This window comes from Campylobacter sp. CFSAN093238 (genome assembly GCF_012898015.1).
Lineage (GTDB): Bacteria > Campylobacterota > Campylobacteria > Campylobacterales > Campylobacteraceae > Campylobacter_D > Campylobacter_D jejuni.
In genome coordinates this window covers 862,743-920,413 of sequence record NZ_CP040611.1, presented here as the reverse complement: position 1 = coordinate 920,413, position 57,671 = coordinate 862,743, and the positions used below count along the sequence as shown (strand labels likewise).

The following is a 57,671-nucleotide window of genomic DNA, read 5'->3' as shown; positions in this document are numbered from 1 at the left end:
AAGTGATGCTTTGCATTACAAAACAGATTGCTTAACCAATGCTTGTACTTTAGGGGCTTTGGTTTTGATTTATTTTACAAATTTACATATTATTGATGCTATTTTTGGGATAGTGATCAGTCTTTATACGGCATTTTCTGCTTTTAAAATCATTAAAAAAGCTTTAGCTTTTTTAATGGATGAGGCTTTACCTAAGGAACAAGTGGATAAAATTTGTACTTTGATTTCTAATAATCCTGAAATAATTTCCTATCATGAATTAAAGACGCGTAAAACTCCAAGTTGTAATTATTTAAGCGTGCATTTGGTTTTTTGCCCTATAATTTCGCTTTTAAATGCGCATAAAATTTCAGATGAAATAGAAGAAGGTGTGCGTAAGATGTTTGAAAATGAAAAATGGGATATACAAATTCATTTAGATCCTTATGATGATGCAGAACAAGAAAGGCAAAGACAATGAAAATCGCTTTAATACAACAAAAATTTCATTTAAATAAAGAACAAACTATAAAAAAAACTTGCGAATTTATAGAAGAAGCCTCTAAACAAGGAGCTGAGCTTGTTTGCTTAGGAGAACTTCATCAAAGTGAGTATTTTTGTCAAAGTGAAAATGTGGATTTTTTTGACTATGCTAATGATTATGAAAAAGATGTGAAATTTTGGGCAAATATAGCTAGAAAAAATCAAATAGTGCTTATTGCTTCATTGTTTGAAAAACGAAGTGCCGGACTTTATCATAATACTGCAGTGGTTTTTGAAAAAGATGGTTCTATAGCAGGCAAATATCGCAAAATGCACATACCCGATGATCCTTGTTTTTATGAAAAATTTTATTTTACTCCTGGAGATTTGGGTTTTGAACCTATAAATACAAGTTTAGGTAAGCTTGGAGTGCTTATTTGTTGGGATCAGTGGTATCCTGAAGCAGCAAGAATTATGGCTTTAAAAGGAGCTGAGATTCTTATTTATCCCACGGCAATTGGTTGGTTTGATAAGGATAAAGATGAAGAAAAACAAAGACAGCTCAATGCTTGGCTTGGCGTACAAAAAGGACATGCTATAGCTAATGGTTTATATGTAGTAGCTATCAATAGAGTAGGTTTTGAAAAAGATGTAAGCGGGATAGAAGAGGGCATTAGATTTTGGGGAAATTCTTTTGTTTTTGGCCCTCAAGGTGAAGAACTTTGTCTTTTAGATTCTCAAAACGAATGTGTAAAAATCATAGAAATAGATAAAAAAAGAAGTGAAAATGTGCGTCGTTGGTGGCCTTTTTTGCGAGATAGACGCATAGAATATTTTGCAGATTTAACTAAAAGATTTATTGATTAAATCAATAAATCTTATTTGTTTTGTATATTTTCAAGATAGCTTTTTATTTGCTCTTTTTCTTGTTCATTTAAATTTATAAAACTTATTTCTTTAAGTCTTGATAAAAGCAAATTATCTTCTAAAATTTCATTTTTTCCTATTTCTAAAGAAGTGATGACGCTAGAACTTATGAGAAGTCTTTGGGTTGCATCTTTTCTTAAGCCCCATATATTATGTATGGCAATATTATTATCTGTAATTTGTCCTGCATAAAGCATAATATGTCCAGGTAAATAAAGTAAGCTTAAATAAGCTTTTCCAAAGCGGTTTAAAAAATCTTTTTTTTGAGAATTGCTAAGAGTGCTTATATCAAAATGATTAAAAGAATTTTTTTGTGCAGCTGAATTTCTTGGTAGATAAAGTCCAAAAGCTGAAAAGATATCACGAGTTAGTAAAGAACAATCTCTTTCAAAATTATAACCGCCCCAGCCATAAGGCAAATTTAAAACTTGTGAAAGTTGATTTTTTAAATTTTTATCATTGAATTGTAAAGGAAATTTAGATACATCTTTTTTAGAAATTTTATATTTTTTAGAACCTATTTTTCCATAAAAATAGTTTTTATCTTCTTTGTAGTAAGGATAGATAGCACCAATTCTACTTTCAAAGAAAAATTTACCATCCTCGCTATAGATAGCAAATTTTTCTTTTAGTGGTGTGATAAAGTTGAGATTTTCATAGATTTTCGCTCTATCGTTTGAGAAAAATTCCAAATTTTTACTTTCAACAAATCCAAATCCAGCTTCACCTAAAACAAAAGCATAACGCTTATCTTTACTAAAATGTGAAATTAAGACAGGGGATCCAGTATTTAAAATGCCATCGCTTGCATAGTCAAAAGGAATTCCTTCATTTTCAAAAAAAGGATTTTTTAAGATAGCTCTTTGGGTTGGAAGATTTTTAATGATTGTATTTTGGATAATCAAAGCTTTTTGATTAAGTTTGCCAAATTCTTGGATATTTGCGTTATTTATAGCATTTTTAAACCATGAAAGCGGAATAATTTGTTTATTGAAAAAATAATAAGTATTTTTTGAATTTAAATATAAAGGAAAGGACCAAAAAATATTTTGTCCTTTGTAGTTTTTAAATGAATCATGCCAAGGGTTAAAGAAATATTTTTTATATCGTTTTGCATCAAAATTAATATTGTAAGTAAATTGTGGTAAAATGCTTACATTTTGTTCGTATTCAAGTTTTGCATAATGTTTATTTTCATTTTTTTGTTCTAAATTTTCATGATGAAGCGAAGTTAAATTTTTTGTTGAACAAGCTGTTAAAAATAGCACTATAAAAGTAAAATATAAACAAGATTTCATAATCAACCTTTTAGAAAAAATAGTTATAATTAAAGCTAAGGAAATATAATGCTTGATAAACTAGAAAAAATTTTAGCTTATGATAATGTTTTTTTAAGTGGTGGCGCTGGAGTTGGTAAAAGCTTTTTGACAAATGAGCTTATCAAATCTTATAGAAAACAAAAAAAATTAGCCATAGCTCTTGGTTCTAGTGCTCTATCGGCATTTAATATAGGCGGTGTTACTTTACACAGCTTTTTTTGTTTAGGGTATTGTGATGATATGATGAAATTAAGTGCATTGGATCGCAATCAAAAACAAAAAGAAAAATTAACAAAACTTAAAGAGCTTTTAAAAACGATTGAGCTTATTATTATCGATGAAATTTCCATGGTTAGCGCAAATGTTTTTGAAATGATAGGCTTTAGACTTAAAAATTCTCAATTTAATGGAAAAATTTTAGTTGTTGGAGATTTTTTTCAACTGCCTCCAGTAATTAAAGAAAAAAAAGAAACTTTATTTAACCATTCTTATTATGCTTTTTCTTCATTTTTTTGGCAAGATTTAAATTTTAAGAATATTAAACTTTCTCAACCTAAAAGAACGCAAAATATGGAATTTTATAACCATTTATCTTTGATTAGACAAGGTTTTTTAGATGAAAAAATTTTAAGCTTTTTTGAATCTTTGCGAATTGATTATAAAGAATTAGAAAATTTAGAAGATGATTATACTTTACTTTGTGGTATCAATAAAAAAGTAAACAATATCAATCAAGAAAAATTAAGCAAACTTGAGACCCCGCTTGTATGCTTTAAGGCTCAGGTTAAAAAAGAAGATAAGAGAATAAAAGATGAAGAGCTTGATTCTTGGATTAGAAGCTTAAATATATTGGAAGAATTAAATATTAAAATAGGCGCTCGTATTATTTTTTGCGTAAATAATTGGGATAAGAATTATTATAATGGAGAGCAAGGCATTATAGAAGATATTCTTTATGAAGAGGAGAAAATTTATATTAGCATTATTAAAAATAATGGGATGAAAATTTTACTTGAACCTTATACTTTTTTTATGGAAGAACTTGAGCAATCAGGTAAAGATTTTGTTGTTAATATTCTCGCAAGTGTTACACAGTTTCCTATTAAATTAGCTTATGCTATTACTATACACAAATCACAAGGTATGAGTATTGAAAAATTAGTGTGTGATATTGATCATATTTTTGAAAATGGACAGCTTTATGTCGCTCTTTCTCGCGCTACAAACCCAAATACTTTAAAAATTTATTCTACAAAAAAGATAAATTTTGGATTTTATTTTGCTAATATTTTAAAAATAGATTCTAATGTGATTGAATTTTATAAAAAACATAATTTTTTAGATCTCGAAATACAAGAACAAATCATTTAAAGGCATTAAATGAAAAAAATATTTTTAAGTGTTTTTTTGGTTTTGAGTTTAAATGCTCAAAATCTTGAAATAGATAAAATAAGAACAGATTTGTATTCTAAAAGTGGAGCAAATGTTCTTAAAAAAGTTGAAATTTCTTTGGAATTTGATGGGAATAATTTAAAAGAAAATGAAAATAAGTTAATTGATGCTGTAAATACAGTAATTTCAGGGTTTTTTTATGAAGATATTTTTACAGAAATTGGAAAAAATAATTTTAAAAAAACTTTAGAAAAATTTTTAGATAAGAAATATAAGATTAAACTAGATGATATATATATCATATCTTTAAGTGGAGTGGAAAAATTTGATTTAGAGGAGTTTAAACGCTTTTTAGAAAGTACTGAGGCTAAAGAGAAGGGTATGGGTAGCGAGGTAAAAAAAGCACTTGAAAACTTAGAAGTTCCTAAAACTCAAGTTCCTAGTGTTGAAAAGATCCCAACTCCTAGTGTTCCAAATTTAGAAGTCAAGCAAGTTGAACAGCTTTTCAAAGATCCAGATGAAGAAAATAAAAATGACAATGGAGAAATCAATATAGATAATTTAAATACACCTAAAATGACTCCAGATATAGAAGAAAAAATTAAAAGAGATTTAATCGCCAATCCTCCACAAATATTCAAAGAAAATAACGCAAGCAAGCCTTATCATTTGCCACAAACAGGCTATGATATAAAGCTTGATGAGAGTTCAACGCAAAATTAGCGAACTATATCATAATTTTGCGGAATTTTTGCCTTGAAAATATCGGAGTTGATTTTTGGATTTTTAATTTGATTGTTTAGATTGATTATAACATCATTTTCAAATTCATCTTTATAGGATATGCTTTGAATTTGCTCTTGATTGAGTTTAATTGTATAATTTATATTATCATATTTTGCTACAAGTTTATCTTTGTCTATAAGACTTGCTTTTTTGAAAATTTCATTAAGATTTGGAATGTTATCAAGATGAGAGAAAATGACTTGTTCTAGATCGTGCTCTACTATGGTTACTTGATTTTTGTTGATATAAATCTCTTTTTTACTAGGAGTATCATAACTCCAATATGCTTGATCTTTACTCAGTATAAAATGCCCAGAATAAGAAAGTGTAGAGTTTTTGGATTTCACTATTTGGGTAAAATTGCTTGAAAAGGTATTAAAATTAAGATCAAGGGCAAAAAGTTGTCCTATAAAAATAAAAAATATCAAGAATGTTTTTTTCATTTATTTTCCTTAAAAAAATATATTTTTTATGTCATTCTAGCTAATTTTAATTAAATAATCGTTATAATGATAGTTTGAAAAATTTATAAAGGTTTAAAAATGTTTTTAAATACTTTAAAAGCCGTGTTTGGCACAAAAAATGATCGTGAAATTAAGAAATATTTCAAGCGTGTAGCACAAATCAATGCTTTAGAAGGCAACTATCAAAATTTAAGCGATGATGAATTAAAAGCCGAATTTGCAAAATTTAAAGAGCAAATTTTAAGCGGAGAAAAAAACGAAAATGATGTTTTAAATGATGTTTTTGCTATAGTCAGAGAGACAGGTAAGAGAACTTTAAATATGCGTCATTTTGATGTGCAGTTAATCGGTGGTATGGTTTTGCACGATGGAAAAATCGCAGAAATGAAAACAGGAGAAGGTAAAACTCTTGTAGCAACCTTACCTGTTGTTTTAAATGCCATGAGTGGCAAAGGCGTACATGTCGTTACAGTAAATGATTATCTAGCCAAAAGAGATGCTGAGCAAATGAGTGCGATTTATAATTTTTTAGGTTTTAGTGTTGGCGTGGTGCTTTCTTCTCAAAATAGTGATATAGAACACAAGCAAGCTTATGATTGTGATATTACTTATGGAACCAATAATGAGTTTGGTTTTGATTATTTGCGTGATAATATGAAATTTTCAAAAGCTGAAAAAGTTCAAAGAGAGCATAATTTTGTTATCGTAGATGAAGTAGATAGTATTTTAATTGATGAGGCAAGAACTCCGCTTATTATCAGTGGTCCTACAAATCGTACTTTAGATGGTTATATTAAAGCCAATGAAGTAGCTAAACAAATGCAAAAAGGTGAAGCAGTTTTACCCCCTGCAAAACCTGAGGGTGATTTTGTAGTAGATGAGAAAAATCGTAATATTTTAATTACAGAAGCAGGTATTGCTAAGGCTGAAAAACTTTTTGGCGTAGAAAATTTATACAGTCTTGATAATGCTATCTTAGCTCATCAGCTTGATCAAGCTTTAAAAGCACATAATCTTTTTGAAAAAGATGTGCATTATGTTTTAAGAAATAATGAAGTTATCATCGTTGACGAATTTACAGGGCGTTTAAGCGAAGGACGTCGTTTTAGCGAAGGATTGCATCAAGCTTTAGAAGCTAAAGAAAATGTAAAAATTCAAGAAGAAAGCCAAACTCTAGCAGATATTACTTTTCAAAATTATTTTAGAATGTACAATAAACTTGCAGGTATGACAGGAACTGCACAAACAGAAGCGACTGAATTTTCTCAAATTTATAGTTTAGATGTTATTTCTATACCGACAAATATTCCTATTAAAAGACAAGATAAAGATGATCTTATCTATAAAACTCAAAATGAAAAATTCAAAGCTGTAATTGAAGAGATTAAAAAAGCCAATGCTAAAGGTCAGCCTGTACTTGTAGGAACCGCAAGTATAGAGCGCAGTGAAGTTTTTCACAATATGCTTGTAAAAGAGAAAATCCCTCATCATGTTTTAAATGCTAAAAATCACGAGCAAGAAGCTTTGATTATCCAAGATGCAGGTAAAAAAGGTGCTGTAACTATCGCTACAAATATGGCAGGTCGTGGTGTAGATATAAAAATCGATGATGAGATTAGGGCTTTGGGTGGGCTTTATATCATCGGTACAGAAAGACATGAAAGCCGCCGTATTGATAATCAACTTCGTGGTCGTGCAGGAAGGCAGGGTGATCCTGGAATAAGTCGTTTTTATCTAAGTTTAGAAGATAATCTTTTAAGAATTTTTGGTGGGGATCGTATTAAAAGTATTATGGATCGCTTGGGCATAGAAGAGGGCGAAAGCATAGAATCAAGAATCGTTACAAGAGCAGTTGAAAATGCGCAAAAAAAAGTTGAAAGCTTGCATTTTGAAAGCAGAAAGCATTTGTTAGAATACGATGATGTAGCAAATGAACAAAGAAAAACTATTTATCGTTATCGTAATGAGCTTTTAGATGAAAACTATGATATTAGAGCTAAAATTTCTCAAAATATCGCTGAATATAGCGCAAATGTAATGAATGATTATATGCTTGACGAAAGCGGTTCTAATGTAAATTTTGAAAATTTGAAAGCAAAAATTTTGTATGAATGTTCAACTCAGATTAGTGAAAAAGATTTTGAGAATTTAAGCGTCATTGAAATGCAAGACAAGCTAAGTCAAATTCTTGAAAATTCTTATAATGAAAAGATGTTAAGACTTGAGATTAAAGAATTGCGTAATATAGAGCGTATTTTATATTTGCAAGTTTTGGATAATGCTTGGAGAGAGCATTTGTATCAAATGGATATTTTAAAAACAGGAATAGGACTTCGTGGATACAATCAAAAAGATCCTCTTGTGGAATATAAGAAAGAAAGTTATAATCTTTTCTTGGAGTTGGTCAATCGTATTAAATTTGATAGTATTAAACTACTTTTTAGCGTGCAATTTAATCAAGAAGAGGCGCAAAATTTAGAAAATAAAGCCAATGAAGAAAATGAAAAGCTACTTCAAAGCTCAGTAGAAATGGGCGCAAGCGAAGATAATCTTGGCGAAGCTGAATTTAAAAAAGTTCCACGCAATGCTCCTTGTCCTTGCGGAAGTGGAAAAAAATTTAAAGAATGCCATGGAAAAAGTGGTCCTAAGCAAGGAATTTTAGCTTGAATAAAAGCGTTTTAAAATATTTACTTTTTAAGTATTTAAGATTTGATAAAGAGCAACCCTTTATCAATCTTTCTATGCTTTTGGCCTTTTTAGGAGTTTGTGTAGGACTTTGCGTTTTGCTTGTAGCTATGGCAATTATGAATGGTTTTGATAAAGAATTTGAAAAACGCTTTTTTGTGATGAATTATCCTATTACTATTTTGCCTAAATTCTACGCTCCTGTAAATGATGAATTTATAGATGAGTTAAGAAAAACATTTCCAAATTTGTTATTTAGCCCTTATTTAAGCACTCAAGTTGTTGTAAAGGGAGATAATCGTTTTGAAGGTGGTGTGCTTTTTGGCGTTAATTTTAATGATGAAAAAAAAATAAACGAAGTGGTTGCTAAAGCTTTAAAGGATGAGAATTTAAGTGGTTTTGATATACTTGTAGGATCAGCACTTACTGATGAATTTGGTTTGCATAAAAATGACAAACTTTCACTTATTTTTTCAAATCTTAATCCTAGTGGATTTTCTTTAGTACCGCAAACTAAACGTTTTGATGTTAAAGCGCGTTTTACTTCAGGGCTTGCATTTTATGATAAAGCTTATATGTACACAGATGTTGATGCATTGAAAAAAGTACTTGGAATACCTAAAAATCCAAATTATGATGGAATTCATGTATATAGCGATAATGCTTTTAAGGATGTTGAAAAAATTAAATCTTATTTAAAAGATGATTATGCTGTGGTGGGTTGGTGGGAGCAAAATAAAAATTTTTTTTCAGCCTTAGAACTTGAAAAAAGAGTGCTTTTTATAGTGTTGATGCTTATTATTTTGGTTGCAAGTTTAAATATAGTAAGTTCTTTATTGATGATAGTAATGAATCGTCGCAGTGAAATAGCACTTTTACTTGCTCTAGGTGCAAGCAAAAATGAGGTAAAAAAGAGTTTTTTTGCCTTAGGTATGCTTATTGGTGGTGGTGGTATGATAGTGGGTGTGGTACTTGCATTTTTTGCTTTATGGCTTTTGGGAAATTTTGATATTGTAACTTTACCTGTTGATGTTTATGGAACCAGTAAATTACCACTTGATTTATCTTTAATGGATTTTTCTTTAACCATTGTGGGTGCTTTAATAATCATAGCTTTATCATCTTTTTATCCTGCAAAAAAAGCAACTCAAATTAATATTTTAGATACTTTAAGAAATGAATAAATTGTAATTTTGGAGATTTTTATTGTCTTTGTTTACTCAAAAAAATAAGAATTTTAAACCTTTAAAACCTCTATCAAAGTCAAAAATAATCACTAATTTAATTCTTTTGATTTTATTTTTAATATTGTTTTGTTATTGTAGTTTTAGTATAAGTGCTTATCATTTTGATTTTAGCGCAATTGCAACCTATAAAGAAAAATTTCTTCAAGGTTTTTTAAATACTTTAATAATCAGTTTTTTTTCTTTATTGTTGAGTATAATTTTGGGTGGAGTTTTTTGTGCTTTTTCTTTAAGTTCGATTGTTTTTTTAAGATTTTTATCTACATTTTACATAGAGCTTGTCAGAGGAACCCCTTTACTAGTGCAGGTATTATTGATATATTATATCATTGCAAATAATTTAGGACTTGATAATCGATATGTGGCTGGAGTTATTATTTTATCATGTTTTTCTGCTGCTTACTTAGCTGAAATATTTAGAGCTGGAATTTTAAGTATTTCTATATCTCAGCTTGAGAGCGCTAGGGCTTTAGGGTTAAAAGAGATGCAGGTTTTTGCGTATGTAATTTTTCCCCAAGCTTTAAAAAATATTTTAGCACCGCTGAATGGACAATTTGCAAATTTAATTAAAGATAGTTCCTTATTAAGCGTTATTGCTGTAAATGAATTAACCCAAAGTGCGCAAGAGATAAATTCTTATACTTTTGCTACTCTTGAAGCTTATGTAATTTTGGCTATTACATATCTTGTTTTGACTTTACCTATAAGTATATTTTCTCGTTATTTGGAGAGAAAATGCCAAAAATGATTTAAAAAAGCTTGACAAATAGAGCTAATTTTGGCATAATCACATTTTTATTTCAGAAAATGTCTCGTTAGCTCAGCCGGTAGAGCATCTCCCTTTTAAGGAGGGGGCCGTTGGTTCGAATCCAACACGGGACACCATTATAAAGGTCGCTTAGCTCAGTTGGTAGAGCGCCACCCTTACAAGGTGGATGTCATAAGTTCGAGTCTTATAGTGACCACCATTTTATAAAATCATAAATAGGTTTTATAATCTCTACTTCTTTACTTTGGATGCAGCGGTAGTTCAGCTGGTTAGAATGCCGCCCTGTCACGGCGGAGGTCGCGGGTTCGAGCCCCGTCCGCTGCGCCATATTGTCTCGTTAGCTCAGCCGGTAGAGCATCTCCCTTTTAAGGAGGGGGCCGTTGGTTCGAATCCAACACGGGACACCATTTTTATTGTTAGGGTTATGACCCTTTCGTCTAGTGGCCCAGGACAACACTCTCTCTGTGTGGAAACAGAGGTTCAAATCCTCTAGGGGTCGCCAATCATAGGTCGCTTAGCTCAGTTGGTAGAGCGCCACCCTTACAAGGTGGATGTCATAAGTTCGAGTCTTATAGTGACCACCATTTTATAAAATCATAAATAGGTTTTATAATCTCTACTTCTTTACTTTGGATGCAGCGGTAGTTCAGCTGGTTAGAATGCCGCCCTGTCACGGCGGAGGTCGCGGGTTCGAGCCCCGTCCGCTGCGCCATCTTGCTTGGTAACGATTTTATAAGTATAATTTACAAAATAATAAAAAATAGAGCTAAGGAAAAAAATGCTTATTATTGGACATAAATTATTAAAAAATTTAGATTTTTCTTTTATTGAAAGTGTTGAAGAAGTTAAAGATAATAAAGTTTATTGTATTGTTTATGATGAAAAATTGATTTCTTATTTAAGTCAAAATGATTTTGAATTTGCTATTTTAGTTCAAAATAAAGATGAGATATTTTTAGCCAATGCTTTAGGAGCTAAGTTTTTGCTTTGTAATGATAAAAAACTTGCAAAATTTGCTAGTAAGGTTGCAGAATTTTATGTTTTTGATAGTAGGGTTTTAATGATTGTTGATAAATTAGAGAATTTTAGAAAATTTTATAAATTAAAAATCGATGGAATTATTTTAAAAGATAATATAGATAATTTTCCTAAAAACTGATAAATTCTTTTGTAAAATAAGCGCTAATTGACGAGGTTTAAATAATGCAAAAAAAATCTTTTTTGAAAATTTACGGATTAATTCCTTTTTTACTTATAGCATTCATCAATGCTTTTGTGGATTTGGGACATAAAATTATTATTCAAAATACTATTTATAAGGCCTATGAAGGAAGTGAGCAGTTATTTTTAAATGCTATAGTTAATGCTTTGATTTTACTTCCTTTTATTCTTATGCTTTCTCCTTCGGGTTTTTTAGCGGATAAATATCCAAAAAATATTGTAATGAAAATTTCAGCAATTTTCAATGTTATACTCACTTTAATAATTTGCATTTGTTACTATAGCGGTGCTTTTTGGATGGCTTTTGTTTTTACTTTTATAATGGGAGCACAAGCAGCGATTTATTCACCAAGTAAATACGGTTTTATTAAAGAACTCGTGGGAAAAGACTTTCTTGCTATGGGTAATGGTGTAATTAATGCGGTAAGCATTGTGGCAATCTTAGCGGGAATGGCTTTATTTTCTTTAAGCTTTGAAAGTCTTTATAGTTCTATGTATAATCAAACAGATGAAATTTTAAAAGAAGTAGCGCCTTTAGGAATTGTGCTAATTTTATTTTCTTGTATCGAAGTATTTTATGCGTGGCGTTTACCTAAGCTCAAACAAACAAATAAAGATTTAGTTTTTAATAAAAAAGACTATATTCGTGGAAAACTTCTAATAAATAATCTTAAGCTTGTTTTTAAAAATAAAACTATTTGGCTTTGCATAATTGGAATTTCATTTTTTTGGGCTATATCTCAACTTTATCTTGTCAGCTTTCCTGTCTTTGCTAAAAATGAACTTTTCATAGAAAATACTTTTTATGTGCAAATTTCACTCGCTTTTTCTGGTATAGGAGTGATTTTAGGCTCTTTAGTAGCTGGTAAATTTTCAAAAAATTATATAGAACTTGGATTTATTCCACTTGGTGCATTGGGTATGTTTTTAATGGCTTTTTTAATGCCTTATTTTATAAGTTTATTAAGTTATAGTTTTTTATTTTTCTTTTTTGGATTTTGCGGAGCCCTTTTTATCATTCCTTTAAATACTTTAATCCAATTTCATGCTAAAGAAAATGAATTAGGACAAATTCTTGCAGGAAATAATTTTTTTCAAAATATTGCCATGTTGGGATTTTTGCTCTTGGCAACTTTATTTGTAAAATTTGAAATCAATGTGATTTATTTGTTTTATTTTATTGCTTTGGTAACCTTTATAGGAAGTTTTTACATACTTTTAAAACTCCCCTTTTCTTTAGTGCGTATACTTTTAAGCATAGCTTTTTTACAACGATACCGTTTACTTGTGGAAGGTTTTGAAAATATACCAGAAAAAGGTGGAGCTTTACTTTTGGGTAATCATATTTCTTTTATTGATTGGGCTGTTGTACAAATGGCAATTCCAAGAAAAATTTATTTTGTTATGGAAAGAAGTATTTATTCTAAATGGTATATTAAAATTTTTCTTGATAAATTTGGTATTATTCCTGTATCAAGTACAGGAAGTAAGACGAGTTTAGAACTGATAGCAAAGCATATTAAAGAAGGTAATTTAGTTTGCTTATTTCCTGAAGGTACACTTTCGCGACATGGGCAATTAAATGAATTTAAAGCAGGATTTGAATTAGCTTGTGAATGTTTAAGTGAAGATGATGGAAAAATTATTCCTTTTTATATAAGAGGGCTTTGGGGTAGCGCTTTTTCAAGAAGTGATGAAGAATTTTCAGCAAGAAACCGCACTTTAAATAAAAGAAAAATTGCTATAGCTTTTGGTAAAGCTATGCCTTTGCATTCTAAAAAAGATGAAGTTAAAGCTAAAGTTTTTGAACTTTCTTTTATGGCTTGGAAATCACAATGCGAAGCTATGCATACTATAGCAAGAGCTTGGATAGATACAGCTAAAAAAAATCTAAATCAAATAGCTATTATCGATACACTAGCTGGAGATATTTCTTATAGAAAAATGTTGACTCTTAGTTTATTTCTTAATTTTTTTATTAAAAGAAAATCCAAAGAATTAAACATTAACCCTCAGCGTGGAAGTTACGCTCCTAAAGAGGAAGCTATAGGAATTTTACTACCTGCTTCTTTTGCAAGTTCTTTAACCAATCTATCTGTTTTAATCGCAGAAAAAATTGCAGTAAATCTTAATTTCACTGCTGGAGAAAAAGCTCTAAAAGCAGCTATAAAAAATGCGCAAATTTCACAAATTTATACTTCTAAAACTTTTTTAGAAAAATTAGCAAATAAAGGTATAAACCTAAATTTCGATACAAATATACATTTAATTTATTTTGAAGATATTGTAGAAGATTTTAAAATGCAAAAAACTAAAATTTTTAGCATGATGCTAGCAGTTAGTATTATACCTAGTTTTATACTCAAAAGCATCTTCACTCCTTCAAAAAACAATCTTGCCATCGCAGTTATTTTATTTAGTAGTGGAAGTGAAGGTTCTCCAAAAGGTGTTATGCTCAATAACCGTAATATTTTAAGCAATATAGCACAAATTTCTGATGTGCTTTGCACAAGAAATAATGATGTCATTCTCTCATCTTTACCACCTTTTCATGCTTTTGGACTTACCGTAACTACATTTTTGCCTTTGCTTGAAGGTATTAAAAGCATCACTTTTTCAGATCCAACCGATGCCTTAGGGGTTGCCAAAGCTGTTGCTAAAAATAATGTCACTATTATGTGTGGAACTTCAACCTTTTTAGGAATTTATGCAAGAAATAAAAAGCTTGATGCTTTAATGTTTGAAAGTTTAAGAATAGTTGTATCGGGCGCTGAAAAACTAAAAAATGAAGTAAGAACTACTTTTGAAATGAAGTTTAAAAAAAGCATTTTTGAAGGTTACGGGGCTACGGAAACCACGCCTGTGGCGAGTGTAAATTTGCCAAATCATTTTGATGTGGATTATTGGCTTATACATCGTGCCAATAAAGAAGGAAGCGTAGGAATGCCTCTACCTGGAACTGCGGTACGTATTGTTAATCCAAATAATTATGAAAATTTAAAAGCAAATGAAGATGGACTCATACTTATAGGCGGTCATCAAGTTATGGTAGGCTATCTTAATGACAAAGAAAAAACCGATGAAGTGGTTAAAGAAATTGATGGCATAAGATGGTACAACACGGGAGATAAGGGACATTTGGATGAAGATGGTTTTTTATATATTGTCGATCGTTATTCTCGCTTTGCAAAAATTGGCGGAGAGATGATTTCTTTGGGTGCAATAGAAGAAGAAATTGCCAAATTTATAGACACTGAAGTGGTTAAATTTTGTGCCACATCTTTAGAAGATGAGAAAAAAGGGGAACAAATTGTTTTACTCATAGAATGCAATAATGAAATTTTTGAAGGAGTATGTGAGGCTATAAAAAATTCTAATATACCTACACTTTTTAAACCTAGATATTATTTTCAAATAGAAAAAATTCCCCTCCTAGGTTCAGGAAAAGTTGATCTTAAAAAAGTTAAAGAATTAGCTAAAAATTTAGCCATATAATTTGAGCTTATAACAAAGTCCAAATTAAAATTGGCATAGAAACAAAAGCAAAAAGAACTCCAAAGGCTACAGCACTTACGGCTAAATTACTATCTAGTTTAGCTTTCATTACCATAGCTCCTGCTAAAGTCATAGTAGGAGCTGCACTTTCTATAATAGCAACGATGGTAGAATCTTTTAATTCCAAATTAAATATTTTTAAACAAAATACAAAAAATAAAGGAGCTAAAATCATTTTAGCAAAGATGACAACTATTGTAGGTTTGTAAGAGGTTTTAATCGCCATAAAGCCAAGTCCTAAACCTATAGCAAAAAGTGCAACAGGGGTTGCAGAGGCACCAAATAAACGAATAGGAGAGAAAATAAATTCAGGTAAAGTAATCAATTTACACAAAAAACCAAAAAGCAAAGCTAAAAAAGGTGGAAAACTAAGAATTTTTTTAACATTAGCAAGCAAACTGACTTTTTCTCCATTTCCCAAAGAAAGTATAAAAGGTCCAAAAAGTGATATAGGTAAAGTTGTGGCTAAAGCATCGTAAAATATAACTTCAGCGCTAAATTGTGGGTCATTAAATATACCAGCAACAATAGGCATACCCACAAATATAGTATTTCCAAAACAAGAAAGCAAAAACATACTGACTAAAGTTACTTTAGAAAAATGAAAAACTTTTCCAATAAGAATAGCAAAAAAAGCTGCTAGTATACAGCTAAACAATCCAATAAAAATAAAAATAATCAATGAAAAATCAAAATTTAAATGATATGCTTTATCGAAAATCAAACAAGGTAAAGCAAAAATAATAGCAAAATCTAAAAAAGTCCTAGCTTGTTTTTGCTTCAAAACGCCAATTCTTTTGGCAAAATATCCGCCTGCAAGTAAAATAAAAATTGTAAATAATGGTATAAAAACAAACATTGAGTAATCCTTTTTAAGGGATGGTTTTTGAAAACGGATAGAATTATATTCTTTATACTTAAAAAAAATCTTAATATTTTTTAAGTTTTTTAAAAAAACCAATATTTTTTATTTTTTGTAACTTTAAGAAATTGTAAGTTGAAATTTGATTTTGAATAGTTAGTATTTTAAGTTGAATGATTATAATTTTAAATAATGGTGCGGTTAGCGAGATTTGAACTCGCACACGCGGAGCGCACCACCCCCTCAAGATGGCGTGTCTACCAATTCCACCATAACCGCATAGAAAAAAGCCCAAAAAAGGGCTTTAATAAGTTTTATTGTAAAACTATAAAAGGATTTGCGTAAAGTGCTATTAGCGCGATAACAAGAGCATAGATAACTTGTGCTTCGATCATCGCTAAAGCGATAAACATAGTTGTCATTAATTTTGGCCCAAGACCAGGGTTTCTAGCTGTTCCTGCAATTGTTGCCGCTGCAGTATTACCCATACCGATAGCACCACCAAGTGCTGCAACACCAAGACCTAGGCCTGCTGCAAGAACTGAAAATGCTTTAATCCATACATTAATAGCTTCTTGCTCTACTGGAGCATTAATTTCAGCTGCAAAAGCTACTGCTGCACATGCTAATAATAAAAAAAGAACTTTTTTCATTATCTTAACCTTTCTATAAAAAAAATTTTTTTCAATTTTTAAATCAGTTCGGCTTGCGTATCCCTACTTAAGACTTAAAAATAAATCCGAATTATAACCAAAGGTATCTTTATTTTTATTGAAATTTACAAAAATTCACATTTTTGATTTAAATTTGATTGTTTTCAATAAAGCTTAAAAGTTTTTTTGCTTTAATAATATTTTAAAATAATTTTTAAGTTAAGGTTGTAACATTGAGTTCTAAATTTTCAAAAATAGGTTTCATTTTAGCGGTAGCAGGTTCAGCAGTGGGTTTGGGTAATGCTTGGAAATTTCCAACACTAGTAGGTCAAAGTGGTGGATCTGCTTTTATCTTGCTTTATATAATTCTTACTTTGGGTGTAGGTTTTGTGATATTTTTAGCTGAGCTTAGCATAGGAAAAATTAGTGAAAAAGATCCGGTTAATGCCTATGAAAAGTTAGCACCTTCAAATAAAAAAGCTTGGTCTTATGTTGGTTTTACTATGGTGGGGGCGATTTTAATAGTTTCTTTTTATACCTTGGTGATTGGCTGGATAGTTAAATATGTGTTTTTAAGTATCACTGGAAATTTGCCTATGGATCTAGAAGTAAGTAAAGCACAGTTTGGATTTTTTATAAGTGAGGATTTTTTAAGTCAGTTTATTTGTTTTACTTTGGTTTTTTTATGTGTTTTTTATATTGTTTCTAAAGGTGTTAAGAATGGGATTGAAAAGTTAAATGTTTGGATGATGCCTTCATTGTTTATTTTACTTATTTTGATGCTTGTTTATGCTATTAGCAAAGATGGTTTTATAATGGCGGTTAAATTTCTTTTTGTACCTGATTTTTCCAAAATCAACACTTCAAACGTTCTTGAAGCCTTAGGACTTGCTTTTTTTAGTCTTTCTTTGGGCGTTGGAACGATTATTACTTATTCTGCTAGTCTGCCTGATAAAACTAATTTTATTACCAGTACTTTAAATATTATTTTTATCAATCTTTTAGTTGGTTTATTAATGGGTTTGGTTGTTTTTACTTTTATCTTTGAATTTGGTTACAATCCTAATCAGCAAGGACCAGGACTTGTTTTTATTTCCTTAGCTACTTTATTTGAAAAAATTGGAGTGATTGGTTGTATTTTTGGAGCAGCGTTTTTTATTTCTTTAATCTTTGCTGGTATTACTTCAGCTGTTTCAATGATAGAGCCTTTCACTTTTTACCTTATTAATACTTTTGGTATGAGCCGTAAAAAAGCTTTGATTTTAATAGGAATTGTTGTTTATATTTTAGGAATGTTGTGTATTTTATCTTCTTTAAAAAGTACTCAGTTTGGATTTTTTGGAATGAGTTTTTTTGATTTGCTTGATAGTGTTTCAAGCAAGGTTATTATGCCTTTAGGTGGAATTTTGGCAGCTATTTTTGTGGGATTTGTGATGAAAAAAGAAGCTTTAAAAATTTTATTTAAACCTTATATGAGGGGTATATTTTTTGAACTTTGGTATGTGTTTTTGAGATTTATTTCCCCTTTGGCTGTTGTTATAGTTATGATAGCCGCTTTTTTAAAGTGAGTTTGAAAAATAATGAGAACATATTTTTCAAAAATCGGTTTTGTATTGGCTGTTGCTGGTGGAGCCGTTGGTTTAGGTAATGCTTGGAAATTTCCAACTTTAAGCGCAGAAAATGGTGGTTTTGTTTTTGTGCTTTTATATTTGTTTTTTACTTTAACTATAGGATTTAGTATTTTTTTGGCTGAAGTGGCTATGGGACGTTTAAGTAAAAGTGATCTTGCAAATGCTTATTCAAATCTTGCCATAAAATATGGTAATAGATGGCGATATGGCGGCGTTTTTATGTTAGGTGGTATTTTTATCCTCTCTTTTTATCTAGTTATCATGGGATGGGTTTTAAAATATACTGTAGTGAGTCTTTATTATCTTCCTAAAACTTTAGATGAAGCAGCAAGTAATTTTCAGAATTTAATTACTACAAATTTGACAAGTTCTGTTTTTTTCTTCACTTTATCTTTTTTTCTTACTTTATTGATAGTATCTAAAGGTTTAATCAAAGGGATTGAAAAATTAAACGTTGTTATAATGCCTAGCTTATTTTTAATGCTTGTTTTTATGTTGTTTTATTGCATGGGATTTAAGCAAGGTTTTGCAAATGCTTTTTCTTATTTATTTTATCCCGATTTTTCACATTTTAAATTCAGCTCTATTGCCGAAGCTTTAGGGCTTGCATTTTTTACCTTATGCTTGGGAATAGGTTGTATAGTTACATATTCATCGGCCTTGGATAAAAAAACAAATTTTATAAAAAGTTCAGTGTATATTGTTTTGATTAATTTATTGATTTCTTTTATTATGGGACTTATTGTTTTTACTTTTATCTTTGAATTTGGAGCCGATCCGCATACTCAAGGAGCAGGAATTGTTTTTGTATCCTTGATGAGTTTGTTTAATCAACTTGGAGCTTTAGGCTATATTTTTGCATTTTGTTTTTTCTTAGCACTTTTTTTTGCTGGTATTACTTCAGCTATTTCAATGATAGAGCCTTTAACTTTTTATATGATTAATAACTATCAAATTTCTCGTGTTAAAGCTCTATTTTTAATAGGTTTATTTGTTTTTGTTTTTGGAATTTGTTGTATCTTGTCATTAAATTTAAATTTTTTTTCTATGTTTAGTTTTTTTGGCAAAGATTTTTTTACTTTATTAGATAAATTAACTTCAAATTTTTTACTTCCACTTGGTGTTATAGTATGCTCTATATTTGTAGGTTTTTTTATGAATAAAAAACAAATTTATAAAATTTTTTCTAAATTTATAAGTCGAAAAATTTTCTTAATTTGGTTGTTTTTTATTCGTTTTATATCGCCTATAGCAATAATTTTGGTAATGTGTTATCAAATTTTTGTATAATAATGAAAAAATATTTTTTTAAGGAAAAATAATGGCTAAAAAATTCATCGATGTAATGGATACAAGCTTTAGGGACGGTTTTCAGTCTGTTTATGGAGCTAGGGTTTTAATGGATGATTTTTTTCCTGCAGTAGAAGCAGCAAAAGAAGCGGGTATTACTCATTTTGAATTTGGTGGTGGTGCTAGATTTCAAAGCTTGTATTTTTATCTTAATGAAGATGCTTTTACCATGATGGATAGATTTAGGGCTATTGTAGGAAAAGATGCTAATCTTCAAACTTTAGCAAGAGGAGTCAATACCGTTACTTTAGATACTGGAAATAGTGAACTTATTGATTTGCATGCAAAACTTTTTGCAAAACACGGTACTACAACGATAAGAAATTTTGATGCCCTTAATGATGTAAATAATTTAAAATTTAGTGGTGAATGTATAGTAAAACATGGGTTAAAGCATGAAATTACTATTACTTTAATGGATTTACCGTCAAATTGCAAAGGTGCTCATGATGTGCCTTTTTATGAAAAAATTTTAAAAGAAATTTTAACAGCAGAAATTCCTTTTCATAGTATTTGTTTCAAAGATGCAAGTGGAACTTCTAATCCAAATAAAATTTATAAAACCATTAAAATGGCTAGAAAAATTTTACCTCAAGATACACATATTAGACTTCATACGCATGAAACCGCAGGGGTGAGTATAGCTTGCTATCTTGCAGCGCTTGAAGCAGGGGTTGATGGTATTGATTTGGCTGCAGCTCCTGTAAGTGGTGGAACTTCTCAGCCTGATATTTTAACCATGATGCATGCTTTAAAAGGCAAAGATTATGATTTAGGTGGACTTGAAGAAGAAAAAATTTTAAGATACGAAGAAGTTTTAAAAGATTGTTTAAAAGAGTATTTTTTACCACCTGAAGCTACTATGGTAAATCCACTTATTCCTTTTTCTCCTATGCCAGGAGGAGCTTTAACAGCAAATACACAAATGATGAGGGATAATAATATTTTAGATAAATTTCCACAGGTCATTCATGCTATGAGAGAAGTTGTGGAAAAAGGTGGATTTGGTACTTCGGTTACTCCAGTTTCTCAATTTTATTTTCAACAAGCATTTAATAATGTTATGTTTGGGCCTTGGAAAAAAATCGCAGAAGGTTATGGAAAAATGGTACTTGGTTATTTTGGAAAAACTCCAGTTACACCCGATGCAAACATTGTTGAACTTGCTTCAAAACAACTTAATTTAGAACCCACTACAGAGCTTGCTATTAATATAGCCGATAAAGATGAGAGTAAAAGCATAGCTTATACTAAAACCTTGCTTGAAAAAGAGGATATAGAAACGAGTGAAGAAAATATATTTATTGCAGCAGCTTGTAAAGAAAAAGGTATAGCATTTTTAAAAGGAGAGGCAAAGGTAAATATACGCAAATTAGCTAGCATGCCAAAGCCTATGAGTGTAGATGAAAACAAATTTACTGTAGCTGTAAATGGTAATAAATATCATGTGGAAGTGAGTTATGGTTTTGATAAAGATGTTAATGTTAAGAGTGTAAAAAAAGTAGAAGAAAATAAAAATATTATTTCTTCAAATTCAACAAGTTCTGTCGATGCTGAAAATGAAATTTTAGCAGGTATTTCAGGTAATGTCTTTAAAATTTATGTTAACGAAGGCGAGGAAGTAAAATCAGGTCAAGCTATCATGGTTTTAGAAGCAATGAAGATGGAGATTGAGGTTAATGCCCCAAAAGATGGAATTATTTTAGAGCTTTGTATTAAAATAGGTGATACTGTTAATGAAGGCGAAGTATTAGCTATTTACAAGAATTAAAGTGAGGGAAAAATGAAAAAATTTGATAAGTTAGGTTTGGATAATATAAAGGAAATTTTTCATAATTTAAGTTATGATGAATTAAATGCTCATGAAAAAGCAAATAATGAAGGTTTAAGCACGGATAATGATACTTTTTGTGTAGATACAGGGATTTTTACAGGTAGAAGTCCTAAAGATAAATATTTTGTAAAACAAGATCCATCTAGTAAATATATAGCTTGGGGAAAGGTAAATCAGCCTATTACAAAAGAATTATTTGATAAACTTTTAACTAAAGCAAAGCAAGAATTAAGCGGAAAGAAAATTTATGTTCAAGATGTTTTTTGCGGTGCTTCTTTGCAAAGTCGCAAAGCAGTAAGATTTGTTACTGAAATTGCATGGCAAGCGCATTTTGTTAAAAATATGTTTATTCGCCCAAGTCAAGAGGAACTTGAGAATTTTAAAGCAGATTTTATTGTTTATAATGCTTGCAAATGCATCAATGAAGATTACAAACAAGATGGTTTAAATTCAGAGGTTTTTGTGATCTTTAATGTTGAAGAAAATATAGCGGTTATTGGTGGAACTTGGTATGGTGGAGAAATGAAAAAAGGTATTTTTTCTATGATGAATTATTGGTTGCCACTAGAAAATAAACTTTCTATGCATTGTAGTGCAAATGTCGGAGAAAAAGACGATGTGGCACTTTTCTTTGGACTTAGCGGTACAGGAAAAACTACGCTTTCAACCGATCCAAAAAGAAGACTCATAGGTGATGATGAGCATGGCTGGGATGATGAAGGTGTGTTTAATTTTGAGGGCGGTTGCTATGCAAAAACAATCAATCTTGATCCTGAATATGAGCCTGAAATTTATGGAGCCATTAAAAGAAATGCACTTTTAGAAAATGTAGTTTTAAGAGCTGATAAGAGTGTTGATTATGCTGATGCCTCAAAAACAGAAAACACGAGAGTTTCTTATCCTATAGAGCATATTGAAAATCATGAGCCTAGTCTAAAAGCAGGGCATCCAAAAAATATTATATTTTTAAGTGCAGATGCTTTTGGAATTTTACCCCCGGTGAGCAAACTAAGCAAAGAGCAGGCTATGTATTATTTTTTAAGTGGCTATACAGCAAAAGTAGCTGGAACTGAGCGCGGTATAACAGAGCCTCAAGCAACTTTTTCAGCTTGTTTTGGAGAACCTTTTATGCCTTTACATCCAACGGTTTATGCGAGATTGCTTGGTGAAAAGATTGAAAAACATGAAGTTAATGTTTATCTTGTTAATACGGGTTGGAGTGGCGGAAGCTACGGTGTGGGTAAAAGAATGAGCATTAAGGCTACTAGGGCTTGCATTAATGCTATTCTAGATGGAAGTATTACAAAATGCGAATTTGAAAATTTTGAAGTGTTTGATTTAGCTATTCCAAAAGCTTTAGAAGGTGTAGAAAGTGTACTTTTAAATCCTATAAATACTTGGTTAGATAAAAATGCTTATATTGCAACAAGAGATAAATTAGCACATATGTTTATACAAAATTTTAAACGTTATGAAGATGTCAAAGAAGGCATTGAATTTAGCAAATTTGGACCAAAAATTTAAGGCATTTAAATGAAAAATGAAATGTGGTCAGGACGTTTTAGTGATGCAAGTGATGAGCTTTTAAAAGAATTTAATGCAAGTTTAAATGTAGATAAAACTTTGTTCAATGAAGATATACAAGGTTCTATAGCACACGCTACAATGCTTGAAAGTTGTGGTATTTTAAAAAAAGAAGAATTAGATGCTATTATAAAAGGTTTAGAGCAGGTTAGAAGTGAAATAGAGCAAGGTAAATTTATTTTTGATATTAAAGATGAAGATATTCATATGGCCGTAGAAAAGCGTTTAAGCGAGATTATAGGTAGTGAAATTGGTGGAAGACTTCATACTGCAAGAAGTAGAAATGATCAAGTGGCTACTGATTTTAAACTTTTTGTCAAAAAATCTCATATTGAACTTATAAAGCTTTTAAAAGAATTGATTCAAACCATGCTCGAACATGCTAAAGTGCATAAAAAAACTATTATGCCAAGTTTTACACATTTACAGCACGCTCAGCCTGTGAGTTTTTCTTTTTATATTTTAGCTTATGCTTTTATGTTAATGCGAGATATTAAGCGTTTGCAAAATAGCCTAGAACTCGCAGACTTTTCGCCACTTGGATCTTGTGCATGTGCAGGAACAAGCTATAGAACCAATCGTGAGTTGAGTGCTGAAATTTTAGGATTTAAAGATATTATGCTAAATGCTATGGATGGAGTGAGTGATAGGGATTTTGCTCTTGATTTGCTTTATGATATAGCAGTTATTTTTACACACACATCAAGACTTTGCGAAGAAATGATCTTATTTTCAAGTTCGGAGTTTTCTTTTATAACTATAAGTGATAGCTTTTCAACAGGAAGTTCTATTATGCCTCAGAAAAAAAATCCTGATGTTTGTGAGCTTATACGTGGAAAAACAGGGCGTGTTTATGGAAATTTGATTTCTCTTTTAACTATAATGAAAGCTTTACCTTTAGCCTATAATAAAGATATGCAAGAAGATAAAGAAGGGATTTTTGATAGTGTAAAAACCGCTAAAGATAGCTTAATCATCTTAAATGCAATGCTAAAAGAAATACAAATTAATAAAGAAAATATGCTTAATGCTTGTAAAAAAGGTCATTTATTGGCTACCGATTTGGCAGATTATTTGGTGCGTGAAAAAAATATTCCTTTTAGAAAAGCACATTTTATAGTGGGAAATGTTGTTGCACAAGCTGAAGCACAAGGTATTGATATAAGTGAAATTAAAGATCTTTCAAAAATAGATCCTGTATTTGATGAAAAAGCTATGGAACTTTTAAATTTTGAATTTTCTTTAAATTCTAAGCAAAGTGAAGGCTCAAGTTCTATTGCAAGCGTAGAAAAGCAAATTCAAATTTTGGAAGGTTTTATTCAAAATTTATAAATATTGTTTAGGCTATTTTGCCTAAACATTGAATCTAAAGTGCATTACATCGCCGTCTAAAACGATATAGTCTTTTCCTTCAAGGCGTAGCTTTCCTGCTTCTTTGGCGCCATTTTCGCCTTTGTATTGGATATAGTCTTCATAGGAAATAACTTCAGCTTTTATAAAGCCTTTTTCAAAGTCATTATGAATCACGCTTGCTGCTTTTGGTGCTTTCCAGCCTTTTTTGATTGTCCAAGAACGCACTTCAACTACACCAGCGGTAAAATAACTGATCAGTCCAAGCTTAGCAAAAGCAGTGCGTATGATTTGATCAAGACCGCTTTCGTTAACTCCTAGAGAGCTTAAAAATTCATGACTTTCTTCATCGCTTAATCCTACTAATTCTTCTTCGATTTTTGCACAAAGCTTGATAACTTCATGATCATTTTTTTTAGCATATTCTTTTAAAGCTTTTACATAATCATTATCTTCACTAATACCATTTTCATCAACATTTGCACCATAAATCACCTCTTTAGCAGAAAGCAGTCTTAATTCCTTGATTAGGGCTTGATAAATTTCGCTTTCCTTTTCAGGATAAGAACTTGCAGCTAAGCCTTTGTTTAAATGATCAAGTAAGGAATTTGCAAGTTCGAGACTTTCTTTGGCACCCTTTTGATTGGCTTTGGCTTCTTTGGTGAGTTTTTCTATTTTTTTACTCAGTTGCTCAATATCTGCTAAAATAAGCTCTGTATTGATAATTTCTACATCACGTAAAGGATCAACTCCACCTTCAACATGGGTAATATTTTCTTCATCAAAACAACGTACTATATGCAAAATAACCTCAGTTTCACGTATATTTGAAAGAAATTTATTTCCCAAGCCTTCGCCTTTACTTGCGCCTTTAACAAGTCCAGCGATATCTACAAATTCTATTAAAGAATGCATAATTCTTTCAGGTTTTACTATTTTAGCAAGTTCATTAAGTCTTAAATCAGGAACTTCAACCATGGCTTTATTAGGCTCTATGGTGCAGAAAGGATAGTTTGCACTTTGGGCATTTTGTGCTTTAGTTAAAGCATTAAAAGTTGTTGATTTGCCAACATTTGGAAGTCCTACTATACCTACGCTTAAACTCATTTAGCTTTCCTTAAAATTTGAATTAAATAATTAACACACATTCTAACTCCAGCTCCACTTGCGCCAAAACTAGAATATCCCCAAGATTTTTCTGTATAAGCAGGTCCTGCTATGTCAAGATGTAGCCATTTATCTTTATATTCTTTACGAATAAATTTATCTAAAAATAACCCTGCGGTAATTGCACCTCCGTAGCGACTAGAGGCAGTATTACTAACATCGGCAATATTTGATTTTATAAGTTCTCTTAAGTGAGGGTTGAAATGTAAGATTGTGGTATATTCTCCGCTTTTTTTAGAGCTTAGATAAAAATCATTTTGCAATTCCTCATTATTTCCCATAATAGCACTTGTAAATTCTCCAAGTCCTACAACACAAGCTCCAGTAAGAGTTGCCATATCGATAAGTAAATCAGGTTTTAAATCCTGTGCAAAAGAAAGACAATCAGCTAAAACCAAGCGTCCTTCTGCATCTGTATTTCTTACCTCTATGCTTACACCTTCACGACTGATTAACACATCATCAGGCTTATAAGCATTGCCGCCTATCATATTTTCAGTTGCGCCCAAAATGCAATGCACTTCTAAATCTAAAGCAAGTTCAGCTACGGCTTTTATGATTCCCATTACTGCTGCTGCACCGCTTTTATCAGCTTTCATTGTAAGCATAAAATCAGCTGGTTTTAAGCTTAATCCACCGCTATCGTAAGTTAAGCCTTTTCCAACAAATACAACACGTTTTTTTGCATTTTTGGCTTTATAGCTTAGATGAATGAGGCGTGGTGGGTGTATCGAGGCGCGATTTACCGCTAAAAAGGCATTCATTTTTTCTTTGGCTAAGAATTTTTCATCATAAATTTTACAAATAATGTTTTTATTTTCTTTAGCTAAATTTTGCGCATCTTCTGCCATTTTTAAAGGGGTGTAAATTTCAGGAATTTCATTGACTATATTTTTAGTAAAATTTGTAGCATTAGCTAAAATTTCTCCACGCTCTAAACCTATCTTAGCTTCATCTTTATTAAATTTCTTACCATTTAATTCTTCGCTTGAAATAATAAATTTTTCCAAAGTACTTGTTTTTTTCTCGCTTTTATATTTGTCAAATTTATAAGCTCCAAAAAGTACGCCTTCAACTAAAGATGCAAAACTTCTAACTACACAATCTCCTATTATGCTAGGAAGTTTTACGCTTTTAATATTAAGTTTCTCAAGAGTTTTATATGCTGTGCAAAGACTTAATCTTATATCCTCATAAGCAAGACTTTTAAGCTCTAAATAAAGCTTTTTATTGTTTAAGTCTAATAATGCACCTTCGCCTTTGTAATTATTAAGTTTAAAAAAATCTTTTTCTTTGTTAAAAATTTTTAAATTTTTATCCTGTATAAAAACAAGTTCAAAGTCTGCTTTTATAGCATCTAGTTTTTTATCGTTTAATTCAAATTTCATGATTTTTTCCTTTTATCTTTAAGTATAGCTTTTTCCATTTGTTTAAAACCAAATAATAAAAGGGATAAAAAAGCTATAATAATAATGGCTGCATAATACCAATGTTCTTCAGCCCAAGTCACCATCTTCCAAATTTGTTCTCCAAAATACCAAGCTAAAAGTATAGTGATTGATGCCCAAACCCAAGCACTAAAAAGATTGATAATAGCAAATTTTTTTGCACTATAACGCGTGATTCCTATACTCATAGGTATAATGGTTCTAAAACCATACATATAGCGTTGTATAAAAATAATAGGCCAACCAAAACGTTGTAAAAGTAGGTGTGCTACTGCAAATTTACGCCTTTGAGTTTTTAATTTTTTTTGTATGTAGCGTTTATTATATCTTCCTATATAGAAATAAATTTGATCACCTACAAAACCACCAAGTCCTGCTATAAATATAACAAAACCTAAATTTACATGTCCTTGATGAGCAAAAATACCTGCTAAAATTAAAGCTAACTCTCCTTCTAAAATGCACCATAAAAAAATAATAATATAAGCTAGATCTTTGTATTGGTAAAGTAAATTTTTTAAAAATTCTTCCATTTGTACCTTTCTATAGTTTTAAATTTCTAAAACACTATAAACTGAAGTAAGTTTTTCAAGTTTATTTGCTCCATTTAAATCTTTAAGATTCATGAAAAAACAAGCTTCAACACATTTAGCTCCAGCTTTTTGAATGAGTTCATATGAAGCTATAGCTGTTCCGCCAGTTGCTATTAAATCATCTACAAGTAAAACTCTTGCATTTTGAATATTTTTAAATGCATCTTTATGAAGTTCTACTTTATCGCTGCCATATTCAAGATCGTATTCGCAGCTAAAGGTTTCAAAAGGGAGTTTTCCAGGTTTTCTAATAGGCACAAAAGGAAGATTAAGTTTTGCACAAATCATAGATGCAAAGATAAATCCTCTGCTTTCTGTTCCTGCTATGAAGTCTAGATTGTAATCTTTGTAGCGTTCTTTTAAATGTCTAAGTAGAAAATTTAAAGCTTCTTTGTTATTTAGTAGAGTGGTGATATCTCTAAAAATAATTCCTTTTTTTGGAAAATCAGGAATAATCCTAATGCTATCAAGCAGATATTTTTTTTCTTCTTGTGTTAGTTTTATCATAATAATGCCTCGATTTTTGCTTCTAATTCTTTAATTCTTTGTCTTAGTTTGTCATTTTCCAAGCGATATTGAGAATTTCTGGTTCTTAAAGATGTAAGGTCTGCTTTGATTTTATTAAGCTCTTCTGTGAGTATATCTATATTTCCAAGGCTTCTTTGAAGTTGAATTTGTAGTTTTCTAATGACAATCTCAGTATCATCAAGATTGTTTTTGATAAAATCTTTTGATGTTTTTTCTTTATTAAGTAGAGTTTTATAGTAAAACAACATTACAATAAGATAGATAGTTGCACAAATCAATATAGTTAAAACAAGCCAGTTTGTAAACATTATATTTTTACCTCAATTTTTTGAATTCTTTGCATATGTCTCCCTTCTTCAAAAGGAGTTTGAATGAATTTTTCTATAATATCTATAGCTAATTCAACCCCAATTAATCTTCCGCCTAATGCCAAAACATTGGCATCATTATGCCTTCTTGCAAGTTCTGCACTTAAGCTTTCGTGGCATAATGCACAACGAATGTTTTTATGACGATTTGCTGCAATAGAAATTCCAATTCCACTTCCACAAATAAGAATGCCAAAGCTCCGTTTGTTTATTTTTTCGGCAAGTAAATGCGCATAATCAGGATAATCGCAGCTTGCGCAAGTGTTTGTTCCTAAATCGTTAAAAATTATATTTTTTTCTTTTAAAAATACGCAAATTTTTTCTTTTAATTCAAAACCAGCATGATCACTAGCAATATAAATTTTTTCCCTAAGCATTGGTTTCCTAAATTACTATATAAAATAAGATAAAAACCTAATCTTATCATATTAAATCATAAAAACAGCTTTTCTTTGTTTTAAAAATAAGCTTTATTTTTCTTTATATATGTTAGAATCATGTGACAAGAAAAATAAAATTTCAATAAATTAAGAGGAGAAGAAAGTGAAGCTCATACTCATAGGATCTTCAACAGGTGGTCCTAATCAGCTTAAATTTCTTTTAAAGGATATTGATGTAAAAAATACTTGTGTAGTTATAGCTCAGCACATGAGTGCCAGTTTTATTCCATCTTTTGTGGGGCAATTTAATAAAGAAGCTTTTAGTGAAGTGTGCTTATTGAACGATAAAGAGATATTAAGCAATAAAATTTATATTTGCCCTAAAAATACTATTTTATCTGGAAATTTAAATATTGTAGCCGCTTGGCAAGATGTGGCTTCAAGCTTTAAACCGAGTGTGGATTTACTTTTTCATTCCGCTGTTTCTTTGGCAAAAACAAATAAAATACTTGCTATTATTTTAACGGGCATGGGAGATGATGGCGCAAAAGGTTTATTTGAGCTTTATAAAACAGGAGTTAGATGTTTATGTGAGAATGAAGCAGATAGCGTCGTTTATGGTATGCCAAAAAGAGCAAAAGATATGAATCCGCATTTAAAACCTATGAGCTTAAAAGAAATTAAAAAAGAAATTGTAAATTTTATTGATCAGGATTAATAAAAGGAAAATTGCATGGAAAAAAAAATAACTCCTAGCGAATTGGAACTTAATGAATTTATAAAAATTATCAACGAAATGAGTGGTATTGATTTAACCGATAAAAAAAATATACTAGCTTTAAAGTTGAATAAATTTCTTGAAGGAACTAATACTAAAAATTTTTCCGAATTTTTGGGAAAATTAAAAAGCAATAGACAACTTAAACAAGAAACTTTAGATTTTGTAACCATAGGCGAAACTTATTTTTTAAGAGAATTGGCTCAATTGAAAGAAATAATTTATTATGCCAAAAGCTTAGAAAAGAGAGTAAATATCCTAAGCGCCCCTTGTTCAAGTGGAGAAGAAGTATATTCTTTGGCATTATTGGCTGCACAGAATTTTATTAAAGATATGTATATTTTAGGCGTTGATATTAATTCAAGTGTGATTGAAAAAGCAAAACTTGGAAAATATCAAGGAAGAACTTTACAGCGATTGAGCGAGAGTGAAAAAAGAAGGTTTTTTTTAGAAAGCGAAGATAAATTTTATACTATTAATAAAAATGAGCTTTGTACTTGTAAATTTGAACTTTGCAATGTTTTTGAAGAAAAATTTTCAAGATTGGGAAAATTTGATATTATAGCTTCTAGAAATATGATTATTTATTTTGATCATGAATCAAAACTAAAACTTATGGAGAGATTTCATAGAATTTTAAATGATAAAGGAAGGCTTTATGTTGGCAATGCTGATTTAATTCCAGAGACTATTTATTTTAAAAAGATTTTCTCTCCAAGAGGTGTTTACTATGAAAAAGTATAAATTCTAAAAATTACTAAAAGTTACACTTTGGAAATTTATTAGTAAAAATAAGTTACATTTTGAAGTAGTTTTCTTTATTTAATGATAAAATAATTTCAATTAATTTTATATTTAGCTAAAAATAAAGGAAAAAACTTGATTGAATTAAAAAATGTAAACAAATACTACGGAACTCATCATGTTCTAAAGAATATTAATCTTTCTGTTAAAGAAGGTGAGAAGCTTGTTATTATAGGTCCAAGTGGAAGTGGAAAAAGTACAACTATCCGTTGCATGAATGGGCTTGAAGAAGTTAGTTCAGGAGAGGTCGTAGTTAACAATCTTGTTTTAAATCATAAAAATAAAATTGAAATTTGCCGAAAATATTGTGCAATGGTTTTTCAGCATTTTAATTTATATCCACATATGACGGTTTTGCAAAATTTGACCTTAGCTCCAATGAAACTTCAAAAAAAATCTAAAAAAGAAGCTGAAGAAACAGCTTTTAAGTATTTAAAAGTTGTAGGGTTGCTGGATAAAGCAAATGTTTATCCAGCAACCCTTTCAGGTGGACAACAACAACGCGTTGCTATAGCAAGATCACTTTGTACTAAAAAACCCTATATTTTATTTGATGAACCTACTTCAGCCCTTGATCCAGAAACCATACAAGAGGTTTTAGATGTAATGAAAGAAATTTCACATCAAAGCAATACTACCATGGTGGTTGTTACACACGAAATGGGTTTTGCAAAAGAAGTAGCAGATAGGATTATTTTTATGGAAGATGGTGCTATTGTGGAAGAAAATATTCCTAGCGAATTTTTCTCAAATCCAAAAACTGAAAGAGCGCGACTCTTTTTAGGGAAAATTCTTAAAAATTAACCAAAATTGAAAGGAGAAAAAATGGTTTTTAGAAAATCTTTGTTAAAGTTGGCAGTTTTTGCTCTAGGTGCTTGTGTTGCATTTAGTAATGCTAATGCAGCAGAAGGTAAACTTGAGTCTATTAAATCTAAAGGACAATTAATAGTTGGTGTTAAAAATGATGTTCCACATTATGCTTTACTTGATCAAGCAACAGGTGAAATTAAAGGTTTCGAAGTAGATGTTGCCAAATTGCTAGCTAAAAGTATATTAGGTGATGATAAAAAAATAAAACTAGTTGCAGTTAATGCTAAAACAAGAGGCCCTTTGCTTGATAATGGTAGTGTAGATGCAGTGATAGCAACTTTTACTATTACTCCAGAGAGAAAAAGAATTTATAATTTCTCAGAGCCTTATTATCAAGATGCTATAGGGCTTTTGGTTTTAAAAGAAAAAAATTATAAATCTCTAGCTGATATGAAAGGTGCAAATATTGGAGTAGCTCAAGCTGCAACTACAAAAAAAGCTATAGGTGAAGCTGCTAAAAAAATTGGCATTGATGTTAAATTTAGTGAATTTCCTGATTATCCAAGTATAAAAGCTGCTTTAGATGCTAAAAGAGTTGATGCGTTTTCTGTAGATAAATCAATATTGTTAGGTTATGTGGATGATAAAAGTGAAATTTTGCCAGATAGTTTTGAACCACAAAGTTATGGTATTGTAACCAAAAAAGATGATCCAGCTTTTGCAAAATATGTTGATGATTTTGTAAAAGAACATAAAAATGAAATTGATGCTTTAGCGAAAAAATGGGGTTTATAATATGAATGAAAGTGTAGGTTTTGTTGAACATTTAAGACAAATTCTTACTTCTTGGGGTTTATATGATGAAAATAGTATAAGCCCTTTTGCGGTATGGAAATTTTTAGATGCTTTGGATAATAAAGATGCTTTTATTAATGGTTTTATTTATACTTTAGAAGTAAGCATTCTTGCTTTGCTTATAGCTACAATTTTTGGAACTATAGGCGGAGTTATGGCTACAAGTAGATTTAAAATTATCAGAGCCTACACTAGAATTTACGTAGAGCTTTTTCAAAATGTTCCTTTGGTAATACAAATTTTCTTTTTGTTTTATGCCTTGCCTGTTTTAGGTATAAGGCTTGATATATTTACTATTGGTGTATTGGGTGTTGGGGCGTATCACGGAGCTTATGTAAGCGAGGTGGTTAGAAGTGGAATTTTGGCTGTGCCAAGAGGTCAGTTTGAAGCTTCTGCGTCTCAAGGGTTTACTTATATTCAACAAATGCGTTATATTATAGTACCTCAAACCATTAGAATTATTTTACCACCGATGACAAATCAAATGGTAAATTTAATTAAAAATACCTCTGTATTGCTTATTGTAGGTGGAGCTGAGTTAATGCATTCTGCTGATAGTTATGCAGCTGATTATGGAAATTATGCGCCAGCTTATATATTTGCAGCGGTTTTATATTTTATAATTTGCTATCCTTTGGCTTATTTTGCAAAAGCTTATGAAAATAAATTAAAAAAAGCACATTTAACGAGATAAAGGGTTGTTAATGGAAAATGTTTTTAATGCGCAAAATATTGAATTTTTAATGCAAGGTTTATTTCTGACATTAAAAATAGCCTTGGCAACTTGTATTATTTCGATTGTTTTTGGAACTTTTTTAGCTATAACTAAAAATTATGGGGATAGATTAAGTAAATTTTTAGCAGCTTGCTATATAGATATTTTTAGAAATACTCCTTTATTATTATGGATGCTTGCAGCTTGTTTTGTTCTACCTGTATTTTTTGGACAATTTCCTCAAGCTTTTTGGGGTACTATAGGATTTTCACTTTATACGAGTTCGGTTATGGCTGAAATTATTAGAGGTGGATTAAATTCTATACCAAAAGGTCAGTTTGAAGCAGCTTATTCTCAAGGTTTTGGTAAATTTTTTACTCTTTTTTATATTATTTTACCACAAACTTTTAGAAAAATAATACCTGCTTTATTATCTCAAATTGTAACCACTGTAAAGGATACAGCTTATTTAGCGGGTTTAGGTATAGCTGAACTTACTTATAATTCAAAAACTATATTGGCAAAACTAACAAGTTTTGAAGAAATTTTAGCGATGATAGGTGTTGTTGCGGGAATTTATTTTATAATATGTTTTTCACTTTCTATGTTGGTAAGATATTATGCCAAAAAGACAGCTTACATTTCTTAAAAAAGCTTATATTTTTATATAAGCTTTTTAAATTTACAGCAGTTTTTAACATTTTTTTTATTAAAATCTTTTGTATTAATTCATAATTTTATTGATTAAGGTTTTTTATGCGAGGTTATAAAATTTTTTCAGGCTCAGCTAATGTCGAATTTGCAAGACAAGTTTCTAAATATCTCTCCCTGCCTTTAAGTGATGCTGGAGTAAAGCGGTTTAGTGATGGAGAGATTAGTGTTCAAATTGATGAGAGTGTACGCGGAAAGGATGTTTTTATTATTCAAAGTACTTGCGCTCCTACAAACGATAATTTAATGGAACTTTTAATTCTTACAGATGCTTTGCGTCGCTCAAGTGCAAATTCAATTACGGCTATTATCCCATATTTTGGCTATGCGAGACAAGATAGAAAAGCAAATCCTAGAGTGCCAATTACTGCTAAACTTGTGGCTAATTTGATTCAAGCAGCTGGGATTGATCGCGTAGCTACGATAGATTTGCATGCAGGACAAATTCAGGGTTTTTTTGATATTCCAGTAGATAATCTTTATGGAAGTATAGTTTTTAATGATTACATTAAAGCCAAACATTTTAAAAATGCTATTATAGGAAGTCCAGATATAGGGGGTGTTGCAAGAGCTAGGAGTGTTGCAAAGCATTTAGGACTTGATATAGTTATAGTTGATAAGCGTCGTGAAAAAGCCAATGAAAGTGAAGTAATGAATATTATTGGAGATGTAAAAGATAAAGAAGTTATCTTAGTGGATGATATTATTGATACTGCTGGCACTATAGTTAAAGCCGCGGAAGCTTTAAAAGAAAAAGGTGCAAAATCTGTTATGGCTTGCTGTACTCATGCAGTTTTAAGTGGAAAAGCCTATGAGAGAATAGCAAGTGGAGTTTTAGATGAGCTTGTGGTAACAGATACTATACCTTTAAAAGAGCAATTACCAAATATTAAAGTATTAAGCGTTACACCTGTTTTTGCTGAAGTAATACGTCGTGTTTATCATAACGAAAGTGTAAATTCTCTCTTTATTTAGATTAAAAAAGCTTAAAGATTATTTTTAAGCTTTTCATTTTTATGCTACTTAAAGAAACAAAAAACATATATTTTTTTAAAAATGTGAAAAAACTAAACATCTTTCTATATAATTTAATCTATAAATCTGCTATTCTTTGAAAATATTTTATTTTCTTAGGAGAAATATGACTCAGTTAAGTACTAAAATTTTATGGTTGTTTGTTGCAACTTTAGGCGCTATTTGTTTTGGTTATTTAGCTTTACAAAATGGCGAAAGTGTATCAGCGATTTATTTGGTGGTTGCTGCTGTATGTATTTATATGATAGGATATAGATTTTATGGGCGTTTTGTAGCTTATAAGGTTTTAGAACTTGATAAAAATCGTGCAACACCAGCACTTGTAGAAAATGATGGGCGTGATTTTGTGCCTACAAATAAAGCTGTATTATTTGGACATCATTTTGCTGCTATTGCAGGAGCAGGTCCATTAGTAGGACCTATCTTGGCCGCTCAAATGGGATATTTGCCTTCTATGCTTTGGATTTTAGTAGGAGGAGTTTTAGCGGGTGCTGTGCATGATTTTGTTGTTCTTTTTATATCTACTCGTAGAAAAGGTAGAAGTCTTGGCGAGATGATTAAGGATGAGATGGGTAAATTTACAGGTGGAGTTGCTATGGTGGCGATTTTTGGCATTATGCTTATTATTATTGCCATTTTAGCTATGGTGGTTGTAAAAGCTTTAGCAGAATCTCCATGGGGTTTATTTACTATCGCAATGACTATTCCTATAGCAATATTTATGGGCATTTATATGCGTTTTATCCGTCCAGGTAGAGTAGGGGAGGCTTCTATAATAGGTTTTGTGCTTTTAATTTTGGCTATTCATTATGGTAGCGTTATAGCTGCTGATCCTTATTGGGCTAAAATATTTACTTTAGAAGCTCCAACTTTGGCAATTGTTATGATGGCTTATGGTTTTATTGCTTCTGTTTTACCTGTGTGGTTTTTACTTGCTCCAAGAGATTATCTTTCAACTTTTTTGAAAATCGGTGTTATTGTGGTAATGGCTGTAGCTATTGTTTTGGTTGCTCCTGATTTACAAATGCCAAAAGCAAATACTCAGTATTTTAATGGAACAGGTCCAGTATTTGCAGGTGGAGTGTTTCCATTTTTATTTATTACCATTGCTTGTGGTGCGATCAGTGGTTTTCATGCTTTGATTTCTAGTGGAACTACTCCTAAAATGCTTGAAAACGAAACTCATACTTTGGCTGTTGGATATGGCTCTATGCTTGCTGAGAGTGCTGTGGCGATTATGGCTTTAATTTGTGCTTGTATTTTACATCCAGGTCTTTATTTTGCTATAAATTCAAGCTCTGCTTTGATAGGAACAGATGTTGTAAATGTAGCACAAACTATTTCAAGTTGGGGATTTAGTATTGCTCCTGAAGAAATTACTACTTTAACCACAAATATAGGAGAGCATACCATACTTTCAAGAACAGGGGGAGCCCCGACTTTTGCTATAGGTGTAGCTTTGATCTTGCATGAACTTTTTGGCGGCGTGGATTTGATGGCTTTTTGGTATCATTTTGCTATATTGTTTGAAGCTTTATTTATTTTAACAGCGGTGGATGCTGGGACAAGGGCTTGTCGTTTTATGGTGCAAGATATATTGGGTAATGTTTATAAACCTTTAGGAGATATTCATAATTATCCAGCTGGACTTTTGGCTACGGCTTTAAGTGTTGCAGGTTGGGGATATTTTCTTTATCAAGGCGCCATTGATCCTAAGGGAGGAATTTATACACTTTGGCCTCTTTTTGGCGTGAGCAATCAAATGCTTGCGGGTATGGCTTTGCTTCTTGCTACAACTATACTTGTAAAAATGGGCAAGGCAAGATATACTTGGGTTACTTTAGTACCTGCGGTATTTGTCTTAGTGGCAACTCTGTATGGAGGAATTCAAAAAATTATGCCTTATGAAGAAGGCAATAAAATAGCAAATGCGGTAAGTCATGTAGCCGCCGTTAGCATACAAAGTCAAAAAATTAAAGATTTAGAATTTAAATTAAATAATACTAAAGATGAAAAAGAAATTTCTACAATTAGAAAAGAAATTTCAATAGCCACTCAAAATAAAGTTGGAAATTTACTTAATGCAATTCTTTGTGTGTTCTTTATGATAGCTACCTTGCTTGTTATAATTTCTTGTATAGGAATTTGCTTAGGTAAAATTAAAATTCCTCTTAAAGAAACTAAGTATATTAAGATTGATGAATTTCAAAAAATTTAAGTATTATTATGAAAAAGCCGAAAGGTTTTTTCATCCCTTGGTGGGACTTTCTAGTTATGATAAGTATTTAGAATACATGAAACAAAAACATCCAGGAAAAATTCCAAAAACCAGAGGGGAATTTTTCAAAGAATGTCTAGATAAAAAATATAATAGTGGCGGTTTAAATAAATGCTGATAAGCTTAAAGGATAAAGTTTTATCATACAAAATAAGCTTTAAGCATTTAAAAAGCCATGAATTCTTTTAAGTTCTTCACTAATAGGTTTTTTCTTTCCATCTCTTGTAACACTTACATAAGTTACTAAAGCCGAAGTTACATTAATGCAAGAAGTACAACCTTGAGAATCCACTCTTTGAGCTGTGACTTCTACTTCAACGCTGATTGAAGTGTTGCCCACATTTACAACTTTAGAGTAACAAGAAATTATATCGCCTATAAAAACAGGTTCTTTAAAAACTACTTTATCCATAGAGATGGTTACAACGCGTTCAGGAGAAAGTTCTCTTGCTGCGATAGCTCCTGCTAAATCGATTTGTGAAAGTATCCATCCGCCAAAAATATTTCCTGCTGGATTTGTGTCACTTGGCATAGCTACAATTTTTAATTTTGGTTCTCCCATATCTCTCATTTTTACTCCTTATTTTAAAAAATGAATTATAATTAAAAAAGTTAAAAAGGAGAATAAAAGCATGAATAATTTTAAAGAAATAGCTAAATTGGTTAGAAAATACAAAGAAAGAAATAATGCGTTATATGAGTTTTTAGACAAAGAAGATGTGGGCGAGTATTTTAGATCTTTGATTTCTTTAAGTGAGTTAAAACAAGATAAGACAACTATGCTAGCCATACTTAGGCGTTTGATTGATTTAAAAGAAGAAAATTTAGTTCAAGAGTGGAAAAAAAACAACTTTAAGGAAGATAAGATTATAGAGTTAAAACATAAGTTCTATGAAGAGGTTAGAAAGTTTTATGAAAAAGAACATCAAAATTTAATTAATGAAATAAAAGAGAAAAAACTTTTAAATAATTTTTATCAGTCCTTAATACAAGGAGTGCATAATATAGGTTTAATTATGAATATTTTTGAAATTTCTTGGACTAAAGAAATTATAGAAAAAAATAATAAAATTTTATCTACTCAATTTCCAAATTTAGATGATGCAATGGAATTTTTACGTAAAAATCATTTATATCAAAAAACTCCAGAAGGAGAAATTTGTGAGCGAAGCTATGGTGTTTTAGTTAGAATAGGAAATTTATGGAAATTTGTTCCTTATGCGAGATTTTTCGAGAATGAAATTTTAAAATTAGAATTTGCTTTTGAAAATATGATTGATCAGCTTAAAATATTTGCTAGCAGCGAAGAGGAAAAAGCTTATATAGAATATTTTGAAAAATTAAAATTAGCGTTTTGTGAAAAAGATGAAGATAGGGTTATAAAAGCTTGGCAAGAAGCTGAATTTGCTTGGATGAAAGTAAAATCACCTTTACAAGTGGGACATCCCTTAGAATATTATGAAGATAATTATACTCATGCGGTGGCATTAGAATGGGATATAAGAATAGAAGATGAAAATGATTTTGATGTTTTGAAATTTGGTAATGAAATTAAGGAAAGTTTTGAACATGTTTATAAAAATATAGGACTTGAAGATTGTGAATTAGAAAAAGAAGTTTTATCTAATATAGAAAAAACTCAACTTTATATTTGCACTCCGATGATATTTTATGGTGCTGAACTTAAAGGTTTATTCTCAGCTCAAGTCGTTCCAAATGATGAGTTTGTAAGTTCTAAGGCGGGCAAAAAAATATTTGCCTTTATAAATTTTGTATATGAAAATGCTAAAACAAAGCCTTTTATGAAAATTTCTAGCGAGGTTTTTGATAAAGAATTTTTGGATTTTGGAAGAAATATTTTATTTTATCAGGAAAAAATTTGGAAAAGGGTTTATGAAGTATCAACTATAGGCCATGAATTTGGTCATATATTTTTTATTGCTAATGATACCGAAAAAACAATGAATCAGAGTGGTTTTTTTAAAAATATAGAAGAATATAAAGCTACTACAGGTGGACTTATAAATTTCTTTTATCATGAACAAGATGACTTGATAATGCCTGTTTTTCATGAACTGATAAAAAGAGCTATTGGACTTATTTCTTGGCAAAGGGTTGATGAAGTTAGACCTTATTATACAGAAGGACTTATTCATCTTAGTTTGCTTTTTGAAAGTGAAGTATTGATTTTTGAAAATAATAATTTGAAGATAAATTTTGATTTAGGGCATTATAAAAAATTTAAAGAACTAACTTTAAAAAATTATCATGAATTAGCAAAACACTATGCTTTAAGACTTGATGCAAAAGAGTTTTTAAGTAGATTTTGTGAAATTGAAGATAATATTTTTCTTCCTATTATGCCTAAGTGTAAAGAATTTGTTAAATTTTATTATGATTTATACGAGAAAATTGGTAATGAAATTGATAATAGTGGAGAATTTGAAAGATATAAGAAAAAATAATAAAGTTTTTTGAAAAAAACTTAAAAAAAGCTGTTTTTTACTTGATATTGTTTTTTAAATATGCTAAAATTAGGCGTTTCAATTAAAACAAAGGAGCTTTTATGACTAAAGCAGATTTCATTTCATTAGTTGCTCAAACAGCTGGGCTAACAAAAAAAGACGCTACTACTGCTACTGATGCAGTTATTTCTACTATTACTGATGTTTTGGCTAAAGGTGATAGCATCAGTTTTATTGGTTTTGGTACTTTTTCAACTCAAGAAAGAGCTGCTAGAGAAGCTAGAGTACCAAGCACAGGAAAAACAATCAAAGTTCCTGCTACAAGAGTTGCAAAATTTAAGGTAGGTAAAAACCTTAAAGAAGCTGTTGCAAAAGCAAGCGGCAAAAAGAAAAAATAAGACTTCGGCTAGATAAATTCTAGCCTTCTTTCTTAATTAATTCAGATATTTTGTATCTTTTATTTACTTTATTTTTTTAAACTTTTATAAAACTATCATTATTAAACAAAAAAGGATATTAAAATTATGAAAGTACATGAAAAAGTAAGTGAGCTTATAGGAAATACTCCTATTATACATTTGAAAAAATTTGGTATCAATGTTTTTGCTAAATGTGAATTTTTAAATCCTAGTCATTCTATAAAAGATAGAGCAGCTTTTGAAATGATTAAAGATGCTTTAGATAGTAAAAAAATTAATCAAGATACTACAATAGTTGAAGCAACTAGTGGAAATACTGGAATTTCTTTGGCTATGATTTGTGCAGATTTGGGACTTAAATTTATTGCTGTAATGCCCGAATCTATGAGTTTAGAAAGAAGAAAAATGATAACACTCTTTGGCGCTAGGTTAGAATTAACTCCTGCAAATTTAGGAATGAAAGGAGCGGTTGATAAAGCAAATGAAATATTATTAAATACTCCAAATTCTTTTATGGTTTCTCAATTTGAAAATATTTCAAATAAAAATGCGCATCGCAAGAATACGGCTTTAGAAATTTTAAGAGATTTGGATAATGAACTTGATATTTTTGTAGCTGGTTTTGGAACTGGCGGTACTATTAGTGGAGTTGGGGAAATACTAAAAGAAAAATTAGAAAAAGTGCATATTGTTGGAGTCGAGCCTCTAAATTCTCCATTGCTTAGCAAAGGCGAAGCGGGAAGCCATAAAATACAAGGAATAGGGGCGAATTTTATACCTGCTATTTTAAATAAAGAAGTTATAGATCAAGTGATCACAGTAAGTAATGAAGATGCTATAAATACAGCCAAAGAACTTGCCAAAAGTGGTTTAATGGTAGGTATATCAAGTGGAGCAAATGTATTTGCCGCAAGTATGCTAGCAAAGAAATTTCCAGATAAAAGAATTTTAACTATGCTAAACGATACGGCTGAAAGATACCTCTCAACTGATCTTTTTGCTTAAGTATAATTATTGAGAATTTAGAAAAATTCTAAGTTCTCTTAAAATTTCTTGTGGATTTAAATCGCTAATTTCTTTATAAAAATGACCTTTTTCATCAATAAGATAAAGCATATTGCTATGTGCTATAGAATAACCCATAAAAGAATCATTTAGATCTATTTTTTGATATTGAACATTATATTGTTTTGTTATTTTTTGAAGAGTTTTTTCATCTTTTGCAATTAAGGCATCTGCTTTTGGGTAAAAGTATCGTAACCATTCGTTTGTATTGCTTAAGTTATTATCTCTATTTGGATCTAAAGAAATAAAAAGAAGGTGAGCCTTAGGATTATTGATTTGCTTTAAGGCTTTGCCTACTAAACTAAGAGTTGCCGGACAAACATCAGGGCAATAAGTATATCCAAAATAGATAATAAGCTTATCTCCTTTAAAATCTTTTAGGGTGGTTTCCTCTTTTAAGTCTGATTTTAAGATAAAATCATAAGAATTTTGATGATTTTTAATAAAAAATATTACACCTAAAATAATGGCAACTATAACTATAAACAAAATAATATTTTTTTTCATTTTTTTAGCTCAAAATCAAAATAAAACCCTATGGGTTTATTATTATCCATAAATTCTACCCTGAAACGCATAGTATCTAAAACGCAAGCAGCAAGAACTATTTTACTTTCATAGTCTGTTGAATTTAATCGATGTATTTTAGGTTTAATTTCGCCCATATACATATTTAATCCATAAATTTTAATTCCTAAGTTGTTATAATTTCCTAGATTTACAATCTTTAGATTTGTAACATCTAAAGATTGTAAGGGTTTGGGATTTAGGGAAATTAAGACTTTTTTATTGTTAAAACTATATGTGCAGTCTTTAACATTAAGATCGCAAGTCAATGGGGTAGAAAAATCAGTTTTTGTTATTTTTTGAGAATCTTTTATTACATAAAAATCAAAAATAATATATAAAATAGCAATAACAAAAGCAAAAGCTAGGATAAAAATAATTTTTCTCATTAATTAAAATTCTTTAGAATCAATATTTTTTAACTCTATGGTTTTGTGATTATTAAATTTTAAATCTAAATTTACCTTCGTGTCTTTAATAATAGGTTTTTTTAGTTTTAAAAGCATTATATGGTAACCTCCAGATTTAAGCTCTGTGCTTGAATGAGCTTTTATAATAATTTCAGGAATTTTTTGCATCATCATTTTTCCATCTTTATGTATATGTGTATGCAGTTCACTGACTTCACTGATATCGCTTTTGGCACTTATTAGAGCAATATCCTTATTAGTATTATTAAAAATAGTAAGAAAAATAGCACTATTTTGCGCATGAGGTGGAGTTTGTTTTACAAAGGCATTTTTTACCTCTATATCATTAACAGCCCAAAGATTTACAGCAAAAAGAGCACCTAAGAGAAGAATTTTTTTCATATTGTATCCTTATTTTTATAATATTAAATATTTGTTCATTATATCAAAAAATATTTTTATTTGAATATAAAATTTTGAAAATTTTTCAATGTGTGTTACCTGTTTGAAAATTTTTTTGCATAGTAACATCAAAATCAAAGAAAAAACCAGTTGGAGCATTATTGTTTAAAAATTCAACCCTAAATCTAGAATCATCGGTAATGCTTCTACCTATAAAATTTATAAGAATATCACCATTAACTATATTAAATTTAGGAATGATATCGCCTATATAGGAATTTAAACTATAAATTTTAATCTTTAAATTAGAATAATGAGGAAAATTCTTAATTTTTATAGTAGTTTTATTGAAAATTTTTATAGGTTTTGGGTAGGCTGAAACTTCAATATTTTTTTTATTAAAAGAAAAAACACAATCTTGTAAATTTAAGTCACAAGTTAGAGGTTGGCATGTATTTAAGCTAAATATACTTTCTTTTTATCATATAATGTATAAAAAGCTAAAAACAAAATGCCTAAAAAAGACATTCCTATAAAAAAATTTCTTATCATTATAGACAACCTTTTAAAACAAGCCTTTATGATTTGTAAAAATTATATCATAAATAAGGCTGCATTGTTAATATAATTAATATTTTTTAAGAAAAAAAATATTATAATCACAAACATTTTTGACTTAAAAAATTTGAAATACCTAAGGAAAAACATTGTTAAAACGACTTGCTTTATTAATTGCACTTTCTTCATTGATGTTGCATGCCTCAGATCTTGTTAAAATTTATCTTAATCAAGGATTAGATGCTGTTGGTGTAGCGATTGAAAAAGAATTAACTCAAAAGGATTTTTGGTTAAGTGAAATAGGAGATAAAAATATTTCACTTGGATACTATGATGATAATGTTGCTATCGTGCTTACAAATAAAACAGATAAAATTCTCCGTGTTTATTCTTACGAGGACGGAAAAATAAGAAAAGATTTTGAACAAAAAGAAATAATAACTGGATTAATGGGTGATAAAAAAATAGAAGGAGATTTGAAAACGCCAGTAGGTTTTTATGAGTTAGGCCGTAAGTTTAATCCAGGTGATCCTTATTATGGTCCCTTTGCTTTTGCCACAACTTATCCAAATTTACTTGATAAAGTACAAGGAAAAACAGGTGGTGGTATTTGGATCCATGGCTATCCTTTAGATGGTTCTAGACTTGATGAATTTAAAACAAGAGGGTGTATTGCTTTATTTAATAATAATTTGGAGAAATTTGCAAAAGTTGTGCAAGATAAAAAAGTTTTTGTTATGACAGAAGAAAAAGAAAAAATTAGAGCTAAAAAGGATCAAATCGCTAGTTTATTGGCTGATCTTTTTACATGGAAACTAGCTTGGACAAATAGTGACACTAATGCCTATTTAAGTTTTTATGATGAGCAAGAATTTAAACGTTTTGATAAAATGAAATTTGAACAGTTTGCTTCCATGAAAAAATCTATTTTTTCTCGTAAAGAAGATAAAAAGATTAAATTTTCAGATATTAATATCAGCCCTTATCCGAATTTAGAAAATGAAACTATGTATAGAATTTCATTTTATGAGGATTATTACACTAAAAACTATCAGTTTAGAGGCGATAAAATTTTATACGTTAAGATAGATAGTAAAGGTAAAATGAAAATTTTAGCAGAGCAATAAATGTCTTTAATAAAAATTGATCAAAAAGCTTATGAATACAATTTAAGACATATTGCTAAAAAAATAGGGAGTTTTCAAAGATTAATTTGTGTTTTTAAAGATAATGCATATGGACATGGAGCTAAGCTTTTAGCTCCATTAGCCAAAAATTTAGGAGTTTCTTTTGTTGCTGTTAAGAGTGAAGAAGAAGCTCGAGAAATCGAAGAATTTTTTGAGAATATATTAATACTATCACATCGTCCTCATGGTAATGAAAATTCTCGATTTATTTATGCTTTAAATGACATTTCTCAAGTAAAAAATTACAAGCAAGATATAAAAATACATCTAAAAATAGATACAGGCATGCATCGCAATGGAATTTGTGTAGAAAATTTAGAGCATGCTATAAATCTTATTCAAGGTAGTGATTTAAAACTTACTGGAATGTTTACACATTTTGCTAGTGCAGATGAAATGGATGGAAGTTTTTTTGTTCAAAAAGAAAATTTTCAAAAAGCTAAAAAGATAGTAAAAAAATATTTTTCAAATTTATTATTTCATTCGTATAATTCTGCAGCATTATTTAGAGGGAAAATTCCTGAAGATGAATATTGTAGAGTTGGGCTTGTTCAATTTGGATATGGGGATTCAAATTTAAAAAGAGTTTTAAGTTTGTATGCTCATAGATTAAGTCAAAGGATTTTACAAAAAGGACAGAGCATAGGATATGGAGGCATTTTTACTACTGCAAAGGATATGGAAGTAGCAACTTATGATTTGGGTTATGCCGATGGTCTTTTCCGTTACAATGGAAAAGGGGAGTTGGTGCTTGGAAATGGAAAAACAATGCTTGGAAAGATGTCAATGGATAGTTTTTCTTGTGAAAATTCTGGTGAGGAAATTTGCGTGTTTAAAGATGCTGATATTTGGGCTGATTTTTTTCATACTATTAACTATGAAATTTTAGTAAAATTAAATCCTAATATTCAAAGAGTTCTAGTATAAATATGTTTAATATAGTTTTAGTTCACCCTAGAATACCGCAAAATACAGGTAGTATAGGTAGAATGTGCTTTAATGCTGGTTTTAAACTTCATATTGTTAAACCAACTGTTTTTGATATTTCACAAAAGGCTGTTAGAAGGGCAGGACTTGATTACTGGGATAAATTAGAGCCTATTATTTGGGAGAATCTTGAAGAATTTTTGAATGAAAATATGATTTATAAAAATCGCTTTTTTTTCGCAACAACTAAGAGTCAAAAAGCTTATTTTGATGCAGAATTTCAAAAAAATGATTTCTTATTCTTTGGAAGTGAGAGTTATGGTTTGCCTATGGAATTAATGCAATTAAACTGGGAAAATGCTATAACTATACCTATGAAATCTTATGGAAGAAGTTTAAATTTAGCCACAAGCGTTGGTATAATCTCTTATGAAGCTTTAAGACAAAATTTTAGAAATTTTGCTTCTTAAAAGTTTCAAATTTACACAATAGCTTAAAACAAATAAAATCATAAAGTCCTTTTTATAAAAATTATGTTAAAGTAAAATTTAGATTATTTTTTGAGGAGTTTGGATGAAATTAGATATTATGCTAGATTTTGCCAATAAAGCGTCTGATATTATAGCTAATAAGATTGTCCCAAATACAGACATTATTATGGTAGTTTTACTTATTGTTTGTGGGCTTTATTATAGTTTTTTAACTCGCTTTGTTCAGTTTCGTATGTTGAGTTCTGTATTTAAAATTCTTACAGAAAAAAACGAAGGACACGCTAAAGAACATATTTCACCTTTTCAAGCATTAATGATCTCAACTGCTTCTAGAGTTGGTATAGGAAATATTGCTGGAATTTCTTTGGCATTGGCTACAGGTGGAGCTGGTGCTTTATTTTGGATGTGGGTTATGGCATTTTTTGGTGGTGCCTCAGCATTTGCTGAAAGTACCTTAGCTCAAGTTTACAAATCAAAAGATGATACAGGCGGGTTTAAAGGTGGTCCAGCTTATTATATAAAAAAAGCCTTAGGCTCACATTTTTTTGGAGCTTTTTTTGCTTTTATTCTTATTATTACTTATGCTTATGGATTTAATGGACTTCAAAGTCAAACAATGACTTCGTCTTTTAAAGTTTATTATGATATGTTTAATCCAAATGCTGCTGTAGATTTTGCATCAAGTTCTTGGCCAATGATTATTGGTATTATTTTAACTATTTTTGGTGCATGGATGTTTTTTTCTCACCATACTAAAATAGGTAAAATTAGTTCTTTAATTGTTCCTTTTATGGCTTTAGCTTATGTTTTACTTGCCGTGATTGCTGTTTTAATGAATTTTGATAAAATTCCTTCTGTGATTCATATGATTTTACAAAGTGCTTTTGATTTTAAAGCGATTTTTGGTGGTTTTGCTGGTTCTGCTTTGGTTATAGGGATTAAAAGAGGACTTTTTTCAAACGAAGCGGGTATGGGCTCGGCACCTAATGCAGCTGCAGCAGCTTTGACAAGTCATCCAGCTAAACAAGGTGTTATACAAGCCTTTTCAGTTTTAATTGATGTTGTTGTTTGTACAAGTTCTGGATTTTTAGTTCTTTTTTCTATGGCATATTTAGGACTTGGAGAAAGTAAAATTGATGGTGGAATGCCTTTAGTTCAAGAAGCTATGCGTGAGTATTACGGTAGCTTTGGAATCCATTTTATTACTATAGCTATTGTTCTTTTTGCAATAACTTCTTTAATAGGAAATTATTATTATGCTCAAGCTAATGTTAAATATTTAACAAATTCCAAATTTGTAATGAATTTGTTTAGAATTACAGCTGTGGCTATGATTTTTATAGGCTCACAAATGAATTTAAAACTTGCTTGGAATTTGGCTGATTTGACTATGGCTTTCATGGCAACGACAAATATTATATCTTTATTGCTTTTAGGTGGTATAGTAAATAAAGTTTTAAAAGATTTTAATATGCAACAAAAATCTGGTATAGATCCTAAATTTAATGCTAGCAAACTTGGAATTAAAAACGCTGAATGTTGGGATTAAAATTCATAAGCCTTAGTGGCTTATGAATTAATGATTTAAAACCTTGTTTAAAAATTCTCTCAATCTTTCATTGCTAGGATTTTCAAATACTTCTTTAGGGCTTGCATCAACAGCAATTTTTCCTTTATCCATAAAAAATATACGATTGGCAACATTTCTAGCAAAGCCCATTTCATGAGTTACTACAAGCATAGTTAAACCTTCTTTTGCAACATCTTTCATAATGCTTAGAACCTCGCCTATCATTTCAGGATCTAGAGCTGAAGTAGGTTCATCAAATAAAATAACATCAGGATTCATCATCAAGCTTCTAGCAATAGCTATGCGTTGTTTTTGTCCGCCAGAAAGCTTATGGGGCATTATATTTTCTTTGTCTGCTAAACCCACCTTAGCAAGAAGTAATTTTGCTTTTTTTATGGCTTCTTCTTGACTTAAAATTCCTGTTTTAATGGGCGTTAAACATAAATTTTCCATAACATTTTTATTGGCAAAAAGATTAAAATGCTGAAATACCATGCTAACTTTTTGCCTGATCTTATTAATATCAATTTCTTTATCAAGTATGTTTTGCTTATTGATTAAAATTTCCCCACTATCAGCTAGTTCTAAGCGATTGATGCAGCGTAAAAATGTACTTTTTCCGCCTCCACTTGGACCTATGATAGCTATTACATCGCCTTTTGAGATTGTAGTGTTAATATTTTTTAAAACTTCTAATTCTCCATATTTTTTTTGTAAATTTTTAACTTCAATCATTTTTATTCATCCTAAGTTCAAGTTTTTTTGCAAAATAGCTAAAAATTTTTACACTTACATAATAAACAAGTCCAGTGAAAATAATAGGTTTTGGATTGTAAAGTACGGCTTGCAAGCTTTGACTTTGCATGGTAATATCAATAACACTAATAAATCCTACAACAGAAGTTTCCTTAAATAAAGAAATAAATTCATTAGCTAATGCAGGTAGAATGTTTTTAGTAGCCTGTGGAAGAATAATTTCTTTCATTGAAGTTTTGTAATCAAGTCCCATTGCTCTTGCAGCTTCCATTTGTCCCTTATCTACACTATTAATGCCACTTCTTACAATTTCTGCTATATAAGCCGAGCTATTAAGTCCTAGTGCAAGAATGGCTGCATAAAGGTTATCTATAAAAGTAAAAATTACAAAAGCAAAAATCATCAATTGTAAAATTACTGGTGTTCCTCGTATAATGTCTATATATTCATCTATAATAAAATTAAGCGTTTTAAATTTAGAGAAGTGTAAAATAGCTAAACTAAAACCAATAATCACTCCGATAATAACAGCGCAAGCAGTTAATAAAAGTGTAATAAGATAGCTTTTTAAATAAGCTTTTGCATTTTCTGTATAGCCATAGCTTACAACTCCACTAGGATCTTGAATTTTTAATATTTCTATTGGGAAAGAAAAATAGCCCCATAAAATAATAATAACAAAAAAAACAAAAATTCTTATATTTTTCTGATTCAATTTGTAAACCTTTTCAGAGAAATTATTTAAAAAAAGATTTTATAGAAATATCTTTGAATTTTCTCTAAAGATTTAAAAAAATGTGTTAGAATTTCCCAAAAATAAGGTTGTATTTATGGAAATTTTAGATTTCATTCTAATAGTTATTTTTGTGTTTTTAATGATTGTTTTGGTTATAGGTTTCAATCATCAAATGATGCAAAAAAACAAAGAAAGAGAAGAAAGATTTAAAAAATATAAAAAAGGAGAACAAAATGAGTAAAAAAGTATTAATTCCATTGGCTCAAGGTTTTGAAGAAGCTGAATTTATAGGAATTGCGGATGTTTTAAAACGAGCAAAAGAGTTAAATCCAGATTTGGAAGTTGTTATAGCTTCGTTAAACAGTGAGTTATTGATAAAAGGTGCTAATAGCATTAGTATAAAAGCAGATTGTTCTATAGAGGATGTTGATATAGAAAATTTAGATGCTATTGCTTTGGCGGGTGGCTTTGAAGGTATGATGAATCTTAAGAATTCAAATGTTATTTTAAATATCATTAAACAACTTCATAGCAAAAATAAAATTGTTGCCGCAATCTGTGCTTCTCCTATAGTTTTAAATGAAGCAGGTGTTTTAGAGGGCGAGTTTGCTTGTTATCCTAGTTGTGAAGTTGGACTTAATGGAAATCGTGTTAACAAGGCTGTAGTTGTAAATAAAAATGTTATAACTTCAGCAGGTCCAGCTACGGCAATTCTTTTTGGTTTAGAACTAGCTAAAAAGTTATGCGGTGATGAAATTTATCAAAAATTATATGAGGGAATGTTGCTACCTTTGACAAAATAGTTTAAATGGTAGTTTTTCTACCATTTAAACTAAAATAAAGCTTGAGGATTTTCTTTTTTTGTTTTTTCCTTAGGCAGTTCAAAACCTCCAAGCATATGAAAATGCAAATGAAAAACTTCTTGTCCACTATTTTTTCCACAGTTTGTTACCAAGCGATATCCACTTTTATCTACACCTAAAAGAACAGCTAATTCTTGTATGAAACTTGTCATTTTGGCCATAAGTTCAGGATCAAATTCTTGAAAGTCTTTAAAATATTTTTTAGGGATTATAAGTATATGTATGGGTGCTTTGGGTGCAATATCATGAAATGCTAGAAAATCGTCACTTTCAAGCACTTTATTGCATGGAAGTTTACCTTCAACTATGAGTTCAAAAATTGTTTTTTCTTGCATTATTTATCCTTTTTTATTGTTGGTTTGATACAATTATATCTTTAAAGTTTGGTTTTTATGCTGAATTTAAAATAGTTTTTAATAGAATTAGAATTTGAAATATTTTATTTAAGGTAAGAAAATTGCAAAATTTTATAGAACAGATTCAAAAATGTGAGAATTTAAATGATTTGGAAGCCATTAGGATTTCCGTTCTTGGAAAAAAAGGTATTTTAACAGAAGGCTTTACAAAGCTTAAAGAGTTAGAAGATGAGGCGAAAAAAGAATTTGCTGCTAAATTAAATGCACAAAAAGAAATATTTAATGAGGCTTATTTAGCCAAATTTAAAGATTTGGAAAATCTTGCTTTAGAAGAAAGAATGAAACAAGATGCTTTAAATTTTAACTATTTTGATGAAAGTATTACAACAGGTGCCTTGCATCCTGTTATGAGCACCATGGATAAAATCATAGAATATTTTATAGCTTTGAATTTTAGCATAGAAAAAGGGCCTTTAATAGAAGATGACTTTCATAATTTTGAAGCGTTAAATTTACCTAAATCTCACCCCGCAAGAGATATGCAAGATACCTTTTATTTTGATGATAAAAGGCTTTTAAGAACACAAACTTCGCCAGTGCAAATACGGACAATGCTTGCACAAAAACCTCCTATTAGGATGATAGCCCCTGGTGCTGTATTTAGAAGAGATTTTGATATTACGCATACTCCTATGTTTCATCAAGTTGAAGGCCTTGTGGTGGAAGAAGGGCAAAAGGTTAGCTTTGCAAATTTAAAAAGTGTATTGGAAGATTTTTTGCGTTATATGTTTGGAGATGTGAAAGTTCGTTTTCGTCCAAGTTTTTTCCCATTTACAGAACCTTCTGCTGAAGTTGATATTTCTTGTGTATTTTGCAAAGGAAAGGGTTGTAGAGTTTGCAAACATACAGGTTGGCTTGAAGTTTTAGGATGTGGAATAGTTGATCCTAATGTTTATAATTTTGTTGGTTATGAAAATGTAAGTGGTTATGCTTTTGGATTGGGAGTAGAACGTTTTGCAATGCTTTTGCATCAAATTCCAGATTTAAGATCTTTATTTGAAGGTGATTTGAGATTATTGGAGCAGTTTAGATGATAATTACTAAAAGTTGGTTGAATGATTGGTTAGAACTTGAAGAAATAAGTTCAGATAAAATAGCTAAAACTTTAAACTCTATAGGTATAGAAGTTGATAGGGTTGGCGCTTTAAAGGCTCCAGATAAAGTTGTTGTAGGCTATGTTAAGGAAAAAATTAAACATGAAAATTCAGATAAATTAAGCATTTGTCAAGTTGATATCGGAAGTGAAACCTTGCAAATTGTCTGTGGTGCTGCGAATGTTGATGCAGGACAATTTGTAGCTGTTGCAACTAAAGGTGCTATCATGCCAAACGGTATGGAAATAAAAGAAGCAAAATTGCGAGGAGTGGATTCTTGTGGTATGCTTTGTTCTAGTTTAGAACTGGGTTTTGAAAAAATCAATGAAGGAATTATGCTTTTAGATGAGAGTATAGGGAAATTAGAACTTGGGAGACCTTTAAATACTTATGAAATTTTTAATGATGAGCTAATAGAAGTGGAACTTACTCCTAATAGGGGTGATTGTTTAAGTATTTATGGTATAGCTCGTGATTTAGCCGCAGCTTTAAATTTAAATTTAAAAGAACCAAAACCATTTAAAGAAAGTGAAAATGTTTTAGGTATCGGTAGAATTTTGCGCTTAGCAGCTGAGAAAGAACTTAATGGACTTTATAATTATCGAGCCATAGAGCTAAAAGAAGAAATTCAAACAAATTTATTGCTTAGTTTAAGACTTGCTCAAATTGAAAGTTTGGGAAAAAATTCCATAGAAAATTTATTAAATTATGCAACGCATTCAACTGGTGTTCTTTTTAATGCTTATGATTTAAGTAGTTTTTCTGAAAAAGATGAAGAATTTACCATTAATTTAAGCAAGCAAGTGCATGGAGAAACAAAAGTATCTTGCAAAGATAAACTTTTAAGCTTTAGCGGAATTTTCCAAAATAATGAAAGTAGATGTAAAGATGATTCTAAAATAATTATTATTGAGGCTAATTATACCGATCCATTGGTAATTGCAGATGCTAAAATATATTATAAAGATCAAGATGAAAAAATGCTTTATAGAAGTTTTAGGGGAAGTGAACCTAAATTAAATTTAGGAATGGATTTTTTGCTTGGTATTTTTGAGCAGATTCCAAATCTTGTTATTTATAGTTCTTCTCAACAAATTTTAACTGACAAAGAATTACCAATCATACCAATAAGTATTGAAGGTATTAGCGATATAATAGGACAAAATGTTGATAAAGATGAAGTATTAAAAATATTAAAGAAATTAGGTTTTGAGCTCATACTTTCAGGTGAAGGGCTTATAAATGTTAAAGCACCTTTACATCGTCCTGATATTAAAAATTTATCAGATATTTGCGAGGAAGTTGTAAGAATTATAGGTATTGATAATATTGCTTCCAAGGGTTTAGAATTTATAGAAAAAAATCGTTTAAATTCTGCATATAAAAATTATATTGAGTTTTTAAATTTAAGAAAAAGAGCAGTAGCTAGTGGTTATTTTGAAAGCTTACATTATGTTTTGGATAATGGAGAAGAACTTAAAAGATTAGGTTTTGACTCTGTTAAATTAAAACTAATCAATCCAATTACAGCAGAACTTAATACTTTAAGAACAACCCTTTTAAATCATTTGTTAAATGCAGCAAGTTTAAATGCAAAAAATTCTAAAAAAATTATTAAACTTTTTGAATTAGGGGCTGTTTTCAATGTTAATAATCAAGAATTAAATCGTATTGCATTTATCCATTCTGGCTTAAAAGAAGAAGCTAAAATTTCCAACAAGGCCAAACCTGAATCGGTGCAATTTTATGATTTTCTTTTAGATATTAAAAATATTATAGGTGATTTTAAACTAAAATCATCAAAATATAATATTTTAAGCCCTTATGAACAAGCAGATATTTATCTATCGGATATTAAAGTAGGTTTTATAGGCCGTTTGCATTTAAAAATAGAAAATGAGAGAGATTTACCAAAAACATATATTTGCGAACTTGATTTAGATTTAATCAGGCAAGATTTTAAAATAGCTAAGCCTTACTCCAAATTCCCAGCTATCACTAGAGATCTTAGCGTGTTAATACCTAAAGGTTTTGAATACAATCAGATTAAAAATTGTATCGAAGAATTGAATTTAGAAATACTTGAAAATTTTCGTTTAGTTGATATTTATAGTGATGAAAACCTTAAAGAATTTTATAGCATTACTATAAGTTTTTCTTTTAGGGATATAAATAAAACTCTAGAAGATAATCAAGTGAATGAATGTATGGATAAAATTTTAAATACTCTTAAAAATTTGGGTCTTGATTTAAGATGAAAATTTACAAATTGCAAACCCCTGTAAATGCTATACTTGAAAATATAGCAGCAGATAAAAGCATATCTCATCGTTTTGCTATATTTTCGCTTTTAACACAAGAAGAAAATAAGGCTCAAAATTATCTCTTAGCTCAAGATACTTTAAACACTCTTGAAATTATAAAAAATCTTGGAGCTAAAATTGAACAAAAAGATTCTTGCGTCAAAATTATACCCCCTAAAGAAATTTTATCTCCAAATTGTATTTTAGACTGTGGAAATTCAGGAACTGCTATGCGTTTGATGATAGGATTTTTAGCAGGAATTTCTGGTTTTTTTGTTTTAAGTGGAGATAAGTATTTAAACAATCGTCCTATGAGAAGGATAAGCAAACCACTTACTCAAATAGGCGCTAGAATTTATGGAAGAAATGAGGCAAATTTAGCTCCACTTTGTATAGAAGGTCAAAAATTAAAAGCTTTTAATTTTAAAAGCGAAATTTCTTCGGCTCAAGTTAAAACAGCTATGATTTTATCTGCTTTTAGAGCTGATAATGTATGCACTTTTAGTGAAATTTCTCTTAGTCGAAATCATAGTGAAAACATGCTAAAGGCTATGAAAGCTCCAATAAGGGTTAGTAATGATGGCTTAAGTCTTGAAATAAATCCTTTAAAAAAACCTTTAAAAGCTCAAAATATAATCATTCCTAATGATCCTTCTTCGGCTTTTTATTTTGTTTTAGCAGCTATTATTTTACCTAAATCTCAAATTATTTTAAAAAATATTTTGCTTAATCCTACTCGTATAGAGGCGTATAAAATTTTGCAAAAAATGGGTGCCAAACTTGAAATGACAATAACTCAAAATGATTTTGAAACTATTGGTGAGATCAGGGTGGAGTCTAGCAAGCTTAATGGCATAGAAGTTAAAGATAATATCGCTTGGTTAATAGATGAAGCGCCTGCTTTGGCTATAGCTTTTGCTTTGGCTAAGGGTAAATCTAGTTTAATAAATGCTAAAGAATTACGCGTTAAAGAAAGCGATAGGATTGCTGTGATGGTTGAAAATCTAAAGCTTTGTGGTGTTGAAGCTAGAGAACTTGATGATGGTTTTGAAATAGAAGGTGGATGCGAACTAAAATCTTCAAAAATTAAAAGCTATGGAGATCACCGTATTGCTATGAGTTTTGCTATTTTAGGTTTGCTTTGTGGAATCGAGATTGATGATAGTGATTGTATAAAAACTTCTTTTCCAAATTTTATAGAGATTTTATCAAATTTAGGAGCTAGGATTGATTATTGAATTAGCAAAAAACTATGGTTTTTGTTTTGGTGTTAAAAGAGCTATTAAAAAAGCAGAACAAATAAAAGATGCTGCAACTATAGGCCCTCTTATTCACAATAACGAAGAAATTTCTCGTTTGCAAAAAAATTTTAATGTCAAAACTTTGGAAAATATACAAGCTTTAAGTAATGAAAAAAAGGCTATTATAAGAACTCATGGTATTACAAAGCAAGATTTAGAAGAATTGAGAAAAAAAGATATAGAAATTTTTGATGCCACTTGTCCTTTTGTTACAAAACCACAACAAATTTGCGAGCAAATGAGTAAGGAGGGTTATGAAGTTGTTATTTTTGGAGATGAAAATCATCCCGAAGTTAAAGGAGTCAAAAGTTATGTAAGTACAAAAGCTTATGTAGTTTTGGATAAAAAAGAACTTCAAAATATAAAACTTCCTAATAAAATAGCTGTAGTAAGCCAAACAACTAAGAAGCCTGAGCATTTTATGGAGATAGTAAATTTTTTAATACTTAAAACCAAAGAAGTAAGAGTTTTTAACACTATATGTGATGCAACCTTTAAAAATCAAGATGCCATTAAAGAACTCTCGCTTAAAAGTGATGTTATGGTTGTTGTAGGGGGTAAAAACTCAGCCAATACAAAACAACTTTTTTTAATTGCAAAAACCAATTGTGAAGATAGCTATCTAATTGAAACCGAAGAAGAGTTAAAAAAAGAATGGTTTTTGGATAAAAAACATTGCGGCATTAGTGCAGGTGCTAGTACTCCTGATTGGATCATACAAAAAGTTATCGCCAAAATAAAAAAATTTAAAATTAATTAAAAAATGTTTTCAAATAGAATAAAAAAGTCAAAAATTTAAAAAAAATTAACAAAAATAAAAAAACTTAACACTAATTAAAGAAAAATAAGGTAAAATCAATCAATTTCTAAAAATTATTTTAAAGGACCATAATGAGCGAGGTGAACAAAAAAGTTCAAGGCGGCGTAGATGATTATCTTGAGGAAGAAGATTTTGGACAGCTTTTAGAAGCTTTTGATAAATCAAGAGAAGAGGCTACAACAGAGGGTGTGATTGTAGAGATCAAAAATGATGAAGTTTATGTAGATATAGGTAAAAAATCTGAAGGTATTTTAGCTCTTAGCGAAATACAAGATGACAATTCTAAGCTATTATTTAATGTAGGCGATGGTATTAAAGTTGCTGTTATGGGTTCTCGTGGTGGCAGATCTTTACTTTCTCATAAAAAAGCTTTGAGAAAAGAAAAAGTTATCGAATTTATTAAAAACTATCAAGAAAATCAAGATGATATTTTTACCGTAAAAGTAGTTGGAAAAAATAAAGGCGGATTGATAGTTGTTGATGAAAATGATGTTGAATTTTTCTTACCAAAATCTCAATATGGCTTCAAAGAAACAAATAATATTATAGGCAAAACGTTTAAAGTTAAAATTATTAAAATCGACAAAGATGAGCAAAGTATCATTGTTTCTCGTAAAAAAACTTTAGATGACGAGAGAAGAAAACGCAAAGAATTGATCAATAATGTAGCACAACAAGAAGATTTAATTGAAGGTATTGTGAAAAAAATTACTACTTATGGTATGTTTGTGGATGTAGGAGGTGTTGATGGTCTTGTTCATTACAGCGAAATTTCTTACAAAGGACCTGTAAATCCTGGAACACTTTATAAAGAGGGTGATAAGGTTCCAGTTAAAGTTATAAAGTATGATAAAGAACGCAAACATTTATCCTTGTCTATAAAAGCGGCTTTACCCGATCCATGGAGCGAGATAAAAGATACTCTTGATGTAGGTGATACCATTAAAGTAATAGTATCAAATATAGAGCCTTATGGTGCTTTTGTGGATTTAGGAAATGATATAGAAGGATTTTTACATATCAGTGAAATTTCTTGGGATAAAAATATTAAAAATCCAAAAGATTATATCAACAAAGGTCAAGAAATTGATGTTGAAGTAATTGAAATCAATCCAAATGAAAGACGCTTAAGAGTTTCTTTAAGAAATTTACTTTCTAGACCTTTTGATGAATTTATGAAATCTTACAAAATTGCGGATGTGGTTGAAGGAGAAATTACCTCGGTAACTTCTTTTGGTGCGTTTGTTAAACTTGGCGGTATTGAAGGTCTATTGCATAATGAAGATGCTTCTTGGGATAGAAACGATAAATGTAAAGACAAATTCTCTCAAGGGGATAAAATCAAGGTAAAAATTATCAAAATAGATGAAGAAAACCAAAAAATATCATTAAGCACAAAAGAATTAAACAGTTCTCCAGTGCAAGAATATGCCAAAATTCATAAAGTCGGCGATATTGTAAAAGGCACTATCCGTGATATTAAAGATTTTGGTGTTTTTGTAGAGCTAAGTAAAAATGTTGATGCTTTAATTCATAAAGAAGATATAAGCACTTCTATGCTTGAAAATTTAAAAATTGGCGACGATATTGAAGCTGCTATAGTTTTTATTGATGAAAAGAAAAATAGAATTCGCCTAAGTGTTAAAAATCTTGTTAGAATGAAAGAAAGAGAAGTTCTTAATGAAATCAATAATGATGATAAAGTGACTTTAGGTGATATCATTAAAGATCAGCTAGCTTAATGAAAAAATACATTACAATAAGCATTTTGAGTATTTTATTACTCATTTTGCTTGCTGTTGTTTTTACATTGCTTTGGCAATTTAAAGCTAATGTAAATTTCATTCCACAATTTGCTAAAGATACAAATACACAGCCAAGCATTCAAACCCAAAATCAAGATCTTTCATGGCAAGAAGAATTAGCAAAATGGCCTACAAGAGATTTTACCCCAGCAGCAGAAAAATTTACCTTATATTTTGATGCGGATACTAGCGAGCTTAAGGAGAAAAATAAATATTATCAACTTATAGTTGGAAAATATGATATTTATTCTATGTTTTGCTTAAGACAGACTTTAAATTCTTTTAATGTGAAGTATTTTCTTCTTAAATCAGGTGATAGTCCAGAAATCTTTTTGGATACAGGTAATGAAAAACTTATAGATGATATTATCAAAGAATTAAAAAAATATAAAATAAATACAGAAGTAAAGGAAATTTGGTTATGAAAAAAAAGATTATAGTATGTGATGCTATTTTGGATAAAGGTGTCGATATTCTAAGAAAAGCTGAAGATATTGAGCTTATAGAAGCTGCAAAAGTTCCAAAAGATGAACTTATGCAAATGCTAAGTGATGTTGAAGTTGCTATTACTAGAAGTTCTACGGATGTAGATGTAAATTTCTTAAATCATGCCAAAAAATTAAAAGCGCTTGTGCGTGCTGGGGTGGGCGTAGATAATGTTGATATTCCAGAGTGTTCTAAAAGAGGAGTGATTGTGATGAATGTCCCAACTGCAAATACTATTGCCGCAGTTGAACTAACAATGGCACATCTTTTAACATCAGCTAGAAGCTTTGTCAATGCTCATAATTTTTTAAAAATTGAAAGAAAATGGGAAAGAGAAAAATGGTATGGCATTGAATTGATGAACAAAACGCTAGGGGTTATAGGTTTTGGAAATATAGGTTCAAGAGTGGCTATCCGCGCTAAAGCATTTGGTATGAAAATTTTAGCCTATGATCCGTATATTTCTGCTTCT

The 57,671-nt window shown here is 30.1% G+C and carries 56 protein-coding genes, 8 tRNA genes and 1 pseudogene (2 of these 65 cut by a window edge); 46 read left to right on the top strand and 19 right to left on the bottom strand.

What is annotated here, in order from left to right; all coding sequences use genetic code 11:
• Both FBF21_RS04830 and FBF21_RS04825 read left to right on the top strand, forming a co-directional pair.
• A protein-coding gene (locus FBF21_RS04830; RefSeq protein ID WP_002853697.1) for a cation diffusion facilitator family transporter crosses the window boundary here: on the top strand, positions 1-460 show its 3' portion. Its footprint begins 428 nt before the window's first position; 460 of the gene's 888 nt are visible here — the last part of the coding sequence; its start codon lies off the left edge, out of view; the stop codon is at positions 458-460.
• A complete protein-coding gene (locus FBF21_RS04825; RefSeq protein WP_002859227.1) occupies positions 457-1,329 on the top strand; it encodes an N-carbamoylputrescine amidohydrolase in 873 nt (290 codons plus the stop codon). Before FBF21_RS04830 ends, FBF21_RS04825 begins: the two co-directional genes overlap by 4 nt.
• An 11-nt stretch (positions 1,330-1,340) precedes the next feature.
• Here the strand turns inward: FBF21_RS04825 and FBF21_RS04820 are convergent, their stop codons facing one another.
• Positions 1,341-2,687 (bottom strand): SH3 domain-containing C40 family peptidase, encoded by a 1,347-nt coding sequence (locus tag FBF21_RS04820; protein ID WP_002869907.1) that lies wholly within the window; start codon positions 2,685-2,687, stop codon positions 1,341-1,343.
• 48 nt (positions 2,688-2,735) lie between these two features.
• Here FBF21_RS04820 and pif1 point away from each other — a divergent pair, with 48 nt between their 5' ends.
• The gene (pif1, locus tag FBF21_RS04815) at positions 2,736-4,079 is read left to right on the top strand and encodes an ATP-dependent DNA helicase Pif1 (RefSeq protein WP_002867436.1); all 1,344 of its coding nucleotides are present in this window, start codon (positions 2,736-2,738) and stop codon (positions 4,077-4,079) included.
• Positions 4,080-4,088: 9 nt separating this feature from the next.
• Positions 4,089-4,823, top strand: a complete 735-nt coding sequence (locus FBF21_RS04810) for a hypothetical protein (RefSeq protein ID WP_002869908.1) — start codon at positions 4,089-4,091, stop codon at positions 4,821-4,823.
• Here the strand turns inward: FBF21_RS04810 and lolA are convergent.
• Positions 4,820-5,329: a LolA-like outer membrane lipoprotein chaperone gene (lolA, locus tag FBF21_RS04805; RefSeq protein ID WP_002859229.1), complete on the bottom strand. Its 510-nt coding sequence runs from the start codon at positions 5,327-5,329 to the stop codon at positions 4,820-4,822. The two genes, FBF21_RS04810 and lolA, sit on opposite strands and share 4 nt — an antisense overlap.
• 99 nt (positions 5,330-5,428) lie before the next feature.
• On the opposite strand from lolA, the gene secA reads away from it, so the two are divergent.
• The 12 genes from secA (at position 5,429) to FBF21_RS04745 (ending at position 14,764) form a co-directional block, all read left to right on the top strand.
• Positions 5,429-8,017 carry a preprotein translocase subunit SecA gene (secA, locus tag FBF21_RS04800; protein WP_002859230.1) on the top strand — a complete coding sequence of 863 codons (2,589 nt, stop codon included), beginning with the start codon at positions 5,429-5,431 and terminating at the stop codon, positions 8,015-8,017.
• Positions 8,014-9,219 carry an ABC transporter permease gene (locus tag FBF21_RS04795; RefSeq protein ID WP_002869909.1) on the top strand — a complete coding sequence of 402 codons (1,206 nt, stop codon included), beginning with the start codon at positions 8,014-8,016 and terminating at the stop codon, positions 9,217-9,219. Before secA ends, FBF21_RS04795 begins: the two co-directional genes overlap by 4 nt.
• 22 nt (positions 9,220-9,241) lie before the next feature.
• Positions 9,242-10,027, top strand: a complete 786-nt coding sequence (locus tag FBF21_RS04790; protein ID WP_002917852.1) for an amino acid ABC transporter permease — start codon at positions 9,242-9,244, stop codon at positions 10,025-10,027.
• Positions 10,028-10,088: 61 nt separating this feature from the next.
• Positions 10,089-10,164, top strand: a tRNA-Lys gene (locus FBF21_RS04785).
• Positions 10,165-10,171: 7 nt separating this feature from the next.
• A tRNA-Val gene (locus FBF21_RS04780) sits at positions 10,172-10,247 on the top strand.
• A 51-nt stretch (positions 10,248-10,298) separates the two neighbouring features.
• Positions 10,299-10,375, top strand: a tRNA-Asp gene (locus FBF21_RS04775).
• A gap of 4 nt (positions 10,376-10,379) precedes the next feature.
• Positions 10,380-10,455, top strand: a tRNA-Lys gene (locus tag FBF21_RS04770).
• 19 nt (positions 10,456-10,474) lie between these two features.
• Positions 10,475-10,550, top strand: a tRNA-Arg gene (locus FBF21_RS04765).
• A gap of 6 nt (positions 10,551-10,556) precedes the next feature.
• Positions 10,557-10,632, top strand: a tRNA-Val gene (locus FBF21_RS04760).
• 51 nt (positions 10,633-10,683) lie between these two features.
• Positions 10,684-10,760, top strand: a tRNA-Asp gene (locus FBF21_RS04755).
• Positions 10,761-10,826: 66 nt separating this feature from the next.
• Complete coding sequence (locus FBF21_RS04750) at positions 10,827-11,207, top strand: hypothetical protein (RefSeq protein ID WP_002870239.1); 381 nt, start codon at positions 10,827-10,829, stop codon at positions 11,205-11,207.
• A 44-nt stretch (positions 11,208-11,251) separates the two neighbouring features.
• Entirely contained in the window at positions 11,252-14,764 is a 3,513-nt protein-coding gene (locus tag FBF21_RS04745) for an acyl-[ACP]--phospholipid O-acyltransferase (protein ID WP_168985444.1), read from the top strand.
• Between the two features lie 7 nt (positions 14,765-14,771).
• On the opposite strand, the gene FBF21_RS04740 is transcribed toward FBF21_RS04745, so the two are convergent.
• The 3 genes from FBF21_RS04740 to FBF21_RS04730 form a co-directional block, all read right to left on the bottom strand.
• Positions 14,772-15,683: an AEC family transporter gene (locus FBF21_RS04740; RefSeq protein ID WP_002853271.1), complete on the bottom strand. Its 912-nt coding sequence runs from the start codon at positions 15,681-15,683 to the stop codon at positions 14,772-14,774.
• A 196-nt stretch (positions 15,684-15,879) separates the two neighbouring features.
• A tRNA-Leu gene (locus FBF21_RS04735) sits at positions 15,880-15,965 on the bottom strand.
• A gap of 35 nt (positions 15,966-16,000) precedes the next feature.
• Positions 16,001-16,339 (bottom strand): F0F1 ATP synthase subunit C, encoded by a 339-nt coding sequence (locus tag FBF21_RS04730; protein WP_002860554.1) that lies wholly within the window; start codon positions 16,337-16,339, stop codon positions 16,001-16,003.
• Between the two features lie 233 nt (positions 16,340-16,572).
• Between FBF21_RS04730 and FBF21_RS04725 the strand changes: the two genes are divergently transcribed.
• Genes FBF21_RS04725 through argH form a run of 5 tightly spaced genes read left to right on the top strand, consistent with a single transcriptional unit; the run spans position 16,573 to position 24,070 of the window.
• Positions 16,573-17,907: a sodium-dependent transporter gene (locus tag FBF21_RS04725; RefSeq protein ID WP_002858451.1), complete on the top strand. Its 1,335-nt coding sequence runs from the start codon at positions 16,573-16,575 to the stop codon at positions 17,905-17,907.
• Between the two features lie 12 nt (positions 17,908-17,919).
• Positions 17,920-19,260, top strand: coding sequence for a sodium-dependent transporter (locus FBF21_RS04720; protein ID WP_042635838.1), 1,341 nt, complete (start codon positions 17,920-17,922; stop codon positions 19,258-19,260).
• 31 nt (positions 19,261-19,291) lie between these two features.
• Positions 19,292-21,091 carry a biotin/lipoyl-containing protein gene (locus tag FBF21_RS04715; protein ID WP_002870277.1) on the top strand — a complete coding sequence of 600 codons (1,800 nt, stop codon included), beginning with the start codon at positions 19,292-19,294 and terminating at the stop codon, positions 21,089-21,091.
• 12 nt (positions 21,092-21,103) lie between these two features.
• Entirely contained in the window at positions 21,104-22,678 is a 1,575-nt protein-coding gene (pckA, locus tag FBF21_RS04710) for a phosphoenolpyruvate carboxykinase (ATP) (protein WP_002859572.1), read from the top strand.
• 9 nt (positions 22,679-22,687) lie between these two features.
• Entirely contained in the window at positions 22,688-24,070 is a 1,383-nt protein-coding gene (gene argH, locus FBF21_RS04705; protein WP_002870278.1) for an argininosuccinate lyase, read from the top strand.
• A 21-nt stretch (positions 24,071-24,091) separates the two neighbouring features.
• On the opposite strand, the gene ychF is transcribed toward argH, so the two are convergent.
• From ychF to rpiB, 6 genes are read right to left on the bottom strand one after another with little or no spacing between them, the layout of a single operon-like run.
• Positions 24,092-25,195 carry a redox-regulated ATPase YchF gene (gene ychF, locus FBF21_RS04700; RefSeq protein ID WP_002853275.1) on the bottom strand — a complete coding sequence of 368 codons (1,104 nt, stop codon included), beginning with the start codon at positions 25,193-25,195 and terminating at the stop codon, positions 24,092-24,094.
• A complete protein-coding gene (locus FBF21_RS04695) occupies positions 25,192-26,643 on the bottom strand; it encodes a leucyl aminopeptidase (RefSeq protein ID WP_002876027.1) in 1,452 nt (483 codons plus the stop codon). Before FBF21_RS04695 ends, ychF begins: the two co-directional genes overlap by 4 nt.
• On the bottom strand, positions 26,640-27,236 hold the full coding sequence (locus tag FBF21_RS04690; protein WP_002854047.1) for a DedA family protein: 597 nt from the start codon (positions 27,234-27,236) through the stop codon (positions 26,640-26,642). Before FBF21_RS04690 ends, FBF21_RS04695 begins: the two co-directional genes overlap by 4 nt.
• An 18-nt stretch (positions 27,237-27,254) precedes the next feature.
• Positions 27,255-27,803 (bottom strand): adenine phosphoribosyltransferase, encoded by a 549-nt coding sequence (gene apt, locus FBF21_RS04685; protein WP_168985443.1) that lies wholly within the window; start codon positions 27,801-27,803, stop codon positions 27,255-27,257.
• The gene (locus tag FBF21_RS04680; RefSeq protein WP_002853247.1) at positions 27,800-28,132 is read right to left on the bottom strand and encodes a membrane protein; all 333 of its coding nucleotides are present in this window, start codon (positions 28,130-28,132) and stop codon (positions 27,800-27,802) included. The genes apt and FBF21_RS04680 overlap by 4 nt, the downstream gene beginning before the upstream one ends.
• Positions 28,132-28,569 carry a ribose 5-phosphate isomerase B gene (rpiB, locus tag FBF21_RS04675; RefSeq protein ID WP_002853308.1) on the bottom strand — a complete coding sequence of 146 codons (438 nt, stop codon included), beginning with the start codon at positions 28,567-28,569 and terminating at the stop codon, positions 28,132-28,134. Before rpiB ends, FBF21_RS04680 begins: the two co-directional genes overlap by 1 nt.
• 166 nt (positions 28,570-28,735) lie before the next feature.
• Between rpiB and FBF21_RS04670 the strand changes: the two genes are divergently transcribed.
• From FBF21_RS04670 to kcuS, 9 genes are all read left to right on the top strand, one after another.
• Entirely contained in the window at positions 28,736-29,290 is a 555-nt protein-coding gene (locus tag FBF21_RS04670; RefSeq protein ID WP_002853263.1) for a chemotaxis protein CheB, read from the top strand.
• 15 nt (positions 29,291-29,305) lie between these two features.
• Positions 29,306-30,094: a CheR family methyltransferase gene (locus FBF21_RS04665; RefSeq protein WP_002853285.1), complete on the top strand. Its 789-nt coding sequence runs from the start codon at positions 29,306-29,308 to the stop codon at positions 30,092-30,094.
• Positions 30,095-30,229: 135 nt separating this feature from the next.
• Entirely contained in the window at positions 30,230-30,958 is a 729-nt protein-coding gene (locus FBF21_RS04660; protein ID WP_002853259.1) for an amino acid ABC transporter ATP-binding protein, read from the top strand.
• Positions 30,959-30,979: 21 nt separating this feature from the next.
• Positions 30,980-31,759 carry a bifunctional adhesin/ABC transporter aspartate/glutamate-binding protein PEB1a gene (gene peb1A, locus FBF21_RS04655; protein WP_002865903.1) on the top strand — a complete coding sequence of 260 codons (780 nt, stop codon included), beginning with the start codon at positions 30,980-30,982 and terminating at the stop codon, positions 31,757-31,759.
• A 1-nt stretch (position 31,760) separates the two neighbouring features.
• A complete protein-coding gene (locus FBF21_RS04650; protein WP_002853332.1) occupies positions 31,761-32,513 on the top strand; it encodes an amino acid ABC transporter permease in 753 nt (250 codons plus the stop codon).
• A 10-nt stretch (positions 32,514-32,523) separates the two neighbouring features.
• Positions 32,524-33,183 (top strand): amino acid ABC transporter permease, encoded by a 660-nt coding sequence (locus tag FBF21_RS04645; protein WP_002853290.1) that lies wholly within the window; start codon positions 32,524-32,526, stop codon positions 33,181-33,183.
• A gap of 107 nt (positions 33,184-33,290) precedes the next feature.
• On the top strand, positions 33,291-34,220 hold the full coding sequence (locus FBF21_RS04640) for a ribose-phosphate pyrophosphokinase (protein ID WP_002853293.1): 930 nt from the start codon (positions 33,291-33,293) through the stop codon (positions 34,218-34,220).
• Positions 34,221-34,386: 166 nt separating this feature from the next.
• Complete coding sequence (locus FBF21_RS04635; RefSeq protein ID WP_002918468.1) at positions 34,387-36,498, top strand: carbon starvation CstA family protein; 2,112 nt, start codon at positions 34,387-34,389, stop codon at positions 36,496-36,498.
• Positions 36,479-36,676 carry a KCU-star family selenoprotein gene (gene kcuS, locus FBF21_RS04630; protein WP_002870165.1) on the top strand — a complete coding sequence of 66 codons (198 nt, stop codon included), beginning with the start codon at positions 36,479-36,481 and terminating at the stop codon, positions 36,674-36,676. The genes FBF21_RS04635 and kcuS overlap by 20 nt, the downstream gene beginning before the upstream one ends.
• 39 nt (positions 36,677-36,715) lie before the next feature.
• Here the strand turns inward: kcuS and FBF21_RS04625 are convergent, their stop codons facing one another.
• The gene (locus tag FBF21_RS04625) at positions 36,716-37,129 is read right to left on the bottom strand and encodes an acyl-CoA thioesterase (RefSeq protein WP_002853544.1); all 414 of its coding nucleotides are present in this window, start codon (positions 37,127-37,129) and stop codon (positions 36,716-36,718) included.
• 61 nt (positions 37,130-37,190) lie between these two features.
• On the opposite strand from FBF21_RS04625, the gene ciaB reads away from it, so the two are divergent.
• From ciaB to cysM, 3 genes are all read left to right on the top strand, one after another.
• Complete coding sequence (ciaB, locus tag FBF21_RS04620; protein ID WP_002854020.1) at positions 37,191-39,023, top strand: invasion protein CiaB; 1,833 nt, start codon at positions 37,191-37,193, stop codon at positions 39,021-39,023.
• Between the two features lie 101 nt (positions 39,024-39,124).
• Complete coding sequence (locus FBF21_RS04615; RefSeq protein ID WP_002859562.1) at positions 39,125-39,421, top strand: HU family DNA-binding protein; 297 nt, start codon at positions 39,125-39,127, stop codon at positions 39,419-39,421.
• Positions 39,422-39,547: 126 nt separating this feature from the next.
• Positions 39,548-40,447, top strand: a complete 900-nt coding sequence (cysM, locus tag FBF21_RS04610; RefSeq protein WP_002860543.1) for a cysteine synthase B — start codon at positions 39,548-39,550, stop codon at positions 40,445-40,447.
• 6 nt (positions 40,448-40,453) lie between these two features.
• Here cysM and FBF21_RS04605 read toward each other — a convergent pair whose 3' ends face one another.
• The 4 genes and pseudogenes from FBF21_RS04605 to FBF21_RS04590 form a co-directional block, all read right to left on the bottom strand.
• A complete protein-coding gene (locus tag FBF21_RS04605) occupies positions 40,454-41,014 on the bottom strand; it encodes an SCO family protein (protein WP_002859560.1) in 561 nt (186 codons plus the stop codon).
• A complete protein-coding gene (locus FBF21_RS04600; protein WP_002852445.1) occupies positions 41,011-41,463 on the bottom strand; it encodes a hypothetical protein in 453 nt (150 codons plus the stop codon). The genes FBF21_RS04605 and FBF21_RS04600 overlap by 4 nt, the downstream gene beginning before the upstream one ends.
• Before the next feature lie 3 nt (positions 41,464-41,466).
• Positions 41,467-41,886 (bottom strand): copper chaperone PCu(A)C, encoded by a 420-nt coding sequence (locus tag FBF21_RS04595; protein WP_002852580.1) that lies wholly within the window; start codon positions 41,884-41,886, stop codon positions 41,467-41,469.
• Positions 41,887-41,971: 85 nt separating this feature from the next.
• Positions 41,972-42,438: pseudogene (locus FBF21_RS04590) on the bottom strand (hypothetical protein).
• 155 nt (positions 42,439-42,593) lie between these two features.
• Between FBF21_RS04590 and FBF21_RS04585 the strand changes: the two are divergent.
• The 4 genes from FBF21_RS04585 (at position 42,594) to FBF21_RS04570 (ending at position 46,598) form a co-directional block, all read left to right on the top strand.
• On the top strand, positions 42,594-43,571 hold the full coding sequence (locus FBF21_RS04585) for a murein L,D-transpeptidase family protein (protein ID WP_002870168.1): 978 nt from the start codon (positions 42,594-42,596) through the stop codon (positions 43,569-43,571).
• On the top strand, positions 43,572-44,558 hold the full coding sequence (locus tag FBF21_RS04580; protein WP_002870169.1) for an alanine racemase: 987 nt from the start codon (positions 43,572-43,574) through the stop codon (positions 44,556-44,558).
• Positions 44,559-44,560: 2 nt separating this feature from the next.
• Positions 44,561-45,028, top strand: coding sequence for a tRNA (cytidine(34)-2'-O)-methyltransferase (locus FBF21_RS04575; protein WP_002859556.1), 468 nt, complete (start codon positions 44,561-44,563; stop codon positions 45,026-45,028).
• Positions 45,029-45,131: 103 nt separating this feature from the next.
• Positions 45,132-46,598, top strand: a complete 1,467-nt coding sequence (locus tag FBF21_RS04570) for a sodium:alanine symporter family protein (RefSeq protein WP_002870170.1) — start codon at positions 45,132-45,134, stop codon at positions 46,596-46,598.
• Positions 46,599-46,625: 27 nt separating this feature from the next.
• On the opposite strand, the gene FBF21_RS04565 is transcribed toward FBF21_RS04570, so the two are convergent.
• Together FBF21_RS04565 and FBF21_RS04560 are read right to left on the bottom strand one after the other, a co-directional pair.
• Entirely contained in the window at positions 46,626-47,354 is a 729-nt protein-coding gene (locus FBF21_RS04565; protein WP_002858785.1) for an amino acid ABC transporter ATP-binding protein, read from the bottom strand.
• Positions 47,347-48,090 carry an amino acid ABC transporter permease gene (locus FBF21_RS04560; protein WP_002852595.1) on the bottom strand — a complete coding sequence of 248 codons (744 nt, stop codon included), beginning with the start codon at positions 48,088-48,090 and terminating at the stop codon, positions 47,347-47,349. Before FBF21_RS04560 ends, FBF21_RS04565 begins: the two co-directional genes overlap by 8 nt.
• Before the next feature lie 82 nt (positions 48,091-48,172).
• Here FBF21_RS04560 and FBF21_RS04555 point away from each other — a divergent pair, with 82 nt between their 5' ends.
• Complete coding sequence (locus FBF21_RS04555; RefSeq protein WP_010891894.1) at positions 48,173-48,352, top strand: hypothetical protein; 180 nt, start codon at positions 48,173-48,175, stop codon at positions 48,350-48,352.
• The gene (locus tag FBF21_RS04550) at positions 48,345-48,914 is read left to right on the top strand and encodes a DJ-1 family glyoxalase III (protein WP_002870039.1); all 570 of its coding nucleotides are present in this window, start codon (positions 48,345-48,347) and stop codon (positions 48,912-48,914) included. The genes FBF21_RS04555 and FBF21_RS04550 overlap by 8 nt, the downstream gene beginning before the upstream one ends.
• A gap of 29 nt (positions 48,915-48,943) precedes the next feature.
• On the opposite strand, the gene FBF21_RS04545 is transcribed toward FBF21_RS04550, so the two are convergent.
• Entirely contained in the window at positions 48,944-49,309 is a 366-nt protein-coding gene (locus FBF21_RS04545) for a histidine triad nucleotide-binding protein (RefSeq protein ID WP_002852408.1), read from the bottom strand.
• Between the two features lie 122 nt (positions 49,310-49,431).
• Between FBF21_RS04545 and pheS the strand changes: the two genes are divergently transcribed.
• From pheS to serA, 7 genes are all read left to right on the top strand, one after another.
• A complete protein-coding gene (gene pheS / locus FBF21_RS04540; protein WP_002852567.1) occupies positions 49,432-50,424 on the top strand; it encodes a phenylalanine--tRNA ligase subunit alpha in 993 nt (330 codons plus the stop codon).
• Complete coding sequence (gene pheT / locus FBF21_RS04535; protein WP_002917825.1) at positions 50,421-52,742, top strand: phenylalanine--tRNA ligase subunit beta; 2,322 nt, start codon at positions 50,421-50,423, stop codon at positions 52,740-52,742. Before pheS ends, pheT begins: the two co-directional genes overlap by 4 nt.
• Positions 52,739-54,025, top strand: a complete 1,287-nt coding sequence (gene aroA, locus FBF21_RS04530) for a 3-phosphoshikimate 1-carboxyvinyltransferase (RefSeq protein WP_002852577.1) — start codon at positions 52,739-52,741, stop codon at positions 54,023-54,025. Before pheT ends, aroA begins: the two co-directional genes overlap by 4 nt.
• Complete coding sequence (locus FBF21_RS04525; RefSeq protein ID WP_002870043.1) at positions 54,015-54,848, top strand: 4-hydroxy-3-methylbut-2-enyl diphosphate reductase; 834 nt, start codon at positions 54,015-54,017, stop codon at positions 54,846-54,848. Before aroA ends, FBF21_RS04525 begins: the two co-directional genes overlap by 11 nt.
• 131 nt (positions 54,849-54,979) lie before the next feature.
• On the top strand, positions 54,980-56,650 hold the full coding sequence (locus FBF21_RS04520; protein ID WP_002870044.1) for a 30S ribosomal protein S1: 1,671 nt from the start codon (positions 54,980-54,982) through the stop codon (positions 56,648-56,650).
• Positions 56,650-57,138: a hypothetical protein gene (locus FBF21_RS04515; RefSeq protein ID WP_002856886.1), complete on the top strand. Its 489-nt coding sequence runs from the start codon at positions 56,650-56,652 to the stop codon at positions 57,136-57,138. Before FBF21_RS04520 ends, FBF21_RS04515 begins: the two co-directional genes overlap by 1 nt.
• Positions 57,135-57,671 carry the 5' end (the start) of a phosphoglycerate dehydrogenase gene (gene serA / locus FBF21_RS04510; RefSeq protein ID WP_002869169.1) on the top strand. It continues 1,047 nt past the right edge of the window, so 537 of the gene's 1,584 nt are visible here — the first part of the coding sequence; its start codon is at positions 57,135-57,137; its stop codon lies beyond the right edge, outside the window. Before FBF21_RS04515 ends, serA begins: the two co-directional genes overlap by 4 nt.

Bases quoted from the DNA above. Each gene is read 5' to 3' on its own strand.
- FBF21_RS04825 (WP_002859227.1), top strand. From the start codon at position 457: ATGAAAATCGCTTTAATACAACAAAAATTTCATTTAAATAAAGAACAA.
- FBF21_RS04820 (WP_002869907.1), bottom strand. From the start codon at position 2,687: ATGAAATCTTGTTTATATTTTACTTTTATAGTGCTATTTTTAACAGCT.
- pif1 (WP_002867436.1), top strand. From the start codon at position 2,736: ATGCTTGATAAACTAGAAAAAATTTTAGCTTATGATAATGTTTTTTTA.
- FBF21_RS04810 (WP_002869908.1), top strand. From the start codon at position 4,089: ATGAAAAAAATATTTTTAAGTGTTTTTTTGGTTTTGAGTTTAAATGCT.
- lolA (WP_002859229.1), bottom strand. From the start codon at position 5,329: ATGAAAAAAACATTCTTGATATTTTTTATTTTTATAGGACAACTTTTT.
- secA (WP_002859230.1), top strand. From the start codon at position 5,429: ATGTTTTTAAATACTTTAAAAGCCGTGTTTGGCACAAAAAATGATCGT.
- FBF21_RS04750 (WP_002870239.1), top strand. From the start codon at position 10,827: ATGCTTATTATTGGACATAAATTATTAAAAAATTTAGATTTTTCTTTT.
- FBF21_RS04745 (WP_168985444.1), top strand. From the start codon at position 11,252: ATGCAAAAAAAATCTTTTTTGAAAATTTACGGATTAATTCCTTTTTTA.
- FBF21_RS04740 (WP_002853271.1), bottom strand. From the start codon at position 15,683: ATGTTTGTTTTTATACCATTATTTACAATTTTTATTTTACTTGCAGGC.
- FBF21_RS04730 (WP_002860554.1), bottom strand. From the start codon at position 16,339: ATGAAAAAAGTTCTTTTTTTATTATTAGCATGTGCAGCAGTAGCTTTT.
- FBF21_RS04720 (WP_042635838.1), top strand. From the start codon at position 17,920: ATGAGAACATATTTTTCAAAAATCGGTTTTGTATTGGCTGTTGCTGGT.
- FBF21_RS04715 (WP_002870277.1), top strand. From the start codon at position 19,292: ATGGCTAAAAAATTCATCGATGTAATGGATACAAGCTTTAGGGACGGT.
- pckA (WP_002859572.1), top strand. From the start codon at position 21,104: ATGAAAAAATTTGATAAGTTAGGTTTGGATAATATAAAGGAAATTTTT.
- argH (WP_002870278.1), top strand. From the start codon at position 22,688: ATGAAAAATGAAATGTGGTCAGGACGTTTTAGTGATGCAAGTGATGAG.
- ychF (WP_002853275.1), bottom strand. From the start codon at position 25,195: ATGAGTTTAAGCGTAGGTATAGTAGGACTTCCAAATGTTGGCAAATCA.
- FBF21_RS04695 (WP_002876027.1), bottom strand. From the start codon at position 26,643: ATGAAATTTGAATTAAACGATAAAAAACTAGATGCTATAAAAGCAGAC.
- FBF21_RS04690 (WP_002854047.1), bottom strand. From the start codon at position 27,236: ATGGAAGAATTTTTAAAAAATTTACTTTACCAATACAAAGATCTAGCT.
- apt (WP_168985443.1), bottom strand. From the start codon at position 27,803: ATGATAAAACTAACACAAGAAGAAAAAAAATATCTGCTTGATAGCATT.
- FBF21_RS04680 (WP_002853247.1), bottom strand. From the start codon at position 28,132: ATGTTTACAAACTGGCTTGTTTTAACTATATTGATTTGTGCAACTATC.
- rpiB (WP_002853308.1), bottom strand. From the start codon at position 28,569: ATGCTTAGGGAAAAAATTTATATTGCTAGTGATCATGCTGGTTTTGAA.
- FBF21_RS04665 (WP_002853285.1), top strand. From the start codon at position 29,306: ATGGAAAAAAAAATAACTCCTAGCGAATTGGAACTTAATGAATTTATA.
- peb1A (WP_002865903.1), top strand. From the start codon at position 30,980: ATGGTTTTTAGAAAATCTTTGTTAAAGTTGGCAGTTTTTGCTCTAGGT.
- FBF21_RS04650 (WP_002853332.1), top strand. From the start codon at position 31,761: ATGAATGAAAGTGTAGGTTTTGTTGAACATTTAAGACAAATTCTTACT.
- FBF21_RS04645 (WP_002853290.1), top strand. From the start codon at position 32,524: ATGGAAAATGTTTTTAATGCGCAAAATATTGAATTTTTAATGCAAGGT.
- FBF21_RS04640 (WP_002853293.1), top strand. From the start codon at position 33,291: ATGCGAGGTTATAAAATTTTTTCAGGCTCAGCTAATGTCGAATTTGCA.
- FBF21_RS04635 (WP_002918468.1), top strand. From the start codon at position 34,387: ATGACTCAGTTAAGTACTAAAATTTTATGGTTGTTTGTTGCAACTTTA.
- kcuS (WP_002870165.1), top strand. From the start codon at position 36,479: ATGAATTTCAAAAAATTTAAGTATTATTATGAAAAAGCCGAAAGGTTT.
- FBF21_RS04625 (WP_002853544.1), bottom strand. From the start codon at position 37,129: ATGAGAGATATGGGAGAACCAAAATTAAAAATTGTAGCTATGCCAAGT.
- ciaB (WP_002854020.1), top strand. From the start codon at position 37,191: ATGAATAATTTTAAAGAAATAGCTAAATTGGTTAGAAAATACAAAGAA.
- FBF21_RS04615 (WP_002859562.1), top strand. From the start codon at position 39,125: ATGACTAAAGCAGATTTCATTTCATTAGTTGCTCAAACAGCTGGGCTA.
- cysM (WP_002860543.1), top strand. From the start codon at position 39,548: ATGAAAGTACATGAAAAAGTAAGTGAGCTTATAGGAAATACTCCTATT.
- FBF21_RS04605 (WP_002859560.1), bottom strand. From the start codon at position 41,014: ATGAAAAAAAATATTATTTTGTTTATAGTTATAGTTGCCATTATTTTA.
- FBF21_RS04600 (WP_002852445.1), bottom strand. From the start codon at position 41,463: ATGAGAAAAATTATTTTTATCCTAGCTTTTGCTTTTGTTATTGCTATT.
- FBF21_RS04595 (WP_002852580.1), bottom strand. From the start codon at position 41,886: ATGAAAAAAATTCTTCTCTTAGGTGCTCTTTTTGCTGTAAATCTTTGG.
- FBF21_RS04580 (WP_002870169.1), top strand. From the start codon at position 43,572: ATGTCTTTAATAAAAATTGATCAAAAAGCTTATGAATACAATTTAAGA.
- FBF21_RS04575 (WP_002859556.1), top strand. From the start codon at position 44,561: ATGTTTAATATAGTTTTAGTTCACCCTAGAATACCGCAAAATACAGGT.
- FBF21_RS04570 (WP_002870170.1), top strand. From the start codon at position 45,132: ATGAAATTAGATATTATGCTAGATTTTGCCAATAAAGCGTCTGATATT.
- FBF21_RS04565 (WP_002858785.1), bottom strand. From the start codon at position 47,354: ATGATTGAAGTTAAAAATTTACAAAAAAAATATGGAGAATTAGAAGTT.
- FBF21_RS04550 (WP_002870039.1), top strand. From the start codon at position 48,345: ATGAGTAAAAAAGTATTAATTCCATTGGCTCAAGGTTTTGAAGAAGCT.
- FBF21_RS04545 (WP_002852408.1), bottom strand. From the start codon at position 49,309: ATGCAAGAAAAAACAATTTTTGAACTCATAGTTGAAGGTAAACTTCCA.
- pheT (WP_002917825.1), top strand. From the start codon at position 50,421: ATGATAATTACTAAAAGTTGGTTGAATGATTGGTTAGAACTTGAAGAA.
- aroA (WP_002852577.1), top strand. From the start codon at position 52,739: ATGAAAATTTACAAATTGCAAACCCCTGTAAATGCTATACTTGAAAAT.
- FBF21_RS04520 (WP_002870044.1), top strand. From the start codon at position 54,980: ATGAGCGAGGTGAACAAAAAAGTTCAAGGCGGCGTAGATGATTATCTT.
- FBF21_RS04515 (WP_002856886.1), top strand. From the start codon at position 56,650: ATGAAAAAATACATTACAATAAGCATTTTGAGTATTTTATTACTCATT.